At 58.6% G+C, this 56,650-nt stretch carries 51 protein-coding genes, 2 tRNA genes and 2 pseudogenes; 28 read left to right on the forward strand and 27 right to left on the reverse strand.

All coding sequences use genetic code 11. The features are described from left to right. Positions 1-224 precede the first annotated feature (224 nt). Positions 225-1,976: an ATP-dependent nuclease gene (locus tag VGL22_RS01430; RefSeq protein ID WP_465265146.1), complete on the forward strand. Its 1,752-nt coding sequence runs from the start codon at positions 225-227 to the stop codon at positions 1,974-1,976. 783 nt (positions 1,977-2,759) lie between these two features. Continuing rightward, positions 2,760-3,521 (forward strand): NYN domain-containing protein, encoded by a 762-nt coding sequence (locus tag VGL22_RS01435; protein WP_465265091.1) that lies wholly within the window; start codon positions 2,760-2,762, stop codon positions 3,519-3,521. A gap of 850 nt (positions 3,522-4,371) precedes the next feature. Here VGL22_RS01435 and VGL22_RS01440 read toward each other — a convergent pair. Next, positions 4,372-5,475 carry a tyrosine-type recombinase/integrase gene (locus VGL22_RS01440; RefSeq protein WP_465265092.1) on the reverse strand — a complete coding sequence of 368 codons (1,104 nt, stop codon included), beginning with the start codon at positions 5,473-5,475 and terminating at the stop codon, positions 4,372-4,374. A 323-nt stretch (positions 5,476-5,798) separates the two neighbouring features. Between VGL22_RS01440 and VGL22_RS01445 the strand changes: the two genes are divergently transcribed. Next, entirely contained in the window at positions 5,799-6,803 is a 1,005-nt protein-coding gene (locus tag VGL22_RS01445) for a helix-turn-helix domain-containing protein (RefSeq protein WP_465265093.1), read from the forward strand. On the opposite strand, the gene VGL22_RS01450 is transcribed toward VGL22_RS01445, so the two are convergent. Together VGL22_RS01450 and VGL22_RS01455 are read right to left on the reverse strand one after the other, a co-directional pair. Continuing rightward, positions 6,763-7,389, reverse strand: a complete 627-nt coding sequence (locus VGL22_RS01450; protein WP_465265094.1) for a TetR/AcrR family transcriptional regulator — start codon at positions 7,387-7,389, stop codon at positions 6,763-6,765. The genes VGL22_RS01445 and VGL22_RS01450 overlap by 41 nt on opposite strands. 600 nt (positions 7,390-7,989) lie before the next feature. Then, complete coding sequence (locus VGL22_RS01455; RefSeq protein WP_465265095.1) at positions 7,990-8,187, reverse strand: hypothetical protein; 198 nt, start codon at positions 8,185-8,187, stop codon at positions 7,990-7,992. A 304-nt stretch (positions 8,188-8,491) separates the two neighbouring features. Between VGL22_RS01455 and VGL22_RS01460 the strand changes: the two genes are divergently transcribed. The 4 genes from VGL22_RS01460 to VGL22_RS01475 all read left to right on the forward strand — a co-directional run bounded on the left by VGL22_RS01460 (position 8,492) and on the right by VGL22_RS01475 (position 11,508). Next, positions 8,492-8,956: a helix-turn-helix domain-containing protein gene (locus VGL22_RS01460; protein ID WP_465265096.1), complete on the forward strand. Its 465-nt coding sequence runs from the start codon at positions 8,492-8,494 to the stop codon at positions 8,954-8,956. A 268-nt stretch (positions 8,957-9,224) separates the two neighbouring features. Then, on the forward strand, positions 9,225-10,007 hold the full coding sequence (locus tag VGL22_RS01465; protein WP_465265097.1) for an alpha/beta fold hydrolase: 783 nt from the start codon (positions 9,225-9,227) through the stop codon (positions 10,005-10,007). Positions 10,008-10,136: 129 nt separating this feature from the next. After that, positions 10,137-10,826 (forward strand): alpha/beta hydrolase, encoded by a 690-nt coding sequence (locus VGL22_RS01470; RefSeq protein WP_465265098.1) that lies wholly within the window; start codon positions 10,137-10,139, stop codon positions 10,824-10,826. Between the two features lie 199 nt (positions 10,827-11,025). Continuing rightward, positions 11,026-11,508, forward strand: a complete 483-nt coding sequence (locus VGL22_RS01475; protein ID WP_465265099.1) for a dienelactone hydrolase family protein — start codon at positions 11,026-11,028, stop codon at positions 11,506-11,508. 48 nt (positions 11,509-11,556) lie between these two features. Here VGL22_RS01475 and VGL22_RS01480 read toward each other — a convergent pair whose 3' ends face one another. The 3 genes from VGL22_RS01480 to VGL22_RS01490 are packed head-to-tail and all read right to left on the reverse strand — an operon-like array spanning position 11,557 to position 13,680. Next, positions 11,557-12,639, reverse strand: coding sequence for a quinone oxidoreductase family protein (locus VGL22_RS01480; RefSeq protein WP_465265100.1), 1,083 nt, complete (start codon positions 12,637-12,639; stop codon positions 11,557-11,559). Then, complete coding sequence (locus VGL22_RS01485; protein WP_465265101.1) at positions 12,639-13,013, reverse strand: VOC family protein; 375 nt, start codon at positions 13,011-13,013, stop codon at positions 12,639-12,641. Before VGL22_RS01485 ends, VGL22_RS01480 begins: the two co-directional genes overlap by 1 nt. Before the next feature lie 58 nt (positions 13,014-13,071). Continuing rightward, a complete protein-coding gene (locus tag VGL22_RS01490; RefSeq protein ID WP_465265102.1) occupies positions 13,072-13,680 on the reverse strand; it encodes a TetR/AcrR family transcriptional regulator in 609 nt (202 codons plus the stop codon). Between the two features lie 109 nt (positions 13,681-13,789). On the opposite strand from VGL22_RS01490, the gene VGL22_RS01495 reads away from it, so the two are divergent. Both VGL22_RS01495 and VGL22_RS01500 read left to right on the forward strand, forming a co-directional pair. Continuing rightward, complete coding sequence (locus VGL22_RS01495) at positions 13,790-14,545, forward strand: glucose 1-dehydrogenase (RefSeq protein WP_465265103.1); 756 nt, start codon at positions 13,790-13,792, stop codon at positions 14,543-14,545. A gap of 196 nt (positions 14,546-14,741) precedes the next feature. Continuing rightward, a complete protein-coding gene (locus VGL22_RS01500; RefSeq protein ID WP_465265104.1) occupies positions 14,742-14,906 on the forward strand; it encodes an alcohol dehydrogenase catalytic domain-containing protein in 165 nt (54 codons plus the stop codon). 313 nt (positions 14,907-15,219) lie between these two features. On the opposite strand, the pseudogene VGL22_RS01505 reads toward VGL22_RS01500, so the two are convergent. The 7 genes and pseudogenes from VGL22_RS01505 to VGL22_RS01535 form a co-directional block, all read right to left on the reverse strand. Further along, positions 15,220-15,342 (reverse strand): annotated as a pseudogene (locus tag VGL22_RS01505) (SDR family NAD(P)-dependent oxidoreductase); the annotation flags it as partial. Between the two features lie 60 nt (positions 15,343-15,402). Next, positions 15,403-15,804, reverse strand: coding sequence for a nuclear transport factor 2 family protein (locus VGL22_RS01510; RefSeq protein ID WP_465265105.1), 402 nt, complete (start codon positions 15,802-15,804; stop codon positions 15,403-15,405). Positions 15,805-15,806: 2 nt separating this feature from the next. Continuing rightward, entirely contained in the window at positions 15,807-16,730 is a 924-nt protein-coding gene (locus VGL22_RS01515; protein ID WP_465265106.1) for an oxidoreductase, read from the reverse strand. Continuing rightward, a pseudogene (locus tag VGL22_RS01520) lies at positions 16,702-16,929 on the reverse strand (oxidoreductase); the annotation flags it as partial. The gene VGL22_RS01515 and the pseudogene VGL22_RS01520, both read right to left, overlap by 29 nt. 33 nt (positions 16,930-16,962) lie before the next feature. After that, the gene (locus tag VGL22_RS01525) at positions 16,963-17,355 is read right to left on the reverse strand and encodes a DUF427 domain-containing protein (RefSeq protein WP_465265107.1); all 393 of its coding nucleotides are present in this window, start codon (positions 17,353-17,355) and stop codon (positions 16,963-16,965) included. Positions 17,356-17,375: 20 nt separating this feature from the next. Continuing rightward, the gene (locus tag VGL22_RS01530) at positions 17,376-18,143 is read right to left on the reverse strand and encodes an SDR family NAD(P)-dependent oxidoreductase (RefSeq protein ID WP_465265108.1); all 768 of its coding nucleotides are present in this window, start codon (positions 18,141-18,143) and stop codon (positions 17,376-17,378) included. 146 nt (positions 18,144-18,289) lie between these two features. Continuing rightward, a complete protein-coding gene (locus VGL22_RS01535) occupies positions 18,290-19,030 on the reverse strand; it encodes an SDR family NAD(P)-dependent oxidoreductase (RefSeq protein WP_465265109.1) in 741 nt (246 codons plus the stop codon). A 165-nt stretch (positions 19,031-19,195) separates the two neighbouring features. Between VGL22_RS01535 and VGL22_RS01540 the strand changes: the two genes are divergently transcribed. After that, complete coding sequence (locus tag VGL22_RS01540) at positions 19,196-19,750, forward strand: TetR/AcrR family transcriptional regulator (protein ID WP_465265110.1); 555 nt, start codon at positions 19,196-19,198, stop codon at positions 19,748-19,750. Positions 19,751-20,010: 260 nt separating this feature from the next. On the opposite strand, the gene VGL22_RS01545 is transcribed toward VGL22_RS01540, so the two are convergent. Beyond that, a complete protein-coding gene (locus VGL22_RS01545; RefSeq protein WP_465265111.1) occupies positions 20,011-20,592 on the reverse strand; it encodes a TetR/AcrR family transcriptional regulator in 582 nt (193 codons plus the stop codon). 115 nt (positions 20,593-20,707) lie between these two features. Between VGL22_RS01545 and VGL22_RS01550 the strand changes: the two genes are divergently transcribed. The 3 genes from VGL22_RS01550 (at position 20,708) to VGL22_RS01560 (ending at position 25,374) form a co-directional block, all read left to right on the forward strand. After that, positions 20,708-21,688: an SDR family NAD(P)-dependent oxidoreductase gene (locus tag VGL22_RS01550; protein WP_465265112.1), complete on the forward strand. Its 981-nt coding sequence runs from the start codon at positions 20,708-20,710 to the stop codon at positions 21,686-21,688. Between the two features lie 3 nt (positions 21,689-21,691). Further along, positions 21,692-22,582, forward strand: coding sequence for an SDR family NAD(P)-dependent oxidoreductase (locus tag VGL22_RS01555; protein WP_465265113.1), 891 nt, complete (start codon positions 21,692-21,694; stop codon positions 22,580-22,582). Positions 22,583-23,037: 455 nt separating this feature from the next. Beyond that, positions 23,038-25,374, forward strand: coding sequence for an aminotransferase class I/II-fold pyridoxal phosphate-dependent enzyme (locus VGL22_RS01560; protein ID WP_465265114.1), 2,337 nt, complete (start codon positions 23,038-23,040; stop codon positions 25,372-25,374). A gap of 68 nt (positions 25,375-25,442) precedes the next feature. On the opposite strand, the gene VGL22_RS01565 is transcribed toward VGL22_RS01560, so the two are convergent. Further along, positions 25,443-25,536 (reverse strand) — tRNA-Sec (locus VGL22_RS01565). Positions 25,537-25,583: 47 nt separating this feature from the next. On the opposite strand from VGL22_RS01565, the gene selD reads away from it, so the two are divergent. The 5 genes from selD to VGL22_RS01590 all read left to right on the forward strand — a co-directional run bounded on the left by selD (position 25,584) and on the right by VGL22_RS01590 (position 32,592). Further along, entirely contained in the window at positions 25,584-26,672 is a 1,089-nt protein-coding gene (gene selD / locus VGL22_RS01570) for a selenide, water dikinase SelD (protein ID WP_465265147.1), read from the forward strand. A gap of 5 nt (positions 26,673-26,677) precedes the next feature. Beyond that, positions 26,678-28,126: an L-seryl-tRNA(Sec) selenium transferase gene (gene selA, locus VGL22_RS01575; RefSeq protein WP_465265115.1), complete on the forward strand. Its 1,449-nt coding sequence runs from the start codon at positions 26,678-26,680 to the stop codon at positions 28,124-28,126. Then, positions 28,123-30,048: a selenocysteine-specific translation elongation factor gene (selB, locus tag VGL22_RS01580; protein ID WP_465265116.1), complete on the forward strand. Its 1,926-nt coding sequence runs from the start codon at positions 28,123-28,125 to the stop codon at positions 30,046-30,048. Before selA ends, selB begins: the two co-directional genes overlap by 4 nt. 120 nt (positions 30,049-30,168) lie before the next feature. Beyond that, positions 30,169-31,344 carry a Gfo/Idh/MocA family protein gene (locus VGL22_RS01585; RefSeq protein WP_465265117.1) on the forward strand — a complete coding sequence of 392 codons (1,176 nt, stop codon included), beginning with the start codon at positions 30,169-30,171 and terminating at the stop codon, positions 31,342-31,344. 102 nt (positions 31,345-31,446) lie between these two features. Further along, on the forward strand, positions 31,447-32,592 hold the full coding sequence (locus tag VGL22_RS01590; RefSeq protein ID WP_465265118.1) for an aldose epimerase family protein: 1,146 nt from the start codon (positions 31,447-31,449) through the stop codon (positions 32,590-32,592). 76 nt (positions 32,593-32,668) lie between these two features. Here VGL22_RS01590 and VGL22_RS01595 read toward each other — a convergent pair whose 3' ends face one another. Next, the gene (locus VGL22_RS01595) at positions 32,669-33,169 is read right to left on the reverse strand and encodes a DUF2569 domain-containing protein (protein ID WP_465265119.1); all 501 of its coding nucleotides are present in this window, start codon (positions 33,167-33,169) and stop codon (positions 32,669-32,671) included. Between the two features lie 290 nt (positions 33,170-33,459). On the opposite strand from VGL22_RS01595, the gene VGL22_RS01600 reads away from it, so the two are divergent. Continuing rightward, positions 33,460-33,534: transfer RNA gene (locus VGL22_RS01600), tRNA-Gly, on the forward strand. Between the two features lie 22 nt (positions 33,535-33,556). Here the strand turns inward: VGL22_RS01600 and VGL22_RS01605 are convergent. Genes VGL22_RS01605 through VGL22_RS01615 form a run of 3 tightly spaced genes read right to left on the reverse strand, consistent with a single transcriptional unit; the run spans position 33,557 to position 35,630 of the window. Then, positions 33,557-34,033 carry a cupin domain-containing protein gene (locus VGL22_RS01605; RefSeq protein ID WP_465265120.1) on the reverse strand — a complete coding sequence of 159 codons (477 nt, stop codon included), beginning with the start codon at positions 34,031-34,033 and terminating at the stop codon, positions 33,557-33,559. Positions 34,034-34,044: 11 nt separating this feature from the next. Beyond that, positions 34,045-34,875 (reverse strand): 5-dehydro-4-deoxy-D-glucuronate isomerase, encoded by an 831-nt coding sequence (gene kduI / locus VGL22_RS01610; protein WP_465265121.1) that lies wholly within the window; start codon positions 34,873-34,875, stop codon positions 34,045-34,047. Next, positions 34,872-35,630 (reverse strand): uracil-DNA glycosylase, encoded by a 759-nt coding sequence (locus VGL22_RS01615; RefSeq protein ID WP_465265122.1) that lies wholly within the window; start codon positions 35,628-35,630, stop codon positions 34,872-34,874. Before VGL22_RS01615 ends, kduI begins: the two co-directional genes overlap by 4 nt. Before the next feature lie 138 nt (positions 35,631-35,768). On the opposite strand from VGL22_RS01615, the gene VGL22_RS01620 reads away from it, so the two are divergent. After that, on the forward strand, positions 35,769-36,359 hold the full coding sequence (locus VGL22_RS01620; RefSeq protein WP_465265123.1) for a DJ-1/PfpI family protein: 591 nt from the start codon (positions 35,769-35,771) through the stop codon (positions 36,357-36,359). A gap of 6 nt (positions 36,360-36,365) precedes the next feature. On the opposite strand, the gene VGL22_RS01625 is transcribed toward VGL22_RS01620, so the two are convergent. The 6 genes from VGL22_RS01625 to VGL22_RS01650 form a co-directional block, all read right to left on the reverse strand. Then, on the reverse strand, positions 36,366-37,529 hold the full coding sequence (locus tag VGL22_RS01625) for an XdhC family protein (RefSeq protein WP_465265124.1): 1,164 nt from the start codon (positions 37,527-37,529) through the stop codon (positions 36,366-36,368). A 27-nt stretch (positions 37,530-37,556) separates the two neighbouring features. Continuing rightward, entirely contained in the window at positions 37,557-39,800 is a 2,244-nt protein-coding gene (locus VGL22_RS01630; protein ID WP_465265125.1) for a xanthine dehydrogenase family protein molybdopterin-binding subunit, read from the reverse strand. 17 nt (positions 39,801-39,817) lie between these two features. Then, positions 39,818-42,103, reverse strand: a complete 2,286-nt coding sequence (locus VGL22_RS01635; RefSeq protein ID WP_465265126.1) for a xanthine dehydrogenase family protein molybdopterin-binding subunit — start codon at positions 42,101-42,103, stop codon at positions 39,818-39,820. Positions 42,104-42,120: 17 nt separating this feature from the next. After that, positions 42,121-43,116 carry an FAD binding domain-containing protein gene (locus VGL22_RS01640; protein WP_465265127.1) on the reverse strand — a complete coding sequence of 332 codons (996 nt, stop codon included), beginning with the start codon at positions 43,114-43,116 and terminating at the stop codon, positions 42,121-42,123. A 19-nt stretch (positions 43,117-43,135) separates the two neighbouring features. After that, positions 43,136-43,879, reverse strand: coding sequence for a 2Fe-2S iron-sulfur cluster-binding protein (locus VGL22_RS01645; protein ID WP_465265128.1), 744 nt, complete (start codon positions 43,877-43,879; stop codon positions 43,136-43,138). A gap of 369 nt (positions 43,880-44,248) precedes the next feature. Next, positions 44,249-44,680 (reverse strand): MerR family transcriptional regulator, encoded by a 432-nt coding sequence (locus VGL22_RS01650; RefSeq protein ID WP_465265129.1) that lies wholly within the window; start codon positions 44,678-44,680, stop codon positions 44,249-44,251. Positions 44,681-45,051: 371 nt separating this feature from the next. On the opposite strand from VGL22_RS01650, the gene VGL22_RS01655 reads away from it, so the two are divergent. From VGL22_RS01655 to VGL22_RS01665, 3 genes are all read left to right on the forward strand, one after another. After that, positions 45,052-45,294 carry a hypothetical protein gene (locus tag VGL22_RS01655; protein WP_465265130.1) on the forward strand — a complete coding sequence of 81 codons (243 nt, stop codon included), beginning with the start codon at positions 45,052-45,054 and terminating at the stop codon, positions 45,292-45,294. 308 nt (positions 45,295-45,602) lie between these two features. Next, positions 45,603-46,055 carry a nucleoside deaminase gene (locus VGL22_RS01660; protein ID WP_465265131.1) on the forward strand — a complete coding sequence of 151 codons (453 nt, stop codon included), beginning with the start codon at positions 45,603-45,605 and terminating at the stop codon, positions 46,053-46,055. 37 nt (positions 46,056-46,092) lie between these two features. Next, complete coding sequence (locus VGL22_RS01665; protein WP_465265132.1) at positions 46,093-46,884, forward strand: NIPSNAP family protein; 792 nt, start codon at positions 46,093-46,095, stop codon at positions 46,882-46,884. 108 nt (positions 46,885-46,992) lie between these two features. Here the strand turns inward: VGL22_RS01665 and VGL22_RS01670 are convergent, their stop codons facing one another. Then, positions 46,993-48,324 (reverse strand): amidase, encoded by a 1,332-nt coding sequence (locus VGL22_RS01670; protein WP_465265133.1) that lies wholly within the window; start codon positions 48,322-48,324, stop codon positions 46,993-46,995. Positions 48,325-48,473: 149 nt separating this feature from the next. On the opposite strand from VGL22_RS01670, the gene VGL22_RS01675 reads away from it, so the two are divergent. Beyond that, positions 48,474-48,971 (forward strand): DUF2165 family protein, encoded by a 498-nt coding sequence (locus VGL22_RS01675; protein WP_465265134.1) that lies wholly within the window; start codon positions 48,474-48,476, stop codon positions 48,969-48,971. Next, entirely contained in the window at positions 48,968-49,549 is a 582-nt protein-coding gene (locus tag VGL22_RS01680) for a nucleotidyltransferase family protein (protein ID WP_465265135.1), read from the forward strand. The genes VGL22_RS01675 and VGL22_RS01680 overlap by 4 nt, the downstream gene beginning before the upstream one ends. A 41-nt stretch (positions 49,550-49,590) precedes the next feature. Here the strand turns inward: VGL22_RS01680 and nhaA are convergent, their stop codons facing one another. Next, positions 49,591-50,973 carry a Na+/H+ antiporter NhaA gene (nhaA, locus tag VGL22_RS01685; protein ID WP_465265136.1) on the reverse strand — a complete coding sequence of 461 codons (1,383 nt, stop codon included), beginning with the start codon at positions 50,971-50,973 and terminating at the stop codon, positions 49,591-49,593. Positions 50,974-51,210: 237 nt separating this feature from the next. Here nhaA and VGL22_RS01690 point away from each other — a divergent pair, with 237 nt between their 5' ends. The 3 genes from VGL22_RS01690 to VGL22_RS01700 all read left to right on the forward strand — a co-directional run bounded on the left by VGL22_RS01690 (position 51,211) and on the right by VGL22_RS01700 (position 56,619). Beyond that, positions 51,211-52,002 carry an ABC transporter ATP-binding protein gene (locus VGL22_RS01690; RefSeq protein ID WP_465265137.1) on the forward strand — a complete coding sequence of 264 codons (792 nt, stop codon included), beginning with the start codon at positions 51,211-51,213 and terminating at the stop codon, positions 52,000-52,002. A 318-nt stretch (positions 52,003-52,320) separates the two neighbouring features. Next, positions 52,321-54,786: an ATP-dependent Clp protease ATP-binding subunit gene (locus VGL22_RS01695; protein WP_465265138.1), complete on the forward strand. Its 2,466-nt coding sequence runs from the start codon at positions 52,321-52,323 to the stop codon at positions 54,784-54,786. Positions 54,787-55,431: 645 nt separating this feature from the next. Continuing rightward, on the forward strand, positions 55,432-56,619 hold the full coding sequence (locus VGL22_RS01700; RefSeq protein WP_465265139.1) for a hypothetical protein: 1,188 nt from the start codon (positions 55,432-55,434) through the stop codon (positions 56,617-56,619). Positions 56,620-56,650: the final 31 nt, after the last annotated feature.

Raw genomic sequence — 56,650 nt, forward strand, 5'->3', positions numbered from 1 at the left:
GCTCATGGAGGTAATACCATGCACTGATTGAGCGCTGTGGAGCAAGCCTGCGAAAATCAGTACTAGGAAACGCACTAGCCTAGGGAGCGCTGGGGATCATGTTCCAATGCTGGTGCACGAGATTCCAGTCGCCATGCCGACATATCGGTACGAATCGCCGAGGTCGCCGTCAACCGTGAACCTATAATGGCCTCTATTCCTTCTGAGACAAGGGCGTGCCGCGGATGCTTCGTCAACTCCGGATGCAGAATTTCAGATGCTTTGATGATCACACGGTCCTATTCGAGCCGATCGTCGTGGCAGTTGGGAAGAACAATGCCGGCAAGTCTTCTCTAATCGAAGGGCTACGCCTCGTCGCCGCCGTCGTCAACCGACGGGGCGCACAGTTTTCAGCTGCTCCCCCTTGGTTGGATTTGCCTCGCTTCAGAAAGGGAATATCGCCGAGCATTTCGCAACTTGGACTGAATTCAAACAACGTTTTTCATCGATACGGAAATCCTCCAGCTGTAATCACGGCGACCTTTCGCCAAGGTGTCGTGATCAATGTGTATGTAGGTCGAGAAGAAGCGGTCTTCGCCACAATTCAATCAAACTCGGATTGGATTAGCTCTGCAGCGAAATTTCTCGATCTTAAGGTACCGTGGATAAGCGTTTTACCCCAGATAGGACCGCTTCTGACAGAAGAGCATCGCCTCACCGACGAGCGCGTGATTGCAAAGATGAACTCGCGATTGTCTTCGCGTCATTTCCGCAACCAACTGCTCCAAATCGAAGAATCCTTTTCAGGGTTCAAGGCCTTAGCGGAGGAGACTTGGCATGGCCTGAGCCTAGAGCCAATCCAACAGGCGGTAACTAAAGAAGGAACATTACTGTCTCTTTCCGTCAGAGACGGGGACTTTGTGGCGGAAGTTGGGTGGATGGGACACGGCTTGCAAATGTGGCTTCAGACGATCTGGTTCCTTTCCCGAACTCCTGCAGATTGCACCGTAGTTCTCGATGAACCAGATGTCTACATGCACCCGGATCTTCAACGCAAGTTATTCCGACTCGCTCGCGGACGGTTTCGACAATGCATTGTCGCAACGCACTCCGTTGAAATCATGGCCGAAGCCGACCCTGGCAACATCCTGATCATTGATAAAAAGGATCGGAAATCCCGCTACGCGAACAATGAGCCAGGAGTTCAAATCCTTATCGATCAGATTGGGGGGATACACAACGTTCATCTCGCGCGACTTTGGAGTGCAAGGAGGTTTCTCTTAGTCGAAGGTAAGGACATGAGCCTTCTTCGGCACTTCCATTCGACCCTATTTCCTGATGCCGATCTGCCGCTCGACGCAATTCCATCTCTTCCAATAGGCGGCTGGAATGGTTGGCCATACGCCGTTGGATCTTCTATGACTTTGAAAAATGCTGTGGGCGATCGCATTGCAACCTACTGTATTTTAGATTCCGACTACCACACTGAAGAGGAGATTGCCGATCGATACATTGAGGCTCAAAACCGGGGAGTCCACCTCCACATTTGGAGGCAAAAGGAGATCGAGAATTTTTTGCTGCAGCCAAGGGCTATCCGGCGGGTCCTCGCGGCCCGGATCAAGGAAGGGGAGGTGCCCAGCGCAGAGGAAATTCGCCAGAAGCTTCTCAATATCTGCGAAGCAGAGCGCCGATCGATTGAAGACGCTTTTGCGTCGGCAATGATACAAGCTAATCGCAGGCTGGATATTGCCACCGCGAACAAAGCCTCGCGAGTCCGCGTTGAGAGGATATGGCAGTCGGAAGACGGCAGGCTTGCCATAGCACCTGGTAAGACGCTTCTATCAGAGTTGTCCCAATGGACTCAGGAACAATTCGGCGTGACATTTGGCCCACCTGCCGTTGCTCGGCAAATGACCCAGTCTGATTTGCCGTCGGAGCTGACGGCGGTCATTCGTGCAATCGAGGGAGGCTCTAGCTTTCCGCAGGTAGATGGGTAAGACGAATTCAATACCTGTTCGGCAGGTGGCCCATGCACCGATCCAGCCACTCGTCTGCAGCTTCATAAATGGGTAAGTCTGTGCCCGTTCATTCGAATGTCGAGAATTGCCAAAGGGCCAAAGCGCTCATTGACGACCCATTATGCGGCGTTCTCACGACTTACTACCCGGAAACGCCGCTGTGGCCTGTAGAAATTTGGCGTCATGCAAAATCACCAAATCACTCCTCGAGCCGCATCGACGCATGCGAGTTTCGGAACTATGCCCCTTCCTTCTGGTGTCGGGTTTTCGAACTTTCGGAGCTAGTCGGCTCGCCAAATCAGGCCGCTCAACACGGCGGCTTGGCTTCCCCGCACTGGGCCGACAGTATTCAGGCCGACGGATTGGTACACACGGACGTGGGCACGTCCCACGCCCGAACTGGGGGAAGTAGAGTCTGTACCTGAACCCCGTGCCCACGCATCCCAAGAAGCATGTTTACGCCGGAAGAAATCATCGGAGTGAGACAAGGAGGAGAGTCCCAGGACGAGCGCGATCACTTCTACGCCTTGTGAGGAGTGCGGCCAGAGGGTGGACATGCGAGACCTTGGACAGGTTTTTCAGCTTGAGCAGAAGCGCCACCCACGATGGGCCGGCGAGTAACGCGCCGATAGCATGCACCCGGGTACTCCGGTCTGGTTACGTTTTTCTCCTTTTCTTCTCCTAACCGCTTCTGCCATGATTGTTCGAACGGGCAGCTAGCGAGCGGGAAGTCGATTGGTTTCTATTGAGCTCAGAGCGTTTGTGGCGCGATTACTCTTCGCTGCGCGGAGGGCACGGCTGCCACGCGTTGCCGTTCTCATTGATGCCGATAACGTAAATCAATCCGGGATTCACTCTGTGTTTGAGCAATTGCATAAAGCGTGGAATCCAACCTACCGGCGAGCGTACGGGCGCGGACTGACGAGCCGGGCAGAGACGTTCCGGAGGCACGGCATACTGCCGGTAGAAGTTGTGTCGAATTCGCCGGGAAAGAACGCCGCTGACATCGCTCTTCTCATTGACGCGATGAACGAATTACATGCTCGCCGTGTTGATGCGTTCTGCCTGGTGACAGGCGACGGCGACTTCACGCGGCTCGCGATCGCAATCAGGGAACGCGGCCTCCCCGTTCTCGGCTTCGGAGGCCCAACGACTCCCGCTTCGCTTCGAGCGGCGTGCACGGAGTTCTACGCCTTCGAGAACCCCGCCGACTCGCGAGCAAAGAAAACAAGGGCTGCTGGCACACAGCGAAAGGCCAATAAGCCGGTCATCGTGAAGGATAGGGGTGAATTCAAGCTGTTCTTGCGCAACCTCACGGACGGAAATGGGAAAGCAACATTCCAACGCATCAATCATGAGGCTTGTAAGCGCGACGCAAACTTCTCGGCCCGGCAGTACGGGGCCAGAAGCCTGAAGGGCCTGATTAAGGATCTTGCCGAATTTGAAGTCTGCCCCATCACTGACAACTCGGGAGCGATCAGGGACTACGAAGTGAAACTGTCCGAAGAGAAACCGACCGCGTAGCAGGTAAGATAGGCGGCTTCATCGGTAGGATCCAGCGGCGCCCGGCCACAGCGCGGCGGGGATTGCGCCGATACCGGAGCAGGGTCCTTGTCGATGCTGCATGAGATTGGACAGAGAGCGAGGCACGTTTGCAGGGAGTGTCCCTCGAAATGCAGGAACTATTCGAGGAGGCGAAGACGGCGAGGGTCAGTGGAAGGAACTCTGGACGTACGCGACCGGCTGCCCCGCGCCATTCTTGCCGAACTCAAGGAGATCTCGCGTAAGTTGGATGCGCCCCGAGCATCCGAGTAGTCTCGACTGTACGGCGAAGCTTCCATCTCCAGTGTAGTGCCCGTCAGCGAAGTAGACTCACGGGTATCAGTTCCCATCTTCAAACGTTGCGCAGGGCGAACTGACTCTCCGAAGATGGCTCGCGCGCGGTGTGTCTCCTCTGGCCGATCCGGACCATGAGGCTTGCCATCACCTATTCAGCTTATGCACGAATATCATCAGGTGCCGATTGCAAGCATCCGGCCAGGCGACCTCTGCTTTTTTGCTCTGGCGAGGGTTCGATTGGGGTGCTGAACGCTGTTTTTGGGTGCTTTTGAGCGCCTTCTGAGCCATCAGTGCGCTGTAGAATCAATAACTTACAATCTCGGTTCCAACTGTCACGGCAGAGGTCGCGGGTTCGAGCCCCGTCGTCCCCGCCACACATCCCAAATGAGTTATCTGGGATGGGCGGAAACCATAGAGGGTGCAAAAGGACATAGATCTGTGTCCCTTTTGTGCCCTTTTGACGTCGATTTCCACCCGATCCCTCTACCGGATTAGACCGCGGTTTGACTCCCGCCTGCAGACATAACAAGTGACATCACGGCGCCTGAGCAGCATGTTTTGATGGTGTGATTGCCTGCGTGTAGACGTCCAAGGTCGATCGCAGTGAAGAATGTCGCAACAGTTCCTGCATCACTTTGAATTCTGTTCCCACACTCCTAAGGAGCGTCGAATACGTGTGTCGAAACGTGTGCCACCCGAAGCGCTTTTCGATGCCTAATTCGTGGGCCCTCGGCAGGATCAATTTTCTCAAAATCGCCTGACCCCAGAACGGCTTTCGACCGCGGTGGCGTTTGCTTGCGAAAACCCAATCGTCAGGTTTGCGGTAATGCTGCTGTTCCTTCCATTTCAGCAGTGTTTCGATCAGGATCGGATGAACTGGAACTGGCTTTTGCGACGATTCGGTTTTGCAAGGACCAACAACTCCGCAGACAATCGACCGGGTTACGTGGATCAACCTATCGGCGAAGTTGATGTCCCGCCACTTCAGGCCGAAAAGTTCGCTCTGTCGTAGTCCAGTCGACGCAGCGAGCAAAACCAATGTCCGTTCTCTGATTGCCAAGCCGTCTATTAGGGTCTTGATTTCATCGGGGCTGAGTATATTCGGGGCGGCTTTGCTTTGGGCTCCCTGACGCACGAGACGAATTGGATTGTGATCGAAGAATTCATAGCGGCAGGCATGATTGAGCAGCACAGACATCACGCCCCGGATCTTCGCGCAACTGCCCTTCGCCAGCGGTAACCGACGAAGCCAAGACTCAAACTCGATCGTCCGCACATCACGAAGTTCGAGCTTTCCCCAATTCGGCAAGATCCATCGCCGCAGGTAGACCGCATAGCACATTTTCGTGGAATAGCTGCGCCAAGTGTTGCTTCGGGCCAGTTCACATTGTTCAAAATGGCTGCAGAGCTGAGCGACCGTCATCGTGATTGAAGTCGATCGCAGGTTCGCCCAGTTGACCTCAGTAATCAGGCTGGCGACCGCACTTCGGGCGGCGTCCTCGTCGGAATACTCCTCAATCGTTCCAATCACCCTCTTGCGATATATGCGCTTCCCGTTAGGGCCTTTTTCTGACCAACGGAACTGCCAAACATCGGGACCTTCGAGGCGAGACTTGGTAGTGAGACTGCCATGTTGCATTGATCATCCTCCTGCCCGCAGTGGCGGGGCAGGGAAAATGTTCTCCGATTCGACGCACGCTTGGCCCTCTCAGGCGGGACCAAACAGTGGAACTCAATCCCGCAATGCTGAAAGTGAATTACCTTGCGGCGGCAGCGTGCTGGGGTGCCCTGAATTGTGGAGTGACGCAAGCGCATACAGGCGGGATCGGCGTCTCAATAGGTGCATGGCGATAATGCGCTCCTTGAGAGCCCCCTGGGAGTTGAACTGCTCTGCTTTGGAGGAACGTGGACGCACCTTTCCTAGGTGCTTTATATTGAGGCTGTTGCTCGAACGGAGGGGGCATGGCTCGCAAGCAAAGTCTTCCGAAGGAGCCGTTGTCGACGCGGCCGGATCACGACCGGAAGTTCTACGGCGCCAACCTAGCCGAGGTCTTCCGGACGCCGCTCTATGATTGCTCCCTCAAGACTGTGTCTGGCGTGCCCGACTTCGCCCTCACAAGGCTCAAGGGTGGATCGATGGAGATGCAGCGGGCACCGGCCTATCCTGAGGACCGCGCCATGCTCATCTGCGTGGCTTTAGCTCCAACTCCGGTTGACCGGTGGCGCGCACGAATTTCCGGACAAGAAGTTGGCGTCTCTCATTCGATCGCATTCGCAACAACGGTAATCGATCTTATGAAGCCAATGGAGATGTGGGCGGCAGGTCCGTTCGACTACCTACACTATTATTTATCGCGCGATCTGCTGGACAGAGTTGCAGCGGACAACAGGATTGAACTAGTTGATTCGTTTCGGATGGTCTTCTTTGAAAGGGACCTCGTGGTTGCTCAATTGACCAAGACCATCCTCAGCCAGGTGCGCAACCGTGAACCGCTCAACATGCTCACATTAGAAGATGTCTCACTTCTTGTGAGCACACATCTTCTGCAACACTATGGAAACAGTAAGGGAATTCTCCGGGCACAGCCGAGCCTGGAGAGCTGGCAAAAGATTCGCACCGAGGAGATGTTGCGTGCGCATCTTGAAGGCGAGATCAGAATTGCGGCCCTTGCGACCGCCTGTCAGCTCTCCCCGAGTCACTTCTCTCGTTGCTTTCGCCAGAGCTTTGGCACTTCAGTTCATCAATGGCTCATCAAGCTTCGAATCGACACGGCGAAGAATCTGCTTCGCGAGGCCGAGCTGAATTTGGCAGAGGTGGGTTTTCGGTCGGGATTCTGCGATCAGGCTGCTTTCACACGCGCGTTTACCACGCTCGAAGGGACAACGCCGTTTCGCTGGCGCAAACTGAACGGTCGTAGCGCGGTTACTACTGACCACCTTGTCTCTGGTGAGCTGCTCCCTCGTTAATCGCTTCTATAGAAGCAACGATCCGCTTCACCGAGAACTGTGCTTTTCTGTCCGCGTCCGGATCCCGAAGAGAATGGCTGGAGACATGGTGGCTCAGATAGATCCCAAGCAAGTCCCACGCCAGCTGGGCGACGTCGGTATCCTGCAATAAGTGTCGCTTGTCGATCGCATTACGGATCAGCATAATGAGGGACTGCCGCCAGACAGATTCCGCCGCAGCGGCAGCCTCTCGAACAGGTCCCGGCAAGAAGCTCAACTCAACAATGGCTTGAGCGATCGGACAACTGCCCGGTAGTCCTGCCCTCCTCGTCCATCCAATCCATACATTTAGGTAGCGAATCAGCGACGGCAACCCGCCTCCAACGCCAGTGTCGACTCCAAGGCAGGTACGGCTCCAAAGGTCCAATGCAGCATCAAGGATGGACCGCTTCAGGTCGTCCAAATGTGGAAAATGCGCGACAACGCCACCCTTTGACAGGCTCGCGCGTCCGGCAACCGAACCAAAGGTGATCCTGCAGAGCCCCTCTGCGCTTGCCAAATCAAGCCCCACCCGAAGGATGCGGGTTCTAGTTACTTGACCAGACACTGATCATCCTCTACAAAAGCTCTTCTCATTCCCGACGAGGGTAAGCCGCTACCCCGCCAGGCGACTCCGAGAGGTATGGTACGCGGTACACCATCTCGGAGGATTGCCGATATCCGTCCTATTTGTCGATTCGGACTCAGTTTTCGAGTCCAAACGAAGCGCATTAGTCACTGACAGGACCATAAATCTGCTCAGCACGAGCATTTCTGGGAGCTATCTCATTCAACCACGGTCATTTTGTACAAGAATGACCGTTCTTTTTAGCGCTACGCTATACTCCGGCGCAATCCGACGTCCGCATTGTTCCCTGCAATTCGACACGGGCCACGCAAGCAGATTATTTTTCCGGCATATCCGACTTGGAAAGATATCGTCTGTTCTTTTCTTGAAGACCGGCAGCCTCTGTGCGCCGGATGCATGTGCGAGGTGAGGAGGTTTCATGATTGCCCTGCGCCGGAATGAATATCGAAGCTCGGCAATACTTTCGGAAGGTGCTTTCAGCTCAAGAATGCCCCGTCCGTGCTCTTTTGAGTCTTGGGATGAGACTGTCAGACAAAATCGCTTGCCGAAACAGGGCTATCCATGACGACATCATCGAACTCAGCAAACGCCTATGGCGCGCAGATGGCGAAGTATTTCACGATAGACCAACCGCCACACGTTGCCATCGATTCTGCGGTCTCCGTTGTCCGGCCGCAACTGGCGATTACCCGGCTGATTGCACGGAGTGGCATCCCGGAACGAACTGCGTCCATCCCGTCCGAGAAGGCCTACGTCGTCTCGCTTCACCTCAATCATGCGAACTCCGGGGAATGGGAACTTTGGACCGATGGCAGGCACACAAAGACGGGGGCATGGCCGGTGGGCGGAGTCGCAATGTGCGACCTGGAGTCAAATTCGAGCATTCGAAATCCAGGCCCCCATAGATTGGATCCATTACCATGTTCCGCGTACAACCTTGGATTCCCTCTCGGACGATGCTGGAGTGCCTAGAGCTAAACGTCTCTACTGCGTTTATGGAACTTCCGACCCGACACTCCATCACCTAACGCAATCCATTTTGCCATGCCTAAATAAGCCGGAGATGTTCTCACAGTTGTTCATGGATTCTTTCACCTTGATGATTTGTTCGCACCTTGTCGGGCGGTACGCTCAGACTCACGAAGCCTTCCGGAAGTTCAAGGGCGGCCTGGCGCCGTGGCAAAGACGCCGCATTGTGGATTTGTTCCATGAGCACTTGGACGGCGAATTGAAACTGGAAACACTTGCCAATGAATGTGGACTTTCAGTGAGCCATTTTGCGCGATCATTCAGGAGATCGTTTGGGACCTCCGCACATCGCTACCTGATTCTGAAGCGCGTCGAGATCGCGAAGGCCCTGTTGTCGGAAACGAATTACTCGCTTGTGGACGTTGCTGCGCAGACTGGATTTTCCGATCAAGCCGCGCTTACCCGAACATTTTCAAATGTCGTCGGTGCAACTCCGGCAAAGTGGAGGCGTGAACAGTCACGTCACAGGAGCTTTGTCGAAATACCCAAACACCAAGTCCTTCAACCACACGACTAGATCCCATCCTCAAGTTCACCGGTCCTGGGCGGTGTTGCTCGGAATCGTCTAGACGCAAATCTTCCCGGTTTTGAGATTCGGTTAGAGTTCTCACCTTAAACTCGAGCCCGAAGTGGTCTTTCGCCCGCCTTCACTCCGCATTTGAGCAGGATTCGACAAAAGTGGTTCATGTTTTCAAGAGTACCGTGCTCGTTCCCGACTATGGTTGGTCGCAAGTTCGAGCTCGATACACGAATCGCTGAAGCTCAAACTAGAAAGGAAAATGATCATGAAGAAGGCTTACTGGGCTGTAATGCTCCTTGCTGTGTTCATGGGCGTGACTCTGCTGGTGGGGAAGACCGCTAGAGTTGCGGCTGCGGCGCCATCCGGCATCAAGAACGTGGTCCTGGTGCATGGTGCTTTCGCCGATGGCTCCGGCTGGGATGCCGTTGCAAAGATACTTGAGAAGGATGGGTACAAGGTGTCGGTGCCGCAGGAACCAGAGACTTCCTATGCCGAGGACCAAAAGTATACTAAGGCCGCAATCGACGCCATGGGCGGGCCGGTCGTCCTGGTCGGCCACAGCTACGGCGGATCCGTCATCACCGAGGCTGGCAACGATCCAAATGTTGCAGCACTGGTCTACATCGCCGCCTTTGCTCTCGATGAAGGCGAGAGCTGTGCCTCGATCGAAACGGCCGTGCCGCAAGCATCCAAGGCATTCAAGCCGGACAGCGACGGCAACTGGTGGATTGAACAAGATCATTTCGCGGCGGACGTTGCGGCGGACATTCCAGCGGAACAGGCCGCATTCATGGCTATAGCGCAGGTGCCCATTTCCACCGATGCGTTCACCCACAAGGTCTCTAATCCCGCCTGGAAGAACAAGCCGACATGGTATATGGTGGCCGGCTCAGATCGGTCGATCAATCCGATACAGGAGCGCATGATGGCCAAGCGCGCCAATGCGACAACAGTCGAAGTGAACTCCAGCCATGTGGCTTACATGTCCCATCCGAAGGAAGCGGCCAAGCTCATCGAAGATGCTGCCACACACGCACACGTCAGCTAGCAGCCAACAGGTCTTTACGTTGCAAGTGCAGTCTAAGTCCTGCGCGGCACGAGAGCGGGTTTGCGCAAGGACGTTCAACATCGAACATCAACCGATCCGACTGGATCTTTACCGCAAAGGAGAATAATCGTGAGTCAGCATATTAAGAATGTAGTTCTTGTGCATGGAGCTTTCGCAGATGGTTCCGGCTGGAAGAGGGTTGCCGACATCCTCAAGCATGATGGGTACAAGGTGTCAGTGGTGCAGCACCCCGAGACTTCTTACGCCGACGACCAACGGTACACGAAGGCTGCAATCGACGCTATGGACGGCCCGGTCGTCCTGGTCGGACACAGCTACGGTGGATCTGTTATCACCGAGGCCGGCAATCATCCAAACGTTGCGGCGCTTGTTTATATTGCCGCTTTTGCTCTCGATGAGGGTGAGAGCTGCGGATCGATCGAACAGGCCTTACCGCAAGCGTCCACGGCGTTCAAACCGGACGCAAATGGCAACTGGTGGATCGAGGAAGCGCATTTCGTAGCCGACTTCGCAGCTGACATTCCACGGGATGAGGCGGAGTTCATGGCTATAGCGCAGGTGCCGATCTCGACCGACTCGTTCCTCCACAAGGTCACGAATCCCGCTTGGAAGCACAAGCCCACCTTTTACATGGTGGCAACTGAGGACAGATCGATTAACCCGGAACAGGAGCGCATGATGGCGAGGCGCGCCAAGGCCAAGACGGTCGAAGTGAAGTCGAGCCATGTGGCCTATATGTCTTTCCCGAAGGAAGCAGCCAAGCTCATCGAAGAGGCTGCCACCTCCATCGGTGAGTAGCCACATGGTTTCGGACAAAATGATCTCCGCCAATCCGATCCCGGTCGGCGGAGATTCTCTATCGATATAGCCACCCTAAGAAGGGCAAATGATGGATCACATCGCCGTACAAGGACAGGGAGGTACATTTAACGCGTATATCGCAAGACTTAAGACCTCGCCGGCTTCGGCTGTTGTCGTCCTGCAGTAACTGTTCGGTGTGAATGCCGACACTCGGAAGCACCGCGATGAATTGGCGGAACAAGGCTACCTCGCGGTCGCTCCAGACCTGCACTGGCGGCAGGAGCCGGGCGTCGACCTGAACGTCACCTCCCAGGCCGATTGGGACCACGGCCTTCGCCTGTATCAGGCTTATGACAGAGATGCCGGCGTAAAGGACATCAAAGACACGATCGATGCAGTTCGCAATCTGCCGGAATGCAACGGCAAGGTTGCCTTGCTCGGCTATTGCCTCGGAGCACTAATGGTTTTCATGACAGCTGCGCGCAACGACGGAATCGACGCCGCGGTCTGGTATCACGGCGCCGATACTGAGAAATATCTGCAAGAAGTCGATGGGCTTCATGCACCCATTCTCATGCATCTAGCCGAAGAGGATGAGTTCATTTCCAAGGCTGCAGAAGCGGAGATTAAGGCGGCGCTTGCTGAGAAGCCAAATGCGACGGTGTACAGCTACTCATAACTCGCTCCTAGCCGAAGGCATTCGACGGGTGTGGGCTTTGCTGGGTTCTCACGATTTTCTTTCGGTGGAAGTCACTACGACCAGTTCCAAACTTTCGGCGTTGCCGGCGTATTCCATCGCCTGCCAAAGATCAGGCAACGAAAACACCTTTGGCTTGATCGGACTCATATCGAGCAGGCCGGAGCGAACCAGCGACAATAGCGGCAGATATGCATTCTGCGCATGCATGAAATTCCCGATAATCTCCAGGTTGTTGAACATCACCTGCATGTAGTTGATTGGAATGGGAGTCATGCTGCTGCCCATCAGAACGATGCGACCCCAACGATAAAGAGACCCAAGCGCGGCCAACGTCGAGTTCGGATCTTTCGCATTGCCGACTTGGTCGAACGCGAGATCTGCTCCGCCACCGGCGGCGCTCCGCAGAGCCTCAGTGTCTTTCGCTACATCGCCCTGGAGCGCTACAGGTACGACTCGTGAGCCGCCAGCCTTTGCGAGTTCCTCCAAGGTCTCCCTTTCGCGCCCTGCAGCGACAACCCGGCTCGCACCCATCGCTAGCGCAACCAGCACCGCGGCACTACCGTAAGCACCGCTTGCGCCGTTCACGATAACCGTTTCGCCCGCCTTAAGCCGCCCGCGCACTAGACCGCCGAATGGAACAATACATCGCGTTATCGCCGTCAACTGTGGAAGATCGTGGTTTTCCAGACCTTCGATCGGAGTCACGACATCGGTGGGCAGAAGTGCATATTCAGCAAGAGTGCCGTCCTTCCACGACTGCTGTAGTTCGTCTCCGACTCCACCGGGAGATGTGACCCCTATGAGGATTTGCCCCGGCTCTCGGACGTTTTCTCCCGCGACGAGGTGAGATGACGTTACGACACGCTGTCCCTTCTTTAGGTGCCAAATATCGGCACCGAGAGCCTCGACAGTGCCGATTGCATTTCCACCCGGAACAAAATTCTCGGGCGCGCGGTAAGCCGCGAGTTTGCCTTCAATGTAAGGCTTCAAGTAGGACATCAGCGACTGTGACTGGACACGCACAAGAACGCTACCAGGACGAACTTCTGGAACGGGAATGTCAACATAACTGAGCTTGCCGCCTAGGCGGTCGATCCTCCAAGCTTTCATCACTTGTTCTCCTTTATTACGGCCTCGAAATATTCGACAACCAGGCCATCGGCATGACGGGCGGTCAGGTTCTTACCTCCCGTCACAATTCGCGGCCCATGCACGATATCAGCGCCCTTTGAGTTGAGCAAATCTGAGAATTCATCGAGTGAGTCGACATAGAAAATAGCATTCACAAAGCGGACAGCGTAGATCTGCTCTTTATCGCCGGCCAGGATCAAGAATCCTCCGACCTTTGCTGCCTCAACTCCCGTTTCGAGTATCTTGACTCTCCTTTCGCATTTAATTCCTTGAATCTCTTCATAGAAACGGATGCCTTTTTCAAGACCATTTATGTCTGTGTAAACTCGAAATGCCTGCTGAAGAATGCGCATGATTGGTTGCTCCGGGTTGCTTACAACACCTTGAAGTTCTGCTTAGCGGTGCCTGCACTTATTTTGGCCATATCCGCAAAGCCGTGTCAGAAAGGCGAAGTAAATCTTCGCGGCTTGCGCCGTTGATTGCCTGCACTGTCATGCCCTGATAGACGGCGGTGACAAAACTGGCAAGATCAGCGGCATCCGCGTGGCTCGGAAGATCACCTTCGGATTTGGCTCGTTCAAACCGTTGGCGCAAGTCGTTCTGCCCCTTCACCCTTAGAGCGATGAGTTTTTTACGGATGGGTTCGCTCTCGACGCCACCGGCTAGGGCAGCTTGGATAGTCATACATCCGTGCCGCGATCGCCTCTCAGTCAGAAACTCGGCCGTCCGGCGCAGAGTGCGATCGGCAACGGCATAGGCCGTCGGTTCCCCGAGAGCATCATGCACGAAAGCAACGGGGCCCGCTAGATATCGCGCCAGAGCCTTTTCAAAGAGTGCGCGCTTATTTCCAAACGCCTGATACAGGCTTGCTGGTTGGATTCCCATGGCAGCCGTGAGGTCGTTCAAGGAGGCGCCTTCAAAGCCCTTGCGCCAAAAGACGTGCATGGCACGATCCAGAGCCTTTTCTTCATTAAAGCTGCGTGGGCGGCCCATACGTTTTGGCGATTTAGTCCCTGCCATTGGATCACTATATCAAATTATTTAGTGATCGCTAAAGAATTATGCAACTTGGTTTACGCCATCTCATCTTAATAAGGATGACCGCAACCCGGCCGGAGGGAGTGTCTATATGCAGCAAAAGCTCGCAGGAAAGATTGCCGTGATTACCGGAGGAAGCAGCGGGCTTGGTCTCGCGACAGCAAAACGGTTTGTCGATGAAGGCGCCTACGTGTTCATCACCGGACGGCGGCAAAGCGAACTGGACACCGCAGTCAGCGAGATTGGGCGAAACGTGACAGGCGTACAGAGCGACGTCTCAAAGTTGGCCGACCTCGACAAGCTGTATGCGGTGGTAAAGGACAAGAAGGGCAAGCTTGACATCGTTTTTGCCAACGCCGGCACCGGCGCGTTTGCTCCGTTCGAACAAGTCAGCGAAGAACATTTTGACAAGCAGTTTGACGTGAACGTGAGGGGAACGCTGTTTACTGTGCAGAAGGCGCTCCCGTTGCTGCAGCCGGGCGGATCGATCGTACTGAATGCATCTATGGTCTCCATCACTGGCAGCCCCGCTTTCAGCGTCTACAGCGCGACCAAGGCGGCGGTCCGCTCGTTTGCGCGCACCTGGTCCGTAGACCTGAAGGAACGCAAGATCCGTGTGAACGCAATCAGTCCGGGCATCGTTCCTACGCCGGGTTACAACACCGCGCTCGGGATGACGGAGGAACAGGTCGATCAGTTTGTAGCGAGTTCGATTGGCAACATTCCCCTGGGTCGTCCCGGCACCGCGGATGAAATCGCGAAGGCTGTTTTGTTCCTGGCCTCCGACGATAGCAGCTACATAACGGGTATCGAACTGTTCGTCGATGGCGGCCTAGCTCAAATATAAGCGGTGATTCGCGACCAACTGCCGGTCTCGATCAGCTTAACAATTTCCGGGTAGCGGGCTAGCGGCACAGGCCAGGAGTGATACGGGAAAAGGGAGAATCAATATGCGTGCGATGAGAGCAGAGCAATTTCCCGGTTACGAAGCGTTTAGGCTCGTAGAACTTCCAAGACCAACGGTCGCAGACGGGAAAGTGCTCGTGCGAATCACGGCGGCCGGAGTCACGCCGCTCGACTATACGATTCTCTCCGGCAACTTTCACATCCCGGAGGTGCCGCTAGTCCTGGGCAACGAAGGAGCGGGCGTGGTGGAAGGCCATTGCCTCTCTACTTCTGTCCGGTGCGATCAAACCGATCGTGGTTAAGACCTTTTCTCTGGCAGAAGCGGTTCTGGGGTGTCTATGGTGCTTTTGAGGACGGAACCTACCGCGAGTGGATTGCCGTACGGAAGGAAGATCTTTGCCTAATACCGGCTGATGCTATCCGTTACCTCGTAGAGGGTCGTCCCTTCGGCAGAGTCGTTCTCACAATCTGACAACCTCGGTCTGAGGCTAGAGATTCGGGACCAATGTTGACGGGAGAACCCTCAGTCAACGATTCGTTCTAGTCCCTACCCGGTCAACCATGCGGTGAGATAAGCGACCGGAACGCCTGCAGCGCTCACGTCATCGACGTTGTCCGCCCGGTGATGAATACGTAAGCCCCTTCCTTAACGAAGAGCTTTGCAGTGGCCAGCCCAATCCCTGTAGTGCCACCGGTAATGATTGCCACTTTTCCTTGCAGCTTCTTAGGTCCGGTCATCGGCAGTCGTCCTCCGTCTTCGTTGTTCTCAGTTGTTCCCAACATGTGGATGTCGATCCCTTATGACGGGAACGTGTCACCGAACATGGGAAGGCCGCTGACAGATTCTTTCTGTGTGGCTTCGTCTTGCAATACATCCCAGTGCTCGGTGAGGAGACCGTCTTCGAATCGGACAACGTCGGCCGCAATCCAGGCCGCGGGCCTTCCCATCCCAGAGAAGCGGCCGTGCGCTATAACGTAATCACCCTCTGCGACGATGAGTTGGTTCTCGTAGCGCAACGTATCAGGCGCCGAACGGACCGGTGCAAACAGTCCTTCGCGTCCTGGCGCGATGTGTGCGCTGTGCTGAATGTACTTCGGAGACCAGAAGCGTTCTGCTGCCGAGTAGTCACGTTTGTTGAAGAGAGTGTCGAAGGCTTCGAGAACAATTGCCTTGTTCTGTTTCGATGTTGTCTCTGGCATGTTCAGCTCCGTGTCAATTGTGATAGTTGATAGGCGGGGTAGTCTGAATAACCGCGTTCCCCAGAGCCGTACACGGTCTCCCAGTCCACCTCAGCAAGGGGAGCATCATCCTCCGCAAACCTTTCGACCAGGTCAGGATTTGCGATGTACGGGCGGCCGAACGCCACCAGATCCGCAAAGCCTTCCGCGATAAGGCGATTCCCGCGATCACGGTCCATCTTTACGTTCGCGATCAGTGTGCCTTTGTAGAGAGGACGGAAATGCCGGAACATGCCATCGTCTGCCAATTTCTCAAGTGGAGTACCGGAAAAGTCGGTGGTATTCCCCATGAGCAACAAGTGCGAAAGATTGTAAGTGCTCAACTTCCGAATTGCGTATTCGGTGACGGGCAGGGTTTCGTTGTTGGCTTGAAATGCGCCGCCTTCATGCATCGGGCTGATCTTGAATCCAACCCGCTGTGCATCTACCTCGCCCAGGACCGACTCGACTACTTCGAAGAGAAAGCGGGAGCGATTTTCCAGACTTCCGCCATACTCGTCTTGGCGCAGGTTGGTGTTGGCATTCAGAAACTGCGAGATCAGATAGAGATAGTTGGCGAGAATCTGGACACCGTCGAAGCCGGCTTCCATCGCGTTTCGAGCAGCTCGCGCGAAGTCCGCAACCGTGACCTCAATCTCCTGCTTCGTCAGAGGCCGCGGTGCTACCGTGGGCTTCCTTCCCGTCTGCGTGACTGAGATCTGGTCTGGATCGACGTTCGATGCGGAGACGGGCTGCGCTCCGTCCAGTAGTTCTGGATGCGAGATCGCGCCGGTGTGCCAGAGTTGTGCGATGATGCGGCCGCTGGCCGCATGGACGGCATCCGTGACGCGTCGCCATCCGCGAACCCTGCTCCAACGTCCACAGACCTGGCGTATCGGCCCAGCCAAATCCCTCCGGGCTAATCGCGGTGGCCTCGGCGATGATCAGCCCAGCGGAAGCACGCTGTGCGTAGTACTCCGCCTGCAAGGTCGTGGGCACATGGTCGTGCGATTGCGCGCGCATCCGAGTGAGCGGCGCCATGACGATGCGGTTGGGGAGGTCGAGGTCTCCCATCCGATAGGGTATGAACAACGGCTGATTTGACATCACATGAACTCCTGCATTGTTCGATCAATGTGCTTAAGAAGCCAATGCGATTGCATCGACCCGAGTGGGATAAAACGCGAGATATCCTCCGATGCTGGCAACTGCCTCATACGGTCCTTCGTATGTCCAAACGGAATTGTCTGAATTCGCTCCGCCGATCGGAATGCTGTAGAAAGAGCAATCGCCTTTATATGGACAATAGGTGTAGTGCGTTGTCCGAACGAGGAGCGACATGTCCGCATCCTCGCGCGGCACATAGTAGACGGGCGGGTATCCCTTCTCCTCCAACTGAAGTGCTCTTGTCGATTCAGCGACAATCCTGCCAGCGACCGTGACACGAACCTTGCCCTCAGCTGGAGAGATCGTGATGGGATGGTCAGGGCCAGGTATCTTGATCTCTTTACTTTTGATCGAAGTGTTAATCATTGCGTTCCTCACGTTGCCTGTTAGAGTTTCGAACCGCCATCGACGGGAATACTTGCGCCCGTGATCCAGCGCGCCGCATCGGAGGCCACGAAAGCGACTACGTCGGCAACATCTTCGGGTTTGCCAAGCCGTTTCAACGCCTGCATTCCCAGCGCGATCTCGCGCCCCGCTGCTGTCTTCGTGAAGTTCGACATATCCGTGTCGATGACACCCGGAGCGACAGCGTTTACGCGTATACCGCTCGGCCCAAGTATGGCGGCCCAATGTTTGACCAACGTCTCAAGCGCCCCTTTTGTTGAGGCGTAAGCAAAAATCGAAGGATTTTCCAATCCTGGCGTTCCCGGCACTGTACGAGCTGCGGCAGAGGAGATAGCAACAATGCTTGAGCCTTCACCTAGAATGGGCAGGAGTTGCTGTACCAAGAAGAATGGGCCTCGGACGTTTGTCGCAAAGAGGCTGTCAAACTCCTCAAGGGTGTAATCCGCTATACGTGCTGCTTTGCTGATTCCAGCATTAAGGACGAGCACATCCAACCGATCACCGACAATCGAGCGCACTCTTTCGGCAAGAAATCCTGCTCCATCCGAAGTTCCCAGGTCAGCCGCAATCGCACTTGCGTGTCCGCCCTTGGCTTGAATCACAGCGACCAGAGATTCAGCTTCCTTCGCGGAGCGGCCGTAGTGAACCAGAACATGCGCCCCGGCCTCGGCAAGCGCCAAGGCAGTAGCGCGCCCGATTCCTCTTGATGCACCGGTCACGAGCGCCGTTTTGTTTTGAAGTGTGGTCATTGTTTTCTCTCTTCTCAGTCAGCCAACGGCTGAGGCGAGTGCGGCATCTCGAGTCGAACGAGAACCGACCCCCTTTAGGTGGTCAGCACCCAACCGGGTCTGCACGGACCCATCTGTCAAAGCCCATTGACTAAGTACGCGTTGGTTCAGGCGTTCATTCCGCCATCCACGGTAAGATTCGCCCCTGTGATGTACGAGGACTCCGGACCGGCGACAAACGCCACCATCGCGGCGATCTCCTCAACACGACCGTAGCGGTCGAGCGCAGTTGCGGCCTTCTGTGGCACCGCCCAATCACCCGAGGCGGGATTCAAATCGGTGTCGATGGGACCCGGCTGGACGTTGTTGACCGTAATGCCCCGGCTCCCGACCTCCCTGGACAGTGCCTGGGTAAACATCTTTACCGCGCCCTTCGTCGCCGCATAGGGCACAAGCCCTGGCGCAACGGCACGTTCTCCAACGGCCGAACCAACCATAATGATGCGACCACCATCATTCATATGCTTCAGCGCCGCGTGCGTGGTCGCGAATACGCCGCGGATATTGATGTCCACGACGCGATCCATCTCCTCCTGCGTCGCCTCCTCGAACGGTTTCGGAATGGCGGTGCCGGCATTGTTCACGAGCACATCAAGTCGGCCGAGAGTCGCCACGGCTTTTTCGACCGCACTCTTGACCGCTTCAACATTGGCAGCATCCGCTTGGATCGCGATGGCCTTTCCGCCATCGAGCTCAATCGCTTTGACTATGGAGGAGGCCGCGCTCGCGTCCTTTGCATACGTAATGGCTACGCTTGCTCCATCTGCGGCCAGACGCCTAGCAATCGCTGCGCCAATGCCCCGGGAACCGCCGGTAACGAGTGCTACTTTGTTGGTTAACTTAGACATAGATCTCCTTTGCTTTTCCTCGCAACAACTCACAAAGCCCATTCGGCTGCGATCTTGCTCGACCCTGTCGGTCGGTTATGAACCATTCAGTTCTATACGATGATGAGGATGTGACTAGGATGCAGAGATATTGAACTATTTGGTTCTTTATCGGATAATGTGTCTATGGGGCGCCCGAAGAACTTTAGCCGAGAGGAAGTGCTGGAAAAGGCGATGCCCGTCTTCTGGAAGCACGGGTTTGCGGACACGAGCCTCCAGGAACTGGAGCGAGCCACAGGCGTGAACAAGTCGGGGCTGTACACCGAGTTCCGAGACAAAGAGGATCTCTTTGTAGAGTGCCTGCGGCACTACGTTGAGAGCCAGGAGAAGAGAGGATTTCTCACCAGAGAGCCTCTGGGCTGGAAGAACGTCGAGGCCTTTCTTAAGCATGGTCCTCTTAACAAGGGGGAACAGCAGGGGTGTTTTTCGGTCAATTCTATGCGGGAGTTCGCTATTCTTCCGGATGAGGCTTATGGGGTCGTAACGGAGAATCGAGCGCTCTTGCAACGCCTTCTCGCCATGAACATCGAAGCCGAAAAGCCCGCGATGGCTGCTCTCGCTATCGCCGAAATGGTGCTGTCCTTCTTCTCCGGATTGTGCATTGAGAGCAACCTTAAATCCGGCAAAGCTTCGTCAAACCGCAAGATCGACAACTTCATGACGGCGCTTCGAAGTCTCTAATCTAATCGAGCCTTTGACTATCTGGCACTATAATCCCCCAAAGCTAAGCAACGGTCGATCTACGCGCCTGCAACTGCTGCTTGACCGCGTCTCCTACGCAACGGGCAGCCGGAGACAGTCGCCCTATGTGTCGGGAATTCATCCAACGAAACGCTTAACATCGGCGTCTGTCTCAGAGGTCAACAGATTCTGCGTCATGACTGCACGATTTCGATTACGGGAGCCGCGATCTGGAGCGGGATGATCCCCCGCAAGAGCGCTTATCGAGGACGGGAGCCCAGTAAGAGAATATCGACAAATTTCCGCGCCTTTGCGGGCCAGTCGTCCGCACTGCCGGCGGTGGAGAGACCGTAGATTGCACGCATCAGGTCTATGGGATCGACGTCCGGGCGGAGATCACCGCTCGCTGTAGCGCGGCTGGCGAGAGCGTGGGCAGCTTCTTCCATCACCTGCGTGGTCTGCTGAAACACGCGCGAAGGGCCGCCGGCCATTGCGTTCAATGCCGGCGCGATGATCTTTTTCGCGGCGATGTAGTCAATGAAGACCAATAGCCATGCTCGCAGGGCTTCGATTGGGGGGAGTTCGGCGGATAATTGTTTCTGCGCTGCCGCCAGCTTCTCCACTTCGGTGATGTAGACCGCCGCCAGCAAGTCGTCGCGTGTCGCGAAGTGGCGGTAGAGCGTACCGGGTCCGATCTTCGCACGCCTCGCGATCTCGCCCATGCTGGCATCGGCGCCGCGACGGGTGAAGACTTGCTTCGCGACTTCCAGGATGCGCTCCCGATTGCGCTGGGCGTCAGAGCGAGGCTTGCGGGCGGGTTTTGGGGTGGCTGATTTTTTCATGGAACTTTCTGAAACCGGAGTACCCCTCCGGTAATCTTATCGAATAACGGAGGCCCATTCCGTTTTATTTCCTGAATGAGGCCGGTGTCAAACAAGTTTGACAGGAGAGTGCAGCATGGCGACAAAGTTTGGAGCGAAGTCAACGACGGAAGATGTCCTTGCGGGCATCGATCTGAAGGGTAAACGGATTCTGGTGACGGGCGTTTCGGCCGGTCTCGGCGTAGAAACGGCGCGTGCGCTCGTGGCGCATGGCGCGAATGTTGTGGGGGCGGCGCGCGATCTGGAGAAGGCGAAGCGGGCAACCGCGGAAGTTAGCAAAGCCGCGGCGGCGAATGGAGCGAGTTTCGAGTTGACTGAGCTCGATCTTGCGAGCTTGAAGAGTGTGCGCGCTGCTGCGGACAAGCTGGTTGCCGATGGCCGCTTGTTCGATGTGATCATCGCCAATGCCGGCGTCATGGCGACTCCGCTCGGGAAGACAGAGGATGGTTTCGAAACACAATTCGGGACCAATCACTTGGGCCACTTCGTCTTTGTGAACCGTATCGCGAAACTGATCGAGGACGGCGGACGCCTGGTCAACCTTGCTTCCTCAGGGCACCGTTTCAGCAATGTCGACCTGAACGATCCCAACTTTGAGACCACGCCGTACGAACCCTTCTTGGCTTACGGGCGGTCGAAGACCGCAAACATCCTCTTCGCAGTTGCTTTTGATCAACGGCATCGTGAGCGCAGGGTCCGCGCAGCGGCCGTACATCCAGGAGGCATACAGACCGAGCTTGCCCGCCACATGGACCCGGCGCAAATGGGTCAGATGGTCAAACAGATCAATGAAGAGGCCGCAGCAGAGGGCAAAGATCCCTTCCAGTTCAAAACCGTTCCCCACGGAGCCGCCACCTCAGTGTGGGCAGCGGTCATCGCGCCGGCAGAAGAGGTAGGAGCAAGGTATTGCGAGAACTGCCACGTGAGTGACGTCGTAGCAGATGATGCAAGGCTCGGCCTGCTTGACGAAGGTGTGCGCGGCTATGCGCTCGACCCCGAGAACGCAAAGGCTCTCTGGAAGAAGAGCGAAGAGATGGTGGGCGAGCGCTTCGCGTAGACGTTGAGCAAGACAAGCTGCAAGAATGCAGTGGCGCAACAAATTGGAGGAACGATGTCACAGGTTTGGCTCATCACAGGTAGTTCGCGTGGACTTGGAAGGGCATTTGCTGAAGCGGCGCTCGCATCCGGTCGCCAGGTGGTCGCGACTGCTCGCAACGCCAAAGACTTAGTGGAGTTGAAGGATAAATATGGCGATCTGGTGTTGCCGCTCTCTCTCAATGTGACCAGTGAAACGCAGGCACGTGAGGCCGTGCAGGCTACGATTCGGACTTTCGGAAAACTGGATGTCCTGGTCAATAACGCTGGCTACGGAAATGTTGCTCCTATTGAGGACACCACGCTCGAGGAGTTTCGCACGCAAATTGAAACGAATCTCTTCGGAGTGATTATTCTCACCAAGGCCGTGCTGCCTTACTTTCGGGAGCAGGGTTCAGGCCACATCATCCAGGTGACTTCCATCGCAGGTCGCATCGGACCCATTGGCCGTGCACCGTATGCAGCCGCTAAATGGGGCGTGGAGGGTTTTTCCGAGACGCTCGCGAAAGAAGTAGGACCCCTCGGCGTCAAGGTCACCATCGTCGAACCTGGTGGTTTCCGGACGGACTTCGCAGGGGCGTCAACCGAGCTGCGGGAAGGGCGTCCCGAATACGCTGCGACGGTGGGTAAGACAGCACGCTTCCAGCGCGACTACGACGGAAGGCAACCCGGCGACCCGGCCAGGGCTGCAGCGGCATTGTTGAAGCTTGCCTCGGTTGAGCAGCCACCGTTACGCATCGTCCTTGGAATCGACGCATTCAACGCGGCGGAAGCAAACGATCTGGCAAAGATCGAGCTGGGGAGAAAATGGAAAGATCTCAGCTACGCGACGGACTTCATAAAAACTGACGTTTAACTGTTTGAAAGTCTGGAACCCTCTCCATAAATTTGTCCTCAGCTGGCCGACGTACAGTGGTGACTGGATCAAGCGCCGGATTGGGTGGAGGAATCGCAAAAATACCTGCGTAGGATTCAACGCGAGCGACCAGCCCGGTTTCTCTGCCCAGCATTTGAGTCGCCCGTTTTCGATCAAAAGGCAGAAGTCTACAGGGCAGAGGTCGGGGGTCCGATAAGGGTCCAATAACGGTTACCGGGGGTATCTCAGAGCGCCAAAAGAAGCCATCCGTGACGCGTAGTTTCAATAGGTTACTGCCCGCCTCTGTACTGTCACGGCAGAGGTCGCGGGTTCGAGCCCCGTCGTCCCCGCCATAGAAATGACCCTATGGGCTGACTATGGCGCCAAAGTGATCTCAATCGAAAAGGCTCCCGTGTGGGAGCCTTTTCTGCTTTTATCGCAGAAGATAGTGACTGATGCCCCAACGGATTCTGCTTTCGGTTCCACACATGGGCGGCGGTGAGCAGGCATTCGTCGCCCGCGCCTTCGAGACCAACTGGATTTCGACGGTTGGCCCGAATCTCGAGTCCTTCGAGCAGGCCATGGATTCGCGCCTTGGAGTGCATTCAGTCGCGCTGTCGAGCGGCACAGCCGCCATTCATTTAGGGCTTCGCGTGCTGGGTGTGCAACCAGGCGACGAAGTGTTTTGCCCCACTCTTACCTTCGTCGGCACTTGTAATCCAATCCGTTATCTGGGCGCCGAACCGGCGTTTCTGGACAGCGAACGAGACACATGGAACCTTGATCCGAATGTGCTCGAGGAAGCACTCCGGGCGCGCGCCGGCGAGGGCAAGCTGCCCCGCGCCGTAATTGTCGTTCATCTTTACGGTCAGTGCGCCGATATGGATTCGATCCGCGAGCTTTGCGCGCGCTACGACGTTCCGATTCTCGAAGACGCCGCGCAGGCGCTGGGCGCCACGTACAAGGGAAGGCCCGCGGGAACGATGGGCGATGTGGGCGTGCTCTCTTTCAACGGCAACAAGATCATCACGACTGCCGGCGGTGGGATGCTTGTCTCGGCCAACCAGGAATGGGTCGAGAAGGCACGTTTCTGGTCGCAGCAAGCGCGTGATCCCGGGCTGGCCTATGCACATTCGGAACTGGGCTACAACTATCGCTTGAGCAACGTGCTTGCCGGAATCGGGCGCGGGCAAGTGGAGGTGCTCGATCTCCGGATTGAACAGCGCCGCGGCATTGCGTTTCTCTATCGCGATGCGTTTGCGGATCTGCCGGGGATCGGCCTGATGCCGCAGAGCCGCCACGGGCTGCATACCAACTGGCTGAGCTGTTTCCTGATTGATGAGTCGCGCTTCGGATGTTCACGCGATGAGCTGATGCGCAAGCTCGATGCGGCCGCCATCGAGTCGAGGCCCGTGTGGAAGCCCATGCATCTGCAGCCGCTCTACGCGAATTGCGCTCGCTTTGGCGGCTTGGTGGCCGAGGATTTATTCCAGAAGGGCATTTGCCTGCCCAGCTCGAGCAGCCTCTCACTTCCAGACCAGCTGCGCGTCATCAATGCAGTCCGAAGCGCCGCCGATGCAAGTGAGTTGCAAACTTCTGATCTGGCAACTGCGCCGCTGTATCCGTCTCGAACTGCGCCGTCGTCCGACAGCAAGGTTGATTGCATCGCCGGCACGTTCGGGGGCGATCTGTTGCGGCGCACTCCTCTGTCGCTTGATGAAGAACCCCTCCGCCAGAGCCTCCGCGGACGCGTCGTTTTGGTGACCGGAGCCGCTGGCTCCATCGGGTCGGAATTGTGCCGCCAGATTGCGCACTTCCATCCTGCGGCCATTGTGGGCTTCGATATTGCGGAGTCGCCGCTGTTTGAACTTGAACTGCAGATGCGGAAGGATTATCCCGAGATACCGTTCTACGCGGAGATCGGCACTATACAGAATTCCAAAAGGCTGCAGGAGCTGTTCCTGTGCCATCGCCCCCAAATCGTCTATCACGCCGCCGCTTACAAGCACGTTCCTATGATGGAGAACCACCCCATTGAAGCTGTGGAGAACAATGTTTTCGGTACGTGCAGGCTCGTTTCTGCGGCCGCAGAGCACCAGGTGACCGACTTCGTTCTTATTTCCTCCGACAAGGCTGTGAGGCCCACAAGCGTCATGGGAGTGACCAAGCGGATTGCGGAGCTGGTACTGCTTGCAGCGCAGCGAGGATCTACCAAGTTTGTCTCCGTGCGTTTCGGTAATGTTCTCGAATCAACCGGAAGTGTCGTTCCGATCTTCAGGCGCCAAATCGCCGGAGGCGGCCCGGTTACGGTGACAGACCCGGCAATGGAACGGTTCTTTATGACTCTGCCGGAAGCCGGAGAACTCGTCCTGCAGGCGGGGGCAATCGGGAAACCCGGACAGATCTGCGTGCTCGACATGGGCCGCCCGGTCAAGATTGTTGAGTTGGCAGAACGAATGATCGTGGATGCGGGATACACGCCTCACCGCGACATGCCTATCGTGTTCACGGGCAGTCGCCCTGGAGAGAAACTCTTCGAGGAACTCTCATCCTTTCTGGAAGACAGCGCGAGCACTTCTCATGACCGCATTCGTGCTCTGGTGCCAAGGCAGCTTGACCGAGAGCAACTGATGATCCAGATTGAGAGACTCCGCGTAAAATCGGAGACGACCGATACAGCTGGCTTGCTGGACGTATTGAAGGAGATGGTGCCCGAATACTCGCCTAGCAAAGAGTTGGTGGAGGCTGCTGCAGGCGAACTGACCCGCGGGTTTGGATTGCCGAGTCGGTAGGCCCGGCTGGAACCGCGCGGCTTTCAAGGCTAAGATTGGGTGATGACGCGCTTGCATCAGGCCGCTGTTGGCGGAAGCGCGTGTGAGTCGAACACACCGTTGCCCAAAAGGACGACCGCCGGTTTTGAAGACCGGGAGGATCACCGGATCCCAAGCGCTTCCCCATTCATCGACATCACGTTTTTTTATTGAGTCTAGCTATGACGAGCATGCCCGCTCCTTCCGACACTACGACACCGCAAGCGACGGCCGCAACTGCAGGTGTGCGTTTGACGCAACAGGTCAAGGCCGGCGGCTGCGCCAGCAAGCTTGCCCCCGGCGTCTTGAATCAGGTCCTTTCCTCACTGCCGGCCCAACAGGACGAGAATCTGCTCGTCGGCTTTTCCACTTCGGATGATGCCGGCGTATATCGCATCAACGACTCGCAGGCCCTGGTGCAGACAGTCGATTTCTTTACTCCCATGGTCGACGACCCGTATACCTTTGGCCGCATTGCCGCCACCAACGCGTTGAGCGACATTTACGCGATGGGCGGCCGGCCGCTCACCGCGCTCAGCATTGTCTGCTTTCCACAACAAGAAGATCCGCGGCTGCTTGGCCAGATTATGCGTGGTGGGCTCAGCGTGATGGAAGAGGCCGGTTGCATCGTCGTTGGCGGACACAGCGTTCGCGACGCGGAGATTAAATTCGGCTACGCGGTGACTGGCCTCATCCATCCTGACGGCGTGAAGAAGAACTGCACAGCCAAGCCGGGTGATCGCCTGGTGCTGACGAAGGCCCTTGGGACCGGTGTTATCACCACTGCGTTGAAGCAAGGCCGCGCTCAGGATGCGTGGGTTGATGCTGCTGTGGCATCCATGACGAGGTTGAACCGCGAGGCGGCGGAGATTGCTACGGGAAGCGAGTTCGAAGTGCACTCGATGACCGACGTGACGGGATTCGGACTGATGGGTCACGGGCGTGAGATGGCGGTGGGCAGCGGCGTGCAGCTTCTCATCAACACGCAGAACGTGCCGTTGCTCGATGGCGCCGCTGCAGCCGTCGCATTGGGGTGTATCCCTGCGGGCCTGATTGCGAACCGGGAGTATGCCGAATGCCTGGTTGCCGAGAGAGATGGAACGACTGTTGATGGAACGGTGCGCACTTTGCTGTTCGACCCGCAGACGTCGGGCGGCCTGCTGATTTCGGTTGCGGGTGCGCAGGCGCAGGATCTTGTGACGGCGATGAAGGCGGCAGGGCACAATGCTGCTGAGATTGGTGAGGTCGGCGAAGGAGACCCGCGGATTATTCTGCAATAAGCGCTATGCAAATTGACCTGAACAGCCTCTACCAGCAATTGCCGCAAGTGGGTGAGTTCCTCACGAGTGCCGAGGCCCGGGAATTGTTGCGTCGGCATCCGCGTCCACTCGTGCTGGAGGCTGTGCGCCATACCATCGCCGAACTGCGCGATGCCATCGGGCGGCAAGCGCTGAGCCAGGAGCAACTGAGGCTTGAGGTCGAGCGCATTCCCGTCCGCGTGGAAGCGATGCTCGTTGCTCGAAATGACAGGGCCGTGCAGCCTGTCATTAACGCTACAGGAGTCATATTGCAGACCAATCTCGGTCGCGCTCCGCTGAGTGAAGATGCGATCCGGAACGTTGTCGCGGTCGCGCGCGGGTACTGCAATCTCGAGTACGATCTCGAAGCTGGGGCGCGAGGTCATCGTGGCGCTTACGCTGAAGAGCTACTGTTGCGCGTTGCAGATTGCGACTCGCATGACTATGCCGCGCTCGTGGTGAACAACTGTGCGGCTGCAACCTTTCTGGCTCTGAATTCGCTTGCCGAGGGCGGGGAGGTAATTGTCTCTCGCGGAGAGCTCGTCGAGATTGGAGGCGGCTTTCGCGTTCCGGATATTCTGCGGAAGTCGGGTGCGCGTCTCGTCGAGGTAGGCACGACCAATCGAACCCGTATAGAAGATTACGCCGCGGCGGTTACGTCCGAGACTCGTCTGATCTTGCGTGTCCATCGATCCAACTTCGAGATCAGCGGATTCACGGAGCAGCCTGACGTGTCCGATCTGGTGCAGCTCGGCGCGGATGCGGGAGTCGCGGTGATGGAGGATCAGGGAACCGGTTGCATACTGCCGCTGGACGAGTACGGACTTCGGCGTCAGTCATCGTTCCTCACCCCGATCAAGGCCGGCGCAGCTCTCGTTTGCGCCAGCGGCGACAAGCTTTTCGGCGGGCCGCAGTGCGGGCTCGTGGTTGGGCGGCAGGCGCTCGTTCGCAAACTGCGCGTGAATCCGCTCTTTCGCGCGCTTCGGGTCGACAAGCTCACGATTGCAGCTCTCGAATCCACGCTTCTGGCCTACTTGTCGGGAAAAGCAGAGTCGCTCCCCGCTCCAGGTATGCTGCGCCTCAGCCCGGAATCGATCCGCCTCCGCTGCGCCAAATGGGCAAGTGCGCTGAACTCCGCACATGTGCGCGCGACTGTGCTCCCGGTTGAGAGCGTCGTGGGCGGAGGCACCACGCCCGGAGCTACGCTGCCGAGCTTTGCTGTCGCGCTGCAACCTCCAAGGTCCAACGCTGACGCTCTCGCTGCAAAGCTGCGCGCTCTGAAACCGCCGGTCATCGGGCGGGTGCATGAGGGCGCTGTGCTGCTCGATTTGCGCACGGTTCCATCCGAGGCGGACGAGACGACCGTGCGCACAATCGCGACCGCGCTTGCATCAGATCAGTCTGACCACGACGGCGCTGGTGGAACTGACGCATGAAAGGGGAACGCCAATCCAACGCGAATGAAAGGCGCGCCCGCCAAATCATCGTTGGTACTGCGGGCCATATCGATCACGGCAAGACCGCGCTGGTGTACGTACTCACAGGCACAGATACGGACCGGCTTCCCGAAGAAAAGCAGCGCGGCATCACCATTGACCTGGGGTTTGCCGCGCTCGACCTGATCGATCGGCATGGCAGCACTCTCCACCTCAGCCTCATTGATGTTCCAGGGCACCATGCCTTTATTCGCAACATGCTGGCGGGGACCGGCGGCATTGATTGCGTGATGCTGGTGATTGCTGCCGACGAGGGCGTAAAGGCGCAGACCGTAGAGCACCTCGCCATCTGCAGCCTGCTCGGAATACAACGCGGTATCGTGGTCCTGACAAAGATAGACGCGGTCAGTCAGGAGCACCTGGCCGAAACTCGCGCGCGCATTAAACAGTTTCTCCAGAACACCGTTTTTGAAGATGCGCCGATCGTGCCGGTATCTGCGTTGCGCGGGGATGGCGTTGCAGAATTGAGAAGCGCGCTGGCAGAATTGGCTGAAGAAATCCCCGAACGCAGCAAGGAATATGTGATGCGTCTGCCGCTGGACCGCGCATTTTCCATTCGCGGATTTGGCACGGTTGTAACCGGGACGCTGCAGGCAGGTTCTCTGCGTGTCGGGCAACAACTCGAGCAGCATCCAACGGGCCGTCTGTTGCGCGTACGAGGCCTGCAGGTGCATGGAAAGGGAGAGGTGTTGGCTGAGGCTCCGTGTCGCGTTGCCCTGAACCTCGCCGGGGTCGAGGTCAATGAGATTGGCCGCGGCCATACGCTTCAAACTCCGAAGTCGCTTTCGCCAACAACAGTGATCGATGTAGAAGTTTCAATGCTGCGGGACGCTCCGCCACTCAAGCATGGCCAGACCATCCGAGTGCACGCCTTCACATCGGAAACACTGGCCAGGGTGTTGTTGTTCGAGCAGAAAGTTGCGGCGGAGGCAGCTTCAGGGCTGGTGCGGCTGCGGCTGGTGAAACCTTTGCTGCTTGTGCCTGGCGACCGGGCCGTCCTTCGGCAGTGCTCGCCTGCGGCAACCGTCGGCGGTGCGCGCGTGCTCGATGCCCATCCGCCCGCTGCTTTGCGCAAACCAAGTGTTCTGGAATGGCTGAAGCAGCTTCGCTCCGCTGACGAATGCGAGAAGGTGCGCCTGCGGGTCTGGCGGCGCAATGTCCAGGGGATATCGACCGCGGCTCTGATTGCCGAAACGGGATTCACCCCTGAGGTGCTGGAGGGGCGGCTCGCTTTGCTTTTGTCCGCAGGAAAGGTCACGGCGTGTGCAGGCGATCGCAATGAATCGCGCTGGATTGCCGCCGAGCCTCTCAATCAAGCCATTGATGCCGTGTTGCAAGTGGTTGCGGAATCAGGAAGCCTGTCACGGGCCGAAGTGCGGTCGAAGGTCGGTTTGAGCGCTGCGGTTCTCGAACAGGCTTTGGAGCGGCTCACTGCGTCTGGCAAGTTGCACAGAACGAACGAAATCATCCGCGTGGCGGGGCGCGCGGAGGAGATTCCCGAACCCAGGCGGCGGCAGATGGACGCCGTTGAGAAGCTCTACGCCGAAGCTGGTCTGGCCCCACCGCTGTTGAGTGAGGTTGCCGTTCGTCTCGGCAGTGCGCCGGCTGCGATGCGAGAGGTGATCACTTTTCTGCTCCGCTCCAAACAACTTGTCCGGATGGGGTCTGACGATGCGTTCGTTCACACTGACACCCTGACAAAGCTCTATTCCGATTTGCGACTGCACCGCGGAGAGACCTTCGACGTTGGCCGATTCAAGTTGTTTACCGGACTGACGCGCAAGCACGCGATACCACTCCTCGAACATCTGGACCAGGTCCGCGTCACGCGCAATAACTCCGGAGTGCGGACCGTGCTGTAATGGAGAGCGATCGGGTCAGTCATGTTCTTCTGCATTGACATGCGCGTTGCGTGCAGTGCGTTCGTCTTCTAAGAGGAAGTCCCAGGCACATGTACAATCGACAATTCGGGAGAAAACTCGATGCTCACTGTTCGTAGCTTGCTCATTACCAGCGTCCTGCTTACAGGCGCTATCGTATTACCTGCCCAGAGCACGGCGCCGTCGCCTCGCACGCAGTTCCCTTCGTACACCGGGGGGGCTGCGCAGCCGCTGCGGGTAGCCATCGTCGGCCTGGAGCATGGACATGTTGAAGGCTTTCTCTCCGCGCTCGGGCGTCATTCCGATGTGCAATTGGTTGGAATCGCGGATGCGGATTCTGGGCTGATCCAGAAGTACCAGCAGAAGTACAATCTGTCCGAATCGCTCTTCTTCAAGAGCGAGGCAAACATGATTGAGGTGCGCAGGCCGGATGCTGTGCTGGTGTACACATCCATCGCAGAGCACCGTCCCGCCATCGACATTGCGGCGCAATACGGCGTCTCTGTCATGGTGGAGAAGCCGCTGGCCGTATCGTATGAGGACGCTTTGCACATCCAGGATGTGGCGAAGAAGTTCCACATTCGCGTTCTGACTAACTACGAGACCACCTGGTATGCCTCGAACCGTGCCGCGTATGACCAGTTACAAAACCGCCAGCTAGGCGACTTGCGCAAGCTGGTTGTGCACGACGGCCATCAGGGGCCGAAGGAGATCGGGGTGCCCCCGGAGTTTCTCAAATGGCTCACGGATCCGGCACAAAACGGAGCAGGAGCGCTATTCGACTTTGGATGCTACGGTGTCGATCTGGCGACCTGGCTCATGCACGGAGAAATGCCGGAGACCGTCACTGCTGTTTTGAATCATGACAAGCCAGGAATCTATCGCGAAGTAGACGACGACGCGACGGTGATCCTGCAGTATCCCCAAACGCAGGCTGTGATCATGGCGTCATGGAACTGGCCATTTGGGCGCAAGGACATGGAGGTCTACGGAGCCAATGGTTACGTCATCACTGTGGAGTCGAATGGCCTTCGAGTCCGGCACCAGAACGACCGCAGTGAGCATAGTGAGTCTGCGCCGGAACTGTCGCAGAACCAACGCGACTCGCTCAGCTATCTGGTAGCGGTGCTGAGCGGGAAACTGGACCCGAGGGAAGATCTCAGCTCACTGGAAACGAACGTGAAAGTGATGCAGATTCTCGACGCGGCAAAACAGTCGGCGCGGAGTGGGCAGGCAGTGCGGATCAGCGGGAGTCACTGGAACCCCTCACATAATTAGAGTGCCCCGAGACCAAGTGCGGCCGAACGCCCCTCACCGCTATCGGCACTGAATTAGAATGGCAACGCTTACAAAGACTTCCGGTATCAGAAATGGAGAACCATGAAGCTGACTCTTGGCGCTCTCACTGTGTTTGCTGTTATGGCGCCCTGCTCGAGCATCACCCACTCTCAGGCGGACACCAAAATCGGCGGCGAAAAGATCGTTACACTCACCCGCAAGGCGGTGAACACCACACGTCCGGAGTTCACCAGCGTAAGCATTCTGCCGGGCCGCGGAATGGAACTGCTGCAGATCAAGGCAAACTTCCCGGGCAAAGGCGAAGTGAATGTGCTCGCCTCTCCCGACCAAGCCACTGCCAAGCAGATGCTGGACGACAAGGACACTGACATCGGCGATTTAGGCTATCGGCTCGGCTCCGCATTCCTGGTGCCGTATCCAAACCGTATTCGCGGAAAGCTCTCCAGTGATGGCAAGACTCTGACGACGGAATGGCAGGGTCACACTCTTAGCCTTCCCGCCAACAACATCGGAAAGAAGCCCGACGCCGAGCGCCACGCCATGCACGGCCTGATCCTCAAAGCAAAAGCGGAAGATCTCAAGACGCACGACATCCCCGGCGGCCAGCAACTGACCGGTGTCATCCACGCAGGCGACTTCAGCGGGCACTGGCTGTCGAAAACCGACCTCGACTTCACCATCGAGCTTCGCGCCGACGCGGTGGATGCCACAGTGGTGGCCCACAACGTCGGGAACGAGGCTGAGCCCATCTCCATTGGCTGGCATCCGTACTTCGCATTCCCTTCGGGCGACCGCACGCAGGTGCGCATTCACATCCCTGGCGAGCAGCTTGCCGAGGTGGATAACTATGACAACGTCTTTCCCACCGGCAAGCTGAAGCCGGTGGCCGGCACGCAGTACGATCTGCGCGATCCCAACGGCAAAGCTCTCGCTCAGAATTTTTATGACGACAACTGGAGCAAGATCGACTGGAAGAACGGAACCGCAACGGTGAAAGTGATTGACCCGGCGGCAAAATACGGCATAGCCATCGAAGGTTTATCGCCCCAGATCAAAACCATCCAGATGTACGCCCCGCCTACCCAGAACTTCGCGGCCATCGAGCACCAGTTCAACTTCGCAGACCCTATCGGCAAGGAGTGGAATGGGATGGATACCGGCATGGTCACGCTCAAACCCGGTCAGAGCACAAAATGGCACGTCCGCATCAAAGTGTTCGTCCCGTAAGTTCCCGCGCAAACTCAACAGAAGAGTGCCCGCGTCACACCCGGGCATTTCTCTAAGCGGGCGAACCCGCTGCCGGTTACCGCACGAACGTGACCTTCACACGCCTCGATCTGAGCAGATAGGGCACCCAGATGCAAACTGGGATGATCGATCGGGCCAGGCGGACGCCGCTGGCACTGGATAAGGCCACAGACGGCAGCACAGAATGAGCAACAACCGTGTCGGCGATCGTCACAAGCAGTTGGAAAACGAAGTACAAGATCATGAACGACGGAAATGAGCGCCTTCGCTTGAAGAACAAATAATTCAAGCCAATCAGCACAATCACAAAGATGAGGTTGGTAATGATCTCGAAAAGGATCATTCCGTGCAGTACCCGATGTGTTTCCAAAAACTGCTGATACCGCGGCATCGAGAGAATGCGAACGTTGGTCGGGAGGGTATTTGTCAGGATCACGAATGGACCCACCACCAAGCCAATGGCAATGAGGATCAGCCAGCCTCCGATCCCTTCCAGATGCCTGTCGGCATCAAGGAGCATGTCTGAAAAGGGTGCTGCTGCTTTCTCCGTGGCCAAGGCGGGTTCGAACTGACCCGGTGGGCAAATCTCGGCACGAGAGTCTGTCTGGGCGCATTGACTGCATACGGGGGCGCCTTCGAGCATGACGCTCCCACAGTTTGGACAGTGATTGGAAATTGTCATTGCGTTGCTGCTGCGCCATCATGGCGCGGTACAAGCCGTTGTGTCAATCACCCGTGACCCACCAACCTGGCTGCTCTCGTCGGGGTACTCAGAGGAGGCCTCGAGCCGCCGAATGCGATAGACTGGTGTTTCCACGTCAGGCGCAAAGCCGACTGCTGGAACGAGCGGGAGTAGTTCAGTGGTAGAACGTCAGCTTCCCAAGCTGAATGTCGCCGGTTCGATCCCGGTCTCCCGCTCCAGATCTTGCGGCACACGCACCGCTCACTCCTTCTCCTGAACCTTGACGACGAAGTACGTGACGGTGCTGCCTTCGGGGATCAGCATCTGGTGCGGCATTCCCGCGGGGATATGCACCACGTCGCCGGCCTTCACGTCCTGGCGCGAGCCGCCATCCACCGACGATCCGCGAACCTCTCCCGGAGCAGTGGTGTGGCGATCGACCAGCGATCCGCCTGTCGCCACGGTTGCTTTGCCATCGAGAATGTAGAACAAATCCGCGTAGTTCTCGTGCAACTCGCCGCCGCCGTTCCGGCTGCGAAAAGCCAGCATTGTGTAGTGGTGCGGATACTTGTCCAGCGTCTCGCTGGCTGAGCCGTCGCCCTGCGCGGCCTGTTGCTGAAGGTGCTGCGCCCGCTCAAGAAGTTGCGCAGGCGTCCAGTGATCAAGCTTCATAGTCTGTGCCGAAACTCCTGCCGCAAGCAGTGCCGCGGCCGCAAGGATGACCGTTTTGAGAGCCATTGTCGCCTCGTTTACAAAAGGTCTGCAATCGCGAGTGGGTCCATGTCGCTGTAGACCTGGTTCTCGCCTCCCATGCCCCAGCAGAACGAATAGCTCGCCGTACCCACGCCCGCGTGGATAGACCAGCCCGGCGAGATGACCACCTGCTTGTTGGCTACAAGCAAATGTCGCGTCTCGTGCGCGGGGCCCATCAAGTGTACAACGCGCTCATTCGCGGGCAGGTTGAAGTAGAGATACACTTCTGAGCGGCGCATGTGCGTGTGCGGCGGCATCGTGTTCCACACGCTTCCCGTGGTCAGTTCCGTAAATCCCATCACAAGCTGACAGCTTCGCGCGCCCTCAAGGTGGATGAGGCGGCGGATGGTCCGATGATTCGCGGTTTCGGGCGCGCCCAGGACCGTTGCGCCGGCCTGCGCCGCATCGATCTTAGCCAACGGATACGCGGTGTGCGCCGGATAGCTGAGCAGGTAAAATTCGGCCGGTTGCGCCGCGTCCTGACTTGAGAAGCTCACCTGGTCGTTGCCGCGACCGATGTACAGGGCCTCGCGCGTGTTGAGCGGAAAGCTCTCGCCATTTACGTGGACCGTACCGAAGCCCCCGATATTCAGGACGCCGATCTCCCTGCGCTCCGTGAAGTATCCGGCTCGCAGGTCAGGGTCGGTCTCGAGCGTGAGCGGCTGCCCTAACGGCACTGCGGAGCCCACAATGGTACGGTCGAGGTCAATATACGCAAGGTCAATCTGGCCGTGGTTGAACAGGCCATCCACCAGGAATGCGGACCGCAACTCCTCAGTGGTCAGGCGAGGGTAACGCGCAGCATCGGCAACCTGAATCAGTCTCATTTGGCTTCCGCTCTCTTTGCGATTGATTTCGACTTTGCGGTGCGCGGGGCGTTCCTGCCGCCGGAACTCGCCAGGACGCGTGCGCGTTCGAATATGGAGAGAAACATCGCTTTCGTCAGCTTGCCCGTATTGGTGTTCTGCAACGACGGATGATAGCTGGTGATGACCTTGAACCCGTTTGGCCATTCGAACTCGGCCCCGTGGCCGAACTCGTACCCACTGCGTGAGTCGAGAAGCCCTGTCCGTTTTCCCCACGCCAACAGCCCGTCGAAAGCAATCCTCCCCAGGCACACCACCACGCGCAGGCTCTTTAATAGCTCCATCTCTTCATCGAGCCATGGCGCGCAGTTGCGCAACTCTTCAGGACTAGGCTTGTTGCCCGGCGGCGCGCACCGGACCACGGAGCAGATCCAGGCGTCCGTTAGTCGCATACCATCTTGCCGCGACGTGGCCTTAGGCTGTGAGGCAAAACCCGCTTCATGCAGAACCGGGTAGAGGAAGTCACCTGACCCGTCGCCCGTAAACGGCCTCCCCGTGCGGTTCGATCCATGCGCCCCCGGCGCGAGCCCCAGAATCAGCACGCGCGCGTTCGGATCGCCGAACGATGGAACGGGACGACCCCAATACTCCCAATCCGCATACGCCTTGCGGCGCACCGTTGCTACGGTAGTACAGTGTTCGCGCAGACGTTCGCAACGCTCGCACGCACTCATGCGGGCATTGAAATCGTCCAGCGGCGTCAGAGAAGACGGCATAGTCTGATTCTAGGGGATTGAGCTATTGGATCGCGCTCCCGCCGCAAGCTATGCCTTGCATCCTTGAATCTGCAGCGCGACAATAGCATCCCGTAGTGGTGTTCCCAATTCCCACATTCATCCGCATGGAGGAGATTGATGAAAGCTGCAAAGCTACTATTGCTGGCTGGCGATTTTGTCGAGGACTACGAAATCATGGTGCCCTTTCAGGCATTGCAAATGGTGGGTCACACCGTCCACGCCGTCTGCCCCGGCAAGAAGAGCGGCGAGCAGGTGCGCACCGCCATCCATGATTTCGAAGGCGACCAGACTTACTCCGAGAAGCGCGGCCACAACTTCACGCTGAATGCCACGTTCGATGACATCGACGTGAACGACTACGACGGCCTGGTGGTACCCGGCGGGCGCGCGCCGGAGTATCTGCGCCTCAATGAGAGGGTGCTCGACATCGTGCGTCACTTCGCCCACGCCGACAAGCCCATAGCGGCGCTCTGTCATGGGCCGCAACTGCTGGCCGCCGCTGGCGTGCTCACCGGGCGAAAATTGAACGCTTATCCGGCCTGTGGTCCGGAAGTGACGCTGGCGGGTGGGACCTTCGTAAAGCTGGACTTCAGCGAAGCGTATGTCGATCGTAATCTCGTGACCGCTCCGGCCTGGACCGCGCATCCGGCGTGGCTGGCGAAATACCTCGAAGTGGTGGAAGCGCACCTGGCGGTGCCGGTAGCTTAACCGGGATCAGCCCTCGCGGGCCTCCGCTGGCAGGCGGATGGCCCGCACCTGCTTGAGCGGCAGTGCTGTCGCGGCGGTCAATGACTTTTGAATTTCGGCGAGAATTGATAACGCAATCGACGCCGGAGTGTCGGCGCCGAGGTCGAGTCCTGTGGGCCCGTTGATCTCCTCGAGCCAATCATCCACCAGCTCCGTTTTCGGCGTCAGGCGGAGCAGCCGCGCGGCATCGGCGAGCGCCTCGCGAGTCCGTCGCTGCGGGCCCAGTATGCCGATATACGCGGGGCGTTGCTGGGGAGCGCGGCGAAATAAGGAAGCGAGGATATGCGTGTCCTGCTCGTAACTGTGCGTGGCCAGAACGGCCGCGTCGCCGGTATGCACGTCGAGCGCGCTGGGCACGATATGCGGCAGATCTGAAATTGTCAGAGGGATCACCGCATCTGCGGCGGGGAAGCGCTCCGGTGTTGCTAAATGTACCCGACCGTCTGCGACGGCCACAAACCAGCCCAGTTCGCGGGCCATCTTGTGCAGCGGCTTCGTATCGTCGCCCGCGCCGAAGATCCAAAGGCCGGGCCGGGCGGGACGATAGTCGACCCAGACGCGCGTATTCAAGCCGTTCATCGTGATGTGCTCGTCGCGAGGTTTGCGCTCGTCGAACGCAGCATAGGCGAGCTGCTGCAATTCGACCTGCCATGGAGCAAGTTGCGGCGCAGCGAACGTCGGCGCGTCAGCAGCCATTTCGGCTCCGGCGAACATCCGCTCCCCTATTTTCGGGCCCTCAAGCACCGTTGCAATGGCGAGAGGCTCACGCGCAGACCAGGCCGCGTACAGTGCCTCAAGCTGCGGGCGAGCTGTCGCGCGACGTTCCAGCAGAATGAAGATCACGCCCCCGCAGCCGGAGCCATAAGGCAAATCGCCATCATCTTCAAGGGTGGAGTAACGCTCGACCAGTGGGCCGCGTTCGGTAAGCCACCAGGCCTTCTTCGCTACTTCGGCTTCGAGGCATCCGCCGCTCACCGTGCCGGCCCGGCGGCCATCCGCCGACAACAGCATGCGTGCGCCCGGGCGGCGATAGCTGGAGCCCTGCACCTCCACCACGGTCGCCAGCACGTAGTCCGCCCCGGCGCTTTCCAATTCGCGCCACAGGGGCAGAATGTGCTCAAAATCCGTCATGAAGCTTATATCTATTAAACATCTTTCCTACACAATCTTCGACTGCAGCAGGTCCTCGATACGTACGGGGAGGTCGCGCACCCGCACCCCGGTGGCGTGATACACCGCCGCAGTGATGGCGGGGGCTACGCCTGCCAATCCAATCTCAGCGATGCCGCGCGCACCGTACTCACCCATGATGGGGTCGGGATGATCCAGGAAGGTGACATCGATATCGGGCGCGTCGGGACACGTGGCGACGAGATAATCGGCCAGGCTGCCGTTGATTGGCTGTCCTGTCCGAGGATCGTAGACCGTCTCTTCCAGCAGCCCCATGCCGACACCCATCACCACAGCGCCGGAAATCTGATTCGCAGCGGCCTTGGGGTTGATGATACGCCCGCCATCGATGACGGATACCACCCGGCTCACGCGCAGCCGCGCAATCTCCGGGTCCCACTCCACTTCGACAAACTGCGCACCGAAGGAATGCAGCGAGTAGCCTTTCGACTTCGGGTCTTCCCACGTGGGTGTGGTCTTGCCTTCAGCGGAGACGCGCGCGAGCTTGGCAGCACTGAGAATATCCGCGAAATGCGCGCCGTCGGTGGAAGGCTGATCTTTTTTATGCAGCCGACCGCCGGTGAAGGCGACGGTTTCAAGCGATGCACCTTTCAGCGGCGATCCGTCCGTTGAGGTTGCGATCTGCTGCAGGCGCTTGATGGCGTTGTTTGCACCGCTCGCAATCGCGTCGAGCACAGAGCCGGTGACCATGGAGCCGCCGGACATGGGGCCGCCAGGCAGCCCGCTGTCGCCCAGGATCACGTCGATGCGATCCAGTGGCACGCCTGTCTTTTCGTGCAATACCTGCGCGAACACGGTGTACGTGCCAGTGCCGATGTCCTGCGTCCCACAACGCACGCAGAGGCGTCCTTTGGCGCAGAATTCAACCGTGGCGGTGCAGGGAAGCTGTATCGCCACCCAGCTTGCGCCGCCCATGCCCCAGCCAAGAATCTTGCCCTCGCGGCGCATGGAGCCGATCCCGCCCGTACGGCGTTCCCAGCCAAATTTTTTCGCGCCCACTTCGTAGCATTCGCGCAGATGGCGCGAGGAGAACGGAATGTTGTCGTGACTCTCGTCCTTCTCGGCGTCATTGAGGAGTCGGAACTGCAGTGGATCCATTTTGAGTTCGTCGGCTAGTTCATTCATTGCCGACTCCAGCGCGTACAGCCCGGGCACGGCCCCGGGGCCGCGCATCCACATGGGCGCACCCATGTTGCGCCGCGGCTGCGCGCTGGTGACTTCAAGATTGGCAACGCTGTAAAGATGCGGAGTAGCCTCTCCGCAGCCCTCATCGAAATCGTCGAGCAGAGACGTATTGTTGAGATAGTCGTGACGCAGAGCTAGAAGCTTGCCTTCTCGAGTGGCGCCGAGCTTGACGTGTTGTTCGGTGTGAGGGCGATAGCCGACCGAAGAAAACATCATGCGCCGCGTCACGCTGAGCTTGACAGGGCGGTCGAGGCGCCGCGCTGCGACCGCGGCCATCGCGGCATGCGGCCATGGGAACAGCTTGCCCCCAAAGCCGGATCCTAGAAACCGCGTAATCACGCGTACATTTTCGAGAGGGAGCCCAAGCGTCTGCGCCATCACTACGCGGTGATTCACAACGCCCTGCGATGTCTCATACATGGTCACGCTGTCGCCGTCCCACACGGCGACTGAGGCGTGCAGTTCGATGGGATTGTGCGTCTCCACCGGGGTGTTGTAAACAGCATCCACCTTGACCGGCGCGGACGCAAACGCCGCATCCGGATCGCCTCGCTTCGATACGGACTTACGCTTTCCGTCGTAGTCGCCCAGCTTCATGTTCACGTTCGGCGTCTGCGCTTCGTATTCAACTTTGACTGCGGCGGCCCCAGCCGAGGCCTGCTCCAATGTTTCCGCGACCACCACCGCGACGTACTGGCCCCAATGGCGGATCACTTCATCTTCGAAGGCAGAGCGAACCTCACTGTTCGTGGCGTTGTCGTCACCCGGAACGGTACGGTAGAGCGGCCCGATGTTGCCGTGGTGCAGCACCAGCAGCACGCCCGGCATGCTCTCAACAGCAGACGCGTCGAGCTTCGCAATGCGTCCGTTGCCAATCGCCGCGGTCACCGGCACCGCGTGCACCATGCGGTCGAAGTGAAAGTCGGCCGCGTACTCCGCTGTGCCCGTGGTCTTCAGCGGCCCGTCAATCCGCGGCGTAGCCTTGCCAATGATCGATGCTGCAACCGGTGACGGTGTCGTGCTCATGCGTTCATTCCTCAAACCTAAGTGGTTTTCGACTGCAGCAGATCTTCGATACGGATAGGCAGTTCGCGAACGCGAACGCCCGTTGCGTGATACACAGCCTCCGTGATCGCGGGAGCCACGCCTGCCATGCCAATCTCGCCCACGCCGCGCGCCCCGTACTCGTTGACAATCAGGTCTGGATAGTCGAGGTACGTGACGTCTAGATCGGGCAGATCGGCGCACGTGGGCACCAGGTAGTCGGCAAAGTTGCCGTTGATGGGCTGCCCGGTACGCGGATCGTAAACCGTTTCCTCAAGCAGGGCCATGCCCACGCCCATGATCGCCGCGCCCAGGATCTGGTTCTTCGCAGGGCCCATGTTGATGATCTTGCCGCAATCGAATACAGATACGATACGGCTCACGCGCAGCCTCGCAATTTCGGGATCCCACTCGACTTCAGCGAAGTGCGCGCCGAAGGAGTGCATCGAATATTGCTTCGCCTTTGGGTCCTCAAATGACGGAAATGTCTTGCCGGTCGAGGCGATACTTCCCACATTCGCGATCCGCAACACCTCTTCGAACGGCATACCGTTCGAACTCGGATCAGCGCTGCCATGGTAAGCGGCGCCCACAACCTGCGGCTGCCCCTGCTTTGCCATCACGCGTCCCTGCGCGATGGTGAGGCTATCGGGCTTCGTACCGTGGAACGGCGAGCCCGGTGTCTGCGCCGCGATATGCAGCAGTCGCGATACAGCTTGATTCACCGCCATGGTGGCCGCCGGCAAAATCGCGCTCGTCACCATGGAACCACCCGATGTTGGACCATCGGGCAGGTTGGTATCGCCGAGAAACACATCGATGCGGTCCAGCGGAACGCCCGTCTTTGCATGCGCTACCTGCGCAAAGAGCGTGTAAGTTCCGGTACCGATGTCCTGGGTGGCAGAGCGCACGCACACGCGCCCGTTGGGGCACAACTCAACCGTAGCCGTTGCAGGAATGCGCGCCGCCCCCCACGAGGCGCTGCCCACGCCAAGGCCGATAATCTTGCCATCGCGTCTCATCGACCCCACGCCTGAGGTGCGCTTGCTCCATCCAATCTTCTCAGCACCCGTGGTGAGGCACTCTTTCCAGTGCCGCGATGAGAACGGCTTGTTGGTGCCTTCGTCTCGCTCGGCATCATTCTTCAGGCGCAGTTCGACCGGATCTATATTGAGCTCGTCAGCCAGTTCGTTGATGGCCGACTCCAGTGCATACAGCCCGGGTACCGCGCCGGGGCCGCGCATGGGCGCCGGTGTGCCCACGGTGCGGCGCGTCATCGCCGTCGTTACTTCAAGATTCGGACAGCTATAGAGGAACGGCGTCTGCTCTCCGCAGTGCTCCACAAAATCATCCAGCAGCGAAGTTTCCGTAAAAAAATCGTGACGGATTGCCGTGAGCTTGCCGTCCCTGGTCGCACCCAGGCGGATACGCTGCTGCGTGCGCGGGCGATGCCCCACGTTGGTGAACATCATGCGGCGATCCACGCTGACCTTCACTGGGCGATTGAGCGTGCGCGCTGCCGCTGCTGCGAGCGTGCATTGCGGCCACGGCGAGAGCTTGCCGCCAAATCCCGATCCAATGAACCGCGAAATGGTCCGCACGTTCTCGCGCGGGATGTTGAGGACCTCCGACATCACGGTCCGATGGCTGACCACCCCTTGCGACGAATCATAGAGAGTGATGTTCTCGCCGTCCCACACTGCGACCGTGCCGTGCATCTCCATTGGATTATGCGTCTCGACCGGCGTTACATAGGTCGCGTCCACCGTCACCGGCGCCTCAGTGAGCGCCTTGTCCGGATCACCGCGCTTCCAACTGCTGTCATGCGGCCCGTCGTAGCCGGCGCTCAGATCGGTTCGAACATCCGGCGATTCCGCATCGTACTCCACCCTGATCGCTGCAGCCGCTTCCTTGGCCTGCTCGAGTGTCTCCGCCACGACCGCTGCCACGTACTGTCCCCAGTAGTAGATCTTGTCGTCTTCAAACGGCGGCCGCGCCTCGGCCATGCTGGCGTCTTGTTGCCCGCGGTAGGTGCGATAGACGTCCTGCAGCTTGCCGTGCTGCATCACCAGCAGCACGCCCGGCATCTTCTCCGCGGCGGAGGTGTCGAGCTTGCGGATACGGCCGCGGCCGACGGTGGCCTGCACAGGTACGCCGTGCACAAGATTCGGAAAGTGATGATCGAGAGAGTAGCGCGCCACGCCCGTGGTCTTCAGCGGCCCGTCAATGCGCGGCACGGCGGCGCCAATGATGCTTTCGCCCTGGGGGATTTGTGCCGTTGCCATAATGATCTCCTCCGGTCCTATGCCGTTGCGGTGGCCATCTTCAGCGTGCGCACCACGCAGCGCTTCGCCAGTTCAACTTTGAACGCGTTGTCCTTGTGCGGCTTCGCTCCCGTCAGTGCTGCTTCGGCCGCATGCCGGAAGGTCTCCGCATTTGCAGACTTGCCCATCAGCGCAGCTTCCGATTCGTGCGACCGCCACGGCTTCGTTCCCACCCCACCCATCGCCACGCGTACATAATGGATGCGGCCGCCTTCCACCTTCGCCACCACAGCGCACGACGCCAGCGCGAATTCGTAGCTGGCGCGATCACGCAGCTTCAGGTAGACAGACTTCGCTCCAGAGACCGGCTTCGGCAGATCCACATACGTAATCAGCTCACCCGGCTCCAACGCGTTCTCGATGTGCGGTGTGTTGCCGGGCAGCTTGTGGAACTCGGCAATCGGAATCGTCCGCTTGCCCTTCGGTCCCTCGGTGTGGATCACCGCCTCGAGTGCCGCCATGGCCACGCACATGTCAGAGGGGTGCGTCGCGATGCATTGCTCGCTGGTGCCGAGCACGGCGTGCATACGATTAAATCCGTCCATGGCCGCGCAGCCTGAACCCGGCGTGCGCTTGTTGCAGCCGTAGCCCCCAGGCGTTCCCGCATTCGGCTCACGAAAGTACATGCAGCGCACCCGCTGCAGCAGGTTCCCGCCCGTCGTCGCCATGTTGCGCAGCTGCGGCGAGGCCCCGGAGAGGAGCGCCTGCGACAGCACGGCATAATCCTTCTTCACATCCTCATTCCATGCCAGGTCGGAGTTGCGCACCATCGCGCCAATTCGCAGCCCGCCATCCGGCAGCTTCTCAATCTTGTCCAGCGGAACCAGGTTAATATCCACCAGTCCCGAAGGCTGCTCCACGTGCAGCTTCATCAAATCCACAAGCGTGGTGCCGCCGGCGATAAACTTCGCTCCAGCCGGCCCTGCCAGAGCCTTGTCGATGCTGGGCGCCTTTGTGTACTGAAAGGTCTGCATTCGTTGCTCTCCTTCAGGCCTAAGCCTTCATCGTGCGTACCTGGCGCACGGCCGCAACAATATTGGAGTACGCGCCGCAGCGGCAGATGTTGCCGGCCATGGCGTGCTTGATATCCTCGTCTGCCGGCCCAATGGGCTCCTTCAGCAGCGCCACCGCACTCATGATCTGGCCACTCGTGCAGTAGCCGCACTGATAGCCGTCGTGCTCCACAAACGCAGCTTGCATGGCGTGCATGTTCGTGGGCTGGCCGATACCCTCGATCGTGGTGATGTCGTCGCCTTCATGCATCACCGCGAATGACAGGCAGCTGTTCACGCGGCGCCCGTTGACGTGCACAGTGCATGCGCCACACTGGCCGTGATCGCAGCCCTTTTTCGTTCCCGTCAGATGAATGCGCTCGCGCAGCGTGTCCAACAGCGTGGCGCGCGTATCCAGGTTGCGCATCGGATAGTCCTTGCCGTTGATCCGCAAGGTCACATTCGCGGTGTTGATCCCCGAAGGAGCGGCTTCTTCCTCGACGGTTTCCGGCTCGGCGGCCGGCTCGGCGTGCGCCAGCGGAACGGCTCCCGCCAGTAAACCCGTGGCGCCCAATCCTGACAGGAACGATCGCCGGCTCAGCCGCCCTTTGGCGTCCTCAGGCGGCAGCGGTTCCAAGTCAATCGATTGCCGTTCGTCGCCGGCCGTTTCCGTCGCGCACTCCTGTGACTTGGTCGAAAAACGGCCGCGCAAATGCTTGAAGCGCAAGTTCGGTGTGTCTGCCACAACGACCTCCTTGGGACAGGGAGCGTGAATTTCAGTCAGCCCGGTTCAAAGTTCCGCCTCTCGAAATCCGGCAGGAACAAAGGGAAGAGAATCAAGGCTCAAAAAGGCGTCGCCCAGGTTCGTAACGAGGCGCCGTGCCTATAGTAACGCTTTCGAATTGCGAAGGGAACGGGCACATCTTCGTGTGATCAAAACGTCGGCGAAGCTGAACATGCAGCGTCATAGCCCAGCCACACGAACCAGGCCGGATGTTGCCAGCTGCATGGATGGAGGTCCGTGCAGATTCGTTCAATTGGGCTCGTTTCGGGGAAGATCCGAGGTTCGGATGCGATTACGTCAAACGTCACAGCGTCGCAGGCAAAAAACAGCCTACGCCGAAATCATGTCAGGGCTAGGCTCCGCTTCCACAGCCGCGGACCTCCGCAATCCAATCCGCTCCTCGATCGCCCGGTAGTTCTCAATCTTATGGGTGAGCAGCGCGTGCGCCCTTTCCAGAGCCGCCAGCTGCTCTGCGATGACTGCACGGTGTTCTTCGAGGATTCTCCGCCGCTCCAGCGAGCTCTCTTCACCGCGCTCGCGCAGAGCCGCATAACGCTGCATCTCGCGGATAGGCATGTTGGTGGCCCGCATGCAGTGCAGAAAGTTGAGCCACGCCTCGTCCTCGTCGGAATACCGGCGATGACCGTTGTGCGCTCGCCCAACAGGTTGAATGAGGCCCACGCGCTCGTAGTAGCGCAGAGTGTGCGCCGTCATCCCACAACGTTGCGCCATGGTGCGAATCGTGTAACCAGCGTCTCTCATATCCTCAACCTACTCCTCGGAGCGCGCTCAAAGTCAATACGCCTTCGCGACTCAGAACCGCCTCCGCGCTCAGGCTTAAGTGACTGATAGATCAATCACATGCTTCCTTTTTGCCTGTCTCTCGCCGGGAAGCCGTTTACATTTCTTAAGATTCGCGCAACCCGCGATCGAGGCGAGCCGCAGGACATGGCAATCCTTCTCTGCTCCGTTTCCGCCCCGCCGGCAGACATTCCAATCCAACCGGCCGCACACTCCATTCACGCCCTCTTCATGCCGCTTTCATCTCTGCGGAGTACCTCTAAGTAATTCCAGTCCTCGGTTTTCCCCTCTGTCCGTTCTATAAATCCAACTGATCGCGAATGGAGCGATGTATGGCTGACATGGCAATTGCAGTCCAATCCGCAACGCCCGGCGGGACTCTGCTCGATAAGAAAAAAGGGATGCCCTCCTGGATCAGCGGCGTCATTGTCGCCATCGCGCTGCTTGGCGGGTTGGGCTATATCGGCTTTCACGTGGCGGGCGACCTGGGGAATGTAACCCTCGGCGCAGCACCTGGCCGTATGTTCTGCTGGGCACGGCCCTGCTCATTGCCCTCGGATTCGAATTCGTCCTGATCTCTCCCCTGGTCGGCTTCGGCTGCGCAGCCATCCTGTTCATGGTGCTCAAACCCAAAACACGCACCTTGGGTTGCGCGCTGTTCGCCCCTGATTTTCGGGGTCTGCTTCTGGCTGTTCAACTACTCGCTCGTCGTCTCCGCGTTGCTGGCGCTGGCAGTCGGTGCCGGTTCGGGGCTCCTGTTCCGCTTCATCCGCATGCCGGGCCTGCCGGAATGGCAGGCCCGGCGCTTTTTTGCCTGGAGTCGGACCGTGAGTGTGGGATGATGAGGACCGGCCTGCCACGGCGAGAAATCAGGACGGCAAAAATGGACAGTACCCGCTACGAAGCGATGTTGCAGGTGGCCATGGAAGAAGCCAGGTACAGCCTGGCCGAGGGCGGCATTCCCATCGGCGCGGCGCTTTTCACTGAAGCTGGCGAACTCCTTAGCCGCGGCCATAATCGCCGCGTGCAGCAGGGGGATCCCAGCATCCACGCTGAAACCGATGCCTTCCGCCGCGCCGGCCGTCGGCGCAGCTACCGCAAATGCATCATGGTCACCACGCTCGCTCCCTGCTGGTACTGCAGCGGTCTGGTGCGCCAGTTCCACATCGGTACCGTAGTGGTGGGCCAGAGCCGCACGTTTCCGGGCGGCATCGAGTGGCTGCGCGAAAACGGCGTCACCGTAATCGACCTCGACAGCGCTCCATGCCGCGAACCTATCGAGACCTACATCGCGCAGCATCCGGATGTCTGGAACGAGGACATCGGCGAAGAGTAGCCGACGCGTTGCGTTATCCTTGCTCGCGGAGGTCAAATTGCATCGTCGAAAGTTTCTGTCCGCTTCTCTGGCCGCGTCGGCCGTCGTCCTCTCCCGTGATGCGGCTGCACAGGCGCCTTCCGCGCCCGGTCGCGAATACTACCTGCTGCGCCGCTACTTCCTGCAGAGCGGTCCTCAGAACAGCCTCACCGAACACTACATCAACGAGGCGCTCGTCCCCGCGCTTGCAAAGCACGCCATGGGCCCGGTAGGCGCCTTCCGCCTCGACATCGGCCCGGAGACGCCGACCTACTACGTGCTCATCCCCTCGCGCTCAGCCGAGGACCTCGCCACACTCGACTTCGCGCTCGCCAAAGATGACACCTTCATGAAGGCCGCCGAGCCCTTCTGGAGCGCGCCTGCAACCGCTCCCGCGTTCGTCCGCACAGACTCCACCCTGCTTTCGGCTTTTGAAGGCTGGCCTCGCATCACGCCTCCGCCCCACACCGCCGGCGCCAAGCGCGTGTACCAGCTCCGCACCTATGAGAGCCCCAGCTTCCGCGATCACGTGCGCAAAGTGGAAATGTTCAACTCTGGCGAGTTCGAACTGTTCAAGGCGGCAGGCTTCGACAACGTCTTCTTTGGCGACACGCTGCTAGGTCCGCGTATGCCCAGCCTCACTTACATGCTGAGCTTTGAGGATCTCGCCCAACTCAACACGCACTGGGCCACCTTCAGCGGCAATCCAGATTGGAAGAAGCTTTCGAACGATCCGAAATACGCTTTCGAATCCATCGTCAGCAACATCAGCAACCTGATCCTGAGCCCTTTGGCCTCGTCACAAATCTAAACGCCCTTCTCCGTGCCCGGCCACGAACCCTCCGCGCCCCATCCTGTCGTCTTGTTTCTGGCGACAGGATGGGAAACCACAAGGCCTGACTCTCCGCTCTGGCTCTTCTCATGCATTGAGAACCGGAGCAGATGCCTTCCGCCTCGCCCCCAGCAACGCCACCAGCTGCAGAAGCGCCTCATCCTGCCCCCGCGCCGCCGCAATCTGCATGCCACCACCAAAACCGGGGCCTGAGCAGGGAATCGTCACTGCCGGCGCGCCTGCCAGACTGATTGGCGCCGTGTAGCGCAGCAGCCGCGCCCGCGTTGCGCTGTGATCTGCGCCCGCTGCAAGCTTCGCCACCGGCGCTGCCGGCAGCATCACCAATGAATGCTCGCCAAACAACTCATCCATTCGCGCTCTGAATGCCTGATGCCGCTGTCGCAGCTTCCCTATCTCGTCCGGAGTAATGCGCGCGCCCCACTCAAGCCTCTCCCGGATAGCACCTTCGAAGTGCTCGAAATTTCCGCGATGAAGCGCCGCCGCCTCCCATGCCTGAATCGGCGCAAAGATCTCCTGAGCCTCTCCCCACCACCCGACGTCCGCCTGGCTCACGCGCAGGCCGAGCTCTTCAAGCTGGCGAGTCGTAGCCCGATACTCCGCAACAATCTCGGGCTCGCAATCCTGAAGGAAATCATCCCCGACAATCGCAAACTGGCCGCAGGCGCGAATAAGCGCAGGTTCGTGCTCCGCATAAAACGCGGCCAGCAGCGGCGCTTCCTCGAGATCCGCAAACAGCCAGCCCAGCGTGTCGAACGACTGCGCCAGGTGCGCGCCACCCCGCCAGTCGCCTCGCCCCAGCGACGCCCGATATCCAGCAAGCCCGCACAGCGCCGCCGGAACCCGCACCGATCCGCCCGTATCGGTCCCGATGGCTGCCACCGCCGACCCTTCCATCACGCTGGCGCACGCGCCCGACGACGAACCTCCCGTGAGCGCATCCTCTCTCCCGGGCTGCAGGCAATCGCCAAATTCGGGGTTCTCTCCCGTGATCCCGTAGGCCAGTGGATGCAGGTGCGTCTTGCCGGTGATCACGGCGCCGCATGCACGAAGTCGCTCCACTACCCAGGAGTCCCGCTCCGCAACGCCGTTCTGTTCGCGGTAGAACTTCGTCCCGCAGCTTGTCGACGCCCCCGCCAGGTCGAAGCAGTCTTTCACCGACACCGGAAGCCCCCACAGCACATCGCGCCCATCGCCAAAAGGGCCGCCTTCGCCGCGCTGCATCTGTTCGGCTCGCTCCGCTTCACGCAGCGTCCACTCGGCGTCCTGCCACAGATAAGTGTTGTGGCCGGAGTTCTGATTGGCATTGGCCAGCGCGGCTTCAGCCAGCCGCGTCGGCGTAGTCACGTCATTTGCCAGTGCACTGCGAAGGTTGCGGATGTTACCCAATGGAACCGTCATATCTGAGATTCTAAGTAACTCCCTCGAATGAGATGCAAGCCTGCGCCGGTCCAGGGCGCTTCCATGCATGCGCGCTCACAACGGCGGCTGCGCGATGGTGTACCCTCGATCCGGGATCCATCCTGCAAATCCATGGTGGAAAGGTCGAAATGATCACGCGCACGGCCAAGCTGTTGCTGCTCACCGCGCTCGCGCTGTTCCACACTTTGGTTGTGTTCAACAACCTTACCGATTTCGACTCCAACTACCAGTTCGTTCGCCACGTCCTCGTGATGGACTCGACGTTCTCCACGAATCACGCGCACTGGCGCGCCATCGGAACACCCGCGTTCCACCTCGCGTTCTACATCGGAATCATTGCATGGGAAGCAGCGATCACGGTCCTTCTTTGGTGCGGAGCCGTCTACCTGTTCCGCGCCCTGCGCGGGCCGGCAGTCACATTCAACGCCGCCAGGCGCATCCCCGTCCTCGGGCTCACGCTGTCGCTGCTCATGTGGCTGGTTGCCTTCCTCTGCATCGGCGGCGAGTGGTTCCTCATGTGGCAGTCGCCCACCTGGAACGGACAGCAGGAGGCCTTCCGCATGTTCGTTATCGTCGCGCTGGTTCTGCTCATCGTCATGCACAACGATGCGGATGCGCAGGTATGAATCGCCCCAACATCGCCGCCGTCATCCTGGCCGCCGGAGCCAGCCGCCGCCTCGGCCAACCCAAGCAACTCCTCCAGTACAAAGGCGAGACCCTGATTGCCCGCGCAGTTCGCATAGCTCAAGAATCCAATCTGGAACCCATCATCGCCGTCCTCGGTGCGCAAAGCGATGCCGTCCGCGCGGCCCTCGCCGCTAGCCGGACAGTGATCATTGAGAACGATCAGTGGGAGGAAGGCATCGCCAGTTCCATGCGCGTCGGACTCACAGCCCTCGAAGGGATTGCTCCTGACCTCGACGGCGTCCTCATCATGCCGTGCGATCAGCCACGCCTCACCTCTGAGCATCTGTCGCGCCTCGTCGACGGTTTCGCAGACACTATCGTCGCCTCCACGTATGCCGGCGTCCGCGGCGTGCCCGCCCTATTTCCGTGGCACGCCCGCAGCCAGTTGATGCAGTTGTCAGGCGATGTGGGCGCACGGAAACTGCTCGCAGACCCACTCAAACAGGTGATTGACGTTCCCTTTGAACAAGGCGAATTAGATATCGACGTGCCCGAAGATCTTGAGCACTTGCGCTAAGATGCGCCTGCGGACCGGTCCATCGCCCCGACGCAGGTCTGTTAGTTCGATCCCGCCGGAATTTCGCTGCTCTCCAGTCCTTCGGCTGTGAGGTCCTCGTTCGCGCTCTTGCCGGACGTGGCCAGCACGATAGATCCCGCTGCGCCTGAGAGGACCGACGCTCCCAGAATGGCGATCTTCGACACGCTCAGCAGCGAGTCATCGTCGAATGCCAGTCCGGCCACAAACAACGACATCGTGAACCCGATTCCGCACAGCCACGCCGCTCCAAACATCTTTCTCCACGACACATGCGCCGGCCGCGTCGCAATCCCCGTCCGCGCGGCCAGGAACGCGAACATCCAGATGCCCGCAGGCTTGCCGACAAACAGCCCGATCAAAATTCCCCACGCAACCTGGTGGGTCAGGCCTGCAGCCAGATTGTGCCTCAGATCCACGCCCGCATTGGCCATGGCGAACAGCGGCATCACCAAAAACGCAATCCATGGCTGCAGCCCCACTTCGATCCGGTGAAGGGGAGAATCCGCCAGCTCCGCCTTCTGCTCCAGCGTGTGAATGATCGAATGCTCTTCAAACGACCCCGGCCGCGCCTTCTTCAGCCGCGCCAGCAGCCATTCGGTCTGCTCCACAAACTCTGACTTCTCCAGGAAGTTGCGTGCCGGAATGGTAAAAGCAAGCAGGATCCCCGCAATCGTTGCATGCACCCCGGAGTTCAGCACCGCCCACCACACCGCCACCCCAATCACCCCGTACACCATGGGCTTGCGAACCCCCAGTGCATTCGCGACCGCCGACAGCAGAACCCCCGAAACGCCTATCGCCAGGCTCCAGTAATTGATTTCGCTGGTATAGAAAATCGCGATCACGCCCACAGCGAAGATGTCATCGACGATCGCGAGAGCCGTCACAAACACGCGCAGCGCCGTCGGAATCCGCGAGCCCAGAATGGCCAACAGACCAAGGGCGAAGGCAATGTCCGTCGAAATCGGAATCGCCCAGCCCCGCTGAAACGCAGCGTCACGGGCGATCGAAATGAAGAGGATGGCAGGAACGATCAACCCACCCAGCGCCGCTATGAAAGGGAAAGCCGCCCTCCGCAGCGACGAAAGCTCCCCCACCAGGAATTCGCGCTTGATCTCCAGCCCAACCAGGAAGAAGAACAGGGACATCAGCCCGTCGTTGATCCAGTGATGGCGGTTCTCCGTCACCACGAACGGGCCGAACCCCACAGTCAGCGGAGTTTCCAGCAAATTGTGGTAGCTCTGGTGCCAGGGCGAATTCGACCAGATCAGGGCCGCCACCGTGCTCGCCAGCAGGACAATCCCCCCAGCCGCCTCCATGCGCGCAAATCGCACAAACGGGCTCGTGATTACCTGGATCGGCGTGGCGTTCGTTTCAGAACTGGCGATCGACTCACTGATCATGGCTGGGCTCCGTTGCCGGGGCTGCCGCGCGCCTGCCCTGAAGTCGCAGCGAACGCTCCGGCAAATTCAGTCGCCTTTGAGGCCCTTACGGCCACTCTTCACTGTAGACCGGGCCTCCGCGTCTCCTCACACTGGCAGTTGTGCCAGACGCCGATCTCAAATCGGAACCGGTCCCCGCGGCCGGCTGAATGCCCCGCCCGCCACCCCCTCTGCCGCACGTTAGAATAGAAAGGAAGGATGCCAGAGCCTTCCTCAGCGGCTGCCACAACGGACACCCGTTCTCCGCGGGGCCCAGACGCGCGGCCTGCCGGTCCCATCGTCCAGGTCAAAAAACTCGAAAAGACGTATCGCACCGCGCGGGGAGAGCTCACGCTCTTTCGCGACCTTACCCTCGAGGTTCAACCCGGCGAGATGGTCGCCATCGTGGGCCAGTCCGGCGCCGGTAAAAGCACACTCTTGCACATCCTCGGAGCGCTTGATACCCCCTCCGCGGGCAGCGTATACTGCGCCTCAACCAACGTGGCAACTCTAAGTCCCCGGCAGGCCGCGGCCTTCCGCAATCGCGAAATCGGCTACGTCTGGCAATTCCACTACCTGCTGCCGGAGTTCACGGCTCAGGAGAATGTGGCGATGCCATTGCTGGCTCGCGGTTTATCCAAACGCGAAGCCATGGATTCAGCATCCAACTGGTTACATGAGGTTGGCCTCGACGATCGCCGCGACCACCGCCCGGGGGAACTTTCAGGCGGGGAACAGCAGCGCGTGGCTCTGGCCCGGGCCCTGGTGAACCAACCACGACTCTTACTGGCAGACGAACCTACGGGTGACCTGGACGAGACAACTGCTCGCCAGGTCTTTGCGCTTATTCAACACATTCACGCTACGCACGGGTTAACCTCCGTACTTGTAACCCACAACATGGATCTGGCTGGCCGATGTTCCCGGGTTTTACGTCTGGAGCATGGCCGCCTGGTATTGGCAGGCAATTTGAACCGTCAGAGCAACCCTGGATCGGAATTGGGGTCCTGAAAAAGCAGCGTTATGGGCTCCAAGTGAGTCTCATACACTAAGGGGTACGCGACCGGGAACAGATTCCCCACCCGGCCGTTCACCGGCAAGGAAGTCGGATGGAAGCTCAGGGATAGCAACAAGTTCGGGCGAGCGGAGAACCTTCCGGAACCATCCAGAGAGCTGTTCCGAGGCAGGCACGAATTTTGGTCGGGGCCACGGGCGGCATTTGTTTTGCGGCAGGCGCGACGGGCGGGTTGAAGCCGGAAGCGAGCCCGATTCGGGCACGATTTACCGGACAACTACACCAGCCGACAGCCTGATTTTTAGGAGAACACCATGTTCGAACGCTATACGGAGAAGGCTCGGCGTGTGATCTTCTTCGCGCGGTATGAGGCCAGCCAGTTCGGCTCGCCCTATATCGAAACCGAGCATTTGCTGCTTGGTTTGCTGCGCGAGGACAAGGCGCTGACCAACCGTTTCCTGCGCTCGCACGCCTCCGTGGAGTCGATCCGTAAACAGATCGAGGCTCATACCACGATTCGCGAGAAGGTATCGACCTCGGTCGATCTGCCGCTTTCGAATGAGTGCAAGCGCGTGCTCGCATACGCGGCGGAAGAAGCGGAGCGCCTGGGCCATAAGCACATCGGGACTGAACACCTGCTCCTTGGTTTGCTGCGGGAAGAGAAGTGCTTTGCATCGGAAATCCTGCAGGAGCGCGGCCTCAAGCTGGCGCAGATCCGCGACGAGCTGGCCCGCGTCACGCAGGAAAAGGCGCCCCAACAGCAGCGCCAGCGCGAGTCCAGCCTGCTGGCTGAATTCTCGCGCGACCTGACTCAGGCGGCCATGGACGCTCAGCTTGACCCCCTCGTCGGCCGTGATGGCGAGCTCGAACGCGTCATACAGATCCTGTGCCGCCGCACCAAGAACAACCCAGTGCTCATCGGCGAGCCCGGCGTCGGCAAAACCGCCATCGTCGAAGGTCTTGCTCAGCGCATCTCGGACGGAGAAGTACCCACGTTCCTGGCTGACAAACGCGTGCTCGCGCTCGATCTGTCCCTGATCGTGGCCGGCACCAAGTACCGCGGCCAGTTTGAGGAGCGCCTCAAGACCATCATGAAGGAGCTGATGGAAAATCAGAACTCCATCATCTTCATCGACGAATTGCACACGCTGGTCGGCGCCGGCTCGGCCGAAGGCTCCCTCGACGCCGCCAACATCCTCAAGCCCGCCCTCTCGCGCGGCGAAATTCAATGCATCGGCGCAACCACGCCGGGCGAATATCGCAAGTCGATCGAGAAGGACCGCTCCCTCGAGCGCCGCTTCCAGGCCGTAAAGGTTCCGCCTCCCAACGAGGCCGATGCAATCAAAATCATCATGGGCATCAAGGACCGTTACGAAAAATTTCACGCGGTGAGCTACACCGACGACGCCATCGAGTTTGCGGTGTCGCACTCCAACCGCTACATCCCTGACCGCTTCCTTCCAGACAAGGCCATCGACCTCATCGACGAAGCCGGCGCCCGCGTCAAGCTGCGCCAGACCTCGCTGCCTGAGGAGATCACTGAAGTCCAGAAACGCATCAAGTTCATCGTCCACCGCATGGACTCGGCCATCGCCAACCACGAGTTTGAGAAGGCCCGGTTCTACTCCGACGAAGAACGCAAGGAACGCGAAACCCTCCGCGCCCTGCGCGACAAGTACCACCTGGATGACTCCGCCGCCGGCATCGTCGGCCGCGAAGACATCGAGGATGTCGTCAGCCGCTGGACCGGCGTTCCCGTCACCAGCATCAAGGAAGAAGAGACGCAGAAGCTGCTGCGCGTGGAAGAAGAGCTCCACAAACGCGTGATCTCGCAGGAAAAGGCCATCTCGGCTCTCGCCCGCGCCATCCGCCGTAGCCGCGCCGGTCTCAAGTCGCCGCACCGCCCCATTGGCAGCTTCCTGTTCCTTGGGCCCACCGGCGTCGGTAAAACGGAAATGGCCCGCACCCTGGCGCAGTTCCTCTTCGGCTCAGACAAGGCGCTGATCCGCTTCGACATGTCGGAGTTCATGGAAAAGCACTCGGTCTCGAAGCTCATCGGTTCGCCTCCGGGGTACGTGGGCTACGAGGAAGGCGGCCAGCTCACTGAACGCGTGAAGCGGTCTCCCTACTCGGTGGTCCTGCTCGACGAAATCGAAAAGGCGCACCCCGATGTCTTCAACCTGCTGCTGCAGGTGTTTGAAGACGGCCAGTTGACCGACGGCCTCGGCAACACCGTCGACTTCAAGAACACCATCCTGATCATGACCTCGAACATTGGCGCCCGCCACCTGCAGAAGAAGCAGGGACTCGGCTTTGCCAGCGATCGCGACGACCTGGTCAGCGAGAAGGTGGAGGAGCTGGTCAAGAACGAGGTGAAGAAGACCTTCAACCCCGAGTTCCTCAATCGTCTCGACGAAGTGATCCTCTTCCAGTCGCTCAACGACGCCGACCTGATCCAGATCGTCGAACTGCTGGTGCAGCAGCTCAACGCCAACCTGGCGCAGAAGGCCATCACCATCTCGGTTACCGAGGACGCCAAGAAGTGGATCCTCGACAAGACGCTGGTCGACCGCAGCTACGGGGCTCGTCCCCTGCGCCGCGCCCTCCAGCGCTACGTCGAAGACCCGCTCTCTGAAGCCCTCATCGCCGGGCACATTCCGGACCGGCCGGCGTTCCTCGAGGTCTACCTCGAGAACAACCAGCTCTTCTATCGTCCGGTGCGCCCCGAAGACACCGGCACCGAAGAGAAGGCCGCAGGCATCCTGCTCTACTCGGCTTGACCAAAACCTCAACTCAACACAAAGCCCCCGGTTCTCCCGGGGGCTTTGTGGTTATTCCGCATCTATAATTGGCGATTGCGGTCGCTTATAAGCATGGGACTTACGTAACCTTTACTTTCAAAAGCGGGGGGGGGGGATAATCGCTGGCGAGTTATGGGGTGTTGATTCTCACCCTAATTCACGAAACGAGGGGAATAATGCGAATTTCCAAACTGGGATTTGTGTTCGCGGTGGTCTTGTTAGCCACGGCCAACCTGTCGTTCGCGCAATGCACTCAGGCATTGCAAAACAACTACATCAGCTGCTCAAACCCGGTATGCAATAACAGTGTAACTTCTCACACGCCATGGGCCCCAGGTCCCTATGGCCTTTACTTCGTCTGCGGGTCGGTTTCTTGCTGTGGCCAAAGCTACCCGGACTGCCATACCATACCCCAGTCCTGCAATGGATCAGGGAGAATCAGCGATCCGAATGTGCGCAAAAGCTATTAGAACTCGCAATGCACGAGGATGTCATAGTTTCCTCCTGCAAGGGGGAATATCGACCTCTGCTCGTTGCTCTCGCAGAAAAGCCGCTTCAGCACTCCGACGAAAGCTTATTACCTACGCGCCAGCACACCCTTCCCGGTCTGGAGGTCCTCAGCAAATGAGAATAGGATTCCTCGGCGTGTGGCTCATTTTGCAGGGAATTGCTGCGGTGGGGCAGGTATCATCACCTGCCCCACTGCAGCCCGCCTCTAAGTTAGACAGACCTGGATCTGCCTCCCGGAGCCCTCGCGAGATCAAACATGTCGCGGAGGCTCAGATCCCCGTAACATCACTCGACTTCAAGCCGAAAGGACCGATAACCGGAACGGGAGCCTCTCAGGCCTTTGTATTGCCGGTCTTGTGCTCTCCACGTGGCATTCCGTACGTGTCCTTCATCGATCAGAAAAGCTTCGGCGTCCAAACGGTTTCGTCACTCGATCCAAAAGGTGGGCGGCAATTCTCAATAACATCCATCCCTGGGCTTTACGACCCCGTCTTTGGCGCCGATTCTGTCTCCGATTCGATGGTAGTGATGTTAGTCAACGGAACAAAGGACCGGACAAAGGCGCCAAATTCCGTTTCGCTCGGTCCGGGGATGCCTTCCAAAGCTGTGTTCACCGGCGAGCACCGGAACTACGTTGCCGAATTCGACAGCTCAGGCGGGTTCAAGGAGCTTCTGGAACTCTCCGCCGATTATCACTTCTGGCGGATCGGACTTCTCCCTGACGACTCCATTTTGGCACTCGCATATGACCGGCCGAACGCCGTTCCAAAACTCCTCCTCTTGGACTCTGACGCTCAGCTTGTCCGGTCGATTGAGATACCCTCAGACCTGCAGAACAGTCCTGCGCTCGTGGAAGGTCGGAGTGGCGACATCTCCAAGCAAGCGCCCGCAGAGTCGAGCATAAGTTGGTGGCTATTTGCACCGGTGAGAGGCAAGATTCTCCTGTATCAAGCTCACACAAAACTACCCATTCTCGAAGTGGGTGCTGGCGGAGTCGTACGCGAGGTTCCGCTGGAGATCCCAAAGGACTTTGTCATAGACACGATTATTCCCTCCGAGGACCGTTGGATCATCCGCGTGCGAAGGGAAAACCTATCCGACAAGACCGAAATCGATGCCAGACCCGAAGCCAAAAATTATGTTTTGTACGAAGTTGACCCATCTGACGGTCACCTGAGGCGTGAACTCTCGGTTTCGTCTGGACCCCTTTTCAGCATTGCATGCGAACAGGGAGGTACGTTTACCGCTTTTGGAATTGACGGAGACAAAGTAAACCTGTTCACAGCAGACTTGGCCCGCTAGACGATCGTCGGCTTCTGTGGCGTGGCGAGAA

Origin of the sequence: Occallatibacter sp. (assembly GCF_036502485.1) — a bacterium.
In the GTDB taxonomy this organism is placed as follows: domain Bacteria; phylum Acidobacteriota; class Terriglobia; order Terriglobales; family Acidobacteriaceae; genus Telmatobacter.

Excerpts from the sequence above, each read along its gene's own strand:
- VGL22_RS01430 (WP_465265146.1), top strand. The coding sequence starts at position 225 with ATGCTTCGTCAACTCCGGATGCAGAATTTCAGATGCTTTGATGATCAC.
- VGL22_RS01440 (WP_465265092.1), bottom strand. The coding sequence starts at position 5,475 with ATGCAACATGGCAGTCTCACTACCAAGTCTCGCCTCGAAGGTCCCGAT.
- VGL22_RS01445 (WP_465265093.1), top strand. The coding sequence starts at position 5,799 with ATGGCTCGCAAGCAAAGTCTTCCGAAGGAGCCGTTGTCGACGCGGCCG.
- VGL22_RS01455 (WP_465265095.1), bottom strand. The coding sequence starts at position 8,187 with ATGATTGAGGTGAAGCGAGACGACGTAGGCCTTCTCGGACGGGATGGA.
- VGL22_RS01460 (WP_465265096.1), top strand. The coding sequence starts at position 8,492 with ATGGATTCTTTCACCTTGATGATTTGTTCGCACCTTGTCGGGCGGTAC.
- VGL22_RS01465 (WP_465265097.1), top strand. The coding sequence starts at position 9,225 with ATGAAGAAGGCTTACTGGGCTGTAATGCTCCTTGCTGTGTTCATGGGC.
- VGL22_RS01480 (WP_465265100.1), bottom strand. The coding sequence starts at position 12,639 with ATGAAAGCTTGGAGGATCGACCGCCTAGGCGGCAAGCTCAGTTATGTT.
- VGL22_RS01485 (WP_465265101.1), bottom strand. The coding sequence starts at position 13,013 with ATGCGCATTCTTCAGCAGGCATTTCGAGTTTACACAGACATAAATGGT.
- VGL22_RS01490 (WP_465265102.1), bottom strand. The coding sequence starts at position 13,680 with ATGGCAGGGACTAAATCGCCAAAACGTATGGGCCGCCCACGCAGCTTT.
- VGL22_RS01495 (WP_465265103.1), top strand. The coding sequence starts at position 13,790 with ATGCAGCAAAAGCTCGCAGGAAAGATTGCCGTGATTACCGGAGGAAGC.
- VGL22_RS01510 (WP_465265105.1), bottom strand. The coding sequence starts at position 15,804 with ATGCCAGAGACAACATCGAAACAGAACAAGGCAATTGTTCTCGAAGCC.
- VGL22_RS01525 (WP_465265107.1), bottom strand. The coding sequence starts at position 17,355 with ATGATTAACACTTCGATCAAAAGTAAAGAGATCAAGATACCTGGCCCT.
- VGL22_RS01530 (WP_465265108.1), bottom strand. The coding sequence starts at position 18,143 with ATGACCACACTTCAAAACAAAACGGCGCTCGTGACCGGTGCATCAAGA.
- VGL22_RS01535 (WP_465265109.1), bottom strand. The coding sequence starts at position 19,030 with ATGTCTAAGTTAACCAACAAAGTAGCACTCGTTACCGGCGGTTCCCGG.
- VGL22_RS01540 (WP_465265110.1), top strand. The coding sequence starts at position 19,196 with ATGGGGCGCCCGAAGAACTTTAGCCGAGAGGAAGTGCTGGAAAAGGCG.
- VGL22_RS01545 (WP_465265111.1), bottom strand. The coding sequence starts at position 20,592 with ATGAAAAAATCAGCCACCCCAAAACCCGCCCGCAAGCCTCGCTCTGAC.
- VGL22_RS01550 (WP_465265112.1), top strand. The coding sequence starts at position 20,708 with ATGGCGACAAAGTTTGGAGCGAAGTCAACGACGGAAGATGTCCTTGCG.
- VGL22_RS01560 (WP_465265114.1), top strand. The coding sequence starts at position 23,038 with ATGCCCCAACGGATTCTGCTTTCGGTTCCACACATGGGCGGCGGTGAG.
- selD (WP_465265147.1), top strand. The coding sequence starts at position 25,584 with ATGCCCGCTCCTTCCGACACTACGACACCGCAAGCGACGGCCGCAACT.
- selA (WP_465265115.1), top strand. The coding sequence starts at position 26,678 with ATGCAAATTGACCTGAACAGCCTCTACCAGCAATTGCCGCAAGTGGGT.
- selB (WP_465265116.1), top strand. The coding sequence starts at position 28,123 with ATGAAAGGGGAACGCCAATCCAACGCGAATGAAAGGCGCGCCCGCCAA.
- VGL22_RS01585 (WP_465265117.1), top strand. The coding sequence starts at position 30,169 with ATGCTCACTGTTCGTAGCTTGCTCATTACCAGCGTCCTGCTTACAGGC.
- VGL22_RS01590 (WP_465265118.1), top strand. The coding sequence starts at position 31,447 with ATGAAGCTGACTCTTGGCGCTCTCACTGTGTTTGCTGTTATGGCGCCC.
- VGL22_RS01605 (WP_465265120.1), bottom strand. The coding sequence starts at position 34,033 with ATGGCTCTCAAAACGGTCATCCTTGCGGCCGCGGCACTGCTTGCGGCA.
- kduI (WP_465265121.1), bottom strand. The coding sequence starts at position 34,875 with ATGAGACTGATTCAGGTTGCCGATGCTGCGCGTTACCCTCGCCTGACC.
- VGL22_RS01615 (WP_465265122.1), bottom strand. The coding sequence starts at position 35,630 with ATGCCGTCTTCTCTGACGCCGCTGGACGATTTCAATGCCCGCATGAGT.
- VGL22_RS01620 (WP_465265123.1), top strand. The coding sequence starts at position 35,769 with ATGAAAGCTGCAAAGCTACTATTGCTGGCTGGCGATTTTGTCGAGGAC.
- VGL22_RS01625 (WP_465265124.1), bottom strand. The coding sequence starts at position 37,529 with ATGACGGATTTTGAGCACATTCTGCCCCTGTGGCGCGAATTGGAAAGC.
- VGL22_RS01630 (WP_465265125.1), bottom strand. The coding sequence starts at position 39,800 with ATGAGCACGACACCGTCACCGGTTGCAGCATCGATCATTGGCAAGGCT.
- VGL22_RS01635 (WP_465265126.1), bottom strand. The coding sequence starts at position 42,103 with ATGGCAACGGCACAAATCCCCCAGGGCGAAAGCATCATTGGCGCCGCC.
- VGL22_RS01640 (WP_465265127.1), bottom strand. The coding sequence starts at position 43,116 with ATGCAGACCTTTCAGTACACAAAGGCGCCCAGCATCGACAAGGCTCTG.
- VGL22_RS01650 (WP_465265129.1), bottom strand. The coding sequence starts at position 44,680 with ATGAGAGACGCTGGTTACACGATTCGCACCATGGCGCAACGTTGTGGG.
- VGL22_RS01655 (WP_465265130.1), top strand. The coding sequence starts at position 45,052 with ATGGCTGACATGGCAATTGCAGTCCAATCCGCAACGCCCGGCGGGACT.
- VGL22_RS01660 (WP_465265131.1), top strand. The coding sequence starts at position 45,603 with ATGGACAGTACCCGCTACGAAGCGATGTTGCAGGTGGCCATGGAAGAA.
- VGL22_RS01670 (WP_465265133.1), bottom strand. The coding sequence starts at position 48,324 with ATGACGGTTCCATTGGGTAACATCCGCAACCTTCGCAGTGCACTGGCA.
- VGL22_RS01675 (WP_465265134.1), top strand. The coding sequence starts at position 48,474 with ATGATCACGCGCACGGCCAAGCTGTTGCTGCTCACCGCGCTCGCGCTG.
- VGL22_RS01680 (WP_465265135.1), top strand. The coding sequence starts at position 48,968 with ATGAATCGCCCCAACATCGCCGCCGTCATCCTGGCCGCCGGAGCCAGC.
- nhaA (WP_465265136.1), bottom strand. The coding sequence starts at position 50,973 with ATGATCAGTGAGTCGATCGCCAGTTCTGAAACGAACGCCACGCCGATC.
- VGL22_RS01690 (WP_465265137.1), top strand. The coding sequence starts at position 51,211 with ATGCCAGAGCCTTCCTCAGCGGCTGCCACAACGGACACCCGTTCTCCG.
- VGL22_RS01695 (WP_465265138.1), top strand. The coding sequence starts at position 52,321 with ATGTTCGAACGCTATACGGAGAAGGCTCGGCGTGTGATCTTCTTCGCG.
- VGL22_RS01700 (WP_465265139.1), top strand. The coding sequence starts at position 55,432 with ATGAGAATAGGATTCCTCGGCGTGTGGCTCATTTTGCAGGGAATTGCT.